Source organism: Micromonospora sp. NPDC023869 (assembly GCF_055559695.1).
Map to the genome: position 1 here is coordinate 346,029 of NZ_JBVHKD010000003.1, position 54,138 is coordinate 400,166.

60 protein-coding genes and 1 riboswitch (2 of these 61 running past the window's edge) are annotated in these 54,138 nt (G+C 72.1%); of the genes, 33 read left to right on the forward strand and 27 right to left on the reverse strand.

What is annotated here, in order from left to right; genetic code table 11:
• The 5 genes from dop to prcA all read left to right on the forward strand — a co-directional run.
• Window positions 1-253, forward strand: the 3' end of a protein-coding gene (gene dop / locus ACZ31C_RS12030; protein ID WP_465795277.1) for a depupylase/deamidase Dop. The gene continues 1,265 nt to the left of window position 1, outside the view; only the last 253 of its 1,518 coding nucleotides appear in the window; its start codon lies off the left edge, out of view; the stop codon is at window positions 251-253.
• Between the two features lie 118 nt (window positions 254-371).
• On the forward strand, window positions 372-587 hold the full coding sequence (locus ACZ31C_RS12035) for a ubiquitin-like protein Pup (RefSeq protein WP_111218203.1): 216 nt from the start codon (window positions 372-374) through the stop codon (window positions 585-587).
• 69 nt (window positions 588-656) lie between these two features.
• Window positions 657-866 carry an endonuclease domain-containing protein gene (locus ACZ31C_RS12040; RefSeq protein ID WP_350694810.1) on the forward strand — a complete coding sequence of 70 codons (210 nt, stop codon included), beginning with the start codon at window positions 657-659 and terminating at the stop codon, window positions 864-866.
• Window positions 785-1,624, forward strand: coding sequence for a proteasome subunit beta (prcB, locus tag ACZ31C_RS12045; RefSeq protein WP_396751659.1), 840 nt, complete (start codon window positions 785-787; stop codon window positions 1,622-1,624). Before ACZ31C_RS12040 ends, prcB begins: the two co-directional genes overlap by 82 nt.
• Before the next feature lie 63 nt (window positions 1,625-1,687).
• A complete protein-coding gene (gene prcA / locus ACZ31C_RS12050) occupies window positions 1,688-2,521 on the forward strand; it encodes a proteasome subunit alpha (RefSeq protein WP_465795278.1) in 834 nt (277 codons plus the stop codon).
• Between the two features lie 110 nt (window positions 2,522-2,631).
• Here the strand turns inward: prcA and ACZ31C_RS12055 are convergent, their stop codons facing one another.
• Genes ACZ31C_RS12055 through rfbB form a run of 6 tightly spaced genes read right to left on the reverse strand, consistent with a single transcriptional unit; the run spans window position 2,632 to window position 7,890 of the window.
• Entirely contained in the window at window positions 2,632-3,660 is a 1,029-nt protein-coding gene (locus ACZ31C_RS12055) for a glycosyltransferase family 2 protein (protein ID WP_465795279.1), read from the reverse strand.
• A complete protein-coding gene (locus ACZ31C_RS12060; RefSeq protein WP_465795280.1) occupies window positions 3,657-4,955 on the reverse strand; it encodes a lipopolysaccharide biosynthesis protein in 1,299 nt (432 codons plus the stop codon). Before ACZ31C_RS12060 ends, ACZ31C_RS12055 begins: the two co-directional genes overlap by 4 nt.
• Window positions 4,952-5,653 (reverse strand): glycosyltransferase family 2 protein, encoded by a 702-nt coding sequence (locus ACZ31C_RS12065; RefSeq protein ID WP_465795281.1) that lies wholly within the window; start codon window positions 5,651-5,653, stop codon window positions 4,952-4,954. Before ACZ31C_RS12065 ends, ACZ31C_RS12060 begins: the two co-directional genes overlap by 4 nt.
• Window positions 5,646-6,017 (reverse strand): DUF2304 domain-containing protein, encoded by a 372-nt coding sequence (locus ACZ31C_RS12070; protein ID WP_350694802.1) that lies wholly within the window; start codon window positions 6,015-6,017, stop codon window positions 5,646-5,648. The genes ACZ31C_RS12065 and ACZ31C_RS12070 overlap by 8 nt, the downstream gene beginning before the upstream one ends.
• Window positions 6,014-6,892, reverse strand: a complete 879-nt coding sequence (rfbD, locus tag ACZ31C_RS12075) for a dTDP-4-dehydrorhamnose reductase (protein WP_465795282.1) — start codon at window positions 6,890-6,892, stop codon at window positions 6,014-6,016. Before rfbD ends, ACZ31C_RS12070 begins: the two co-directional genes overlap by 4 nt.
• The gene (gene rfbB, locus ACZ31C_RS12080; RefSeq protein WP_465795283.1) at window positions 6,889-7,890 is read right to left on the reverse strand and encodes a dTDP-glucose 4,6-dehydratase; all 1,002 of its coding nucleotides are present in this window, start codon (window positions 7,888-7,890) and stop codon (window positions 6,889-6,891) included. Before rfbB ends, rfbD begins: the two co-directional genes overlap by 4 nt.
• 84 nt (window positions 7,891-7,974) lie before the next feature.
• On the opposite strand from rfbB, the gene rfbA reads away from it, so the two are divergent.
• The 4 genes from rfbA (at window position 7,975) to ACZ31C_RS12100 (ending at window position 11,168) form a co-directional block, all read left to right on the forward strand.
• Window positions 7,975-8,883, forward strand: coding sequence for a glucose-1-phosphate thymidylyltransferase RfbA (rfbA, locus tag ACZ31C_RS12085; protein WP_465795284.1), 909 nt, complete (start codon window positions 7,975-7,977; stop codon window positions 8,881-8,883).
• Window positions 8,880-9,497, forward strand: a complete 618-nt coding sequence (locus ACZ31C_RS12090) for a dTDP-4-dehydrorhamnose 3,5-epimerase family protein (protein ID WP_465795285.1) — start codon at window positions 8,880-8,882, stop codon at window positions 9,495-9,497. Before rfbA ends, ACZ31C_RS12090 begins: the two co-directional genes overlap by 4 nt.
• A 69-nt stretch (window positions 9,498-9,566) precedes the next feature.
• Window positions 9,567-10,925: a Pup--protein ligase gene (pafA, locus tag ACZ31C_RS12095; RefSeq protein ID WP_396751639.1), complete on the forward strand. Its 1,359-nt coding sequence runs from the start codon at window positions 9,567-9,569 to the stop codon at window positions 10,923-10,925.
• Window positions 10,926-10,982: 57 nt separating this feature from the next.
• Window positions 10,983-11,168, forward strand: coding sequence for a hypothetical protein (locus tag ACZ31C_RS12100; RefSeq protein WP_350694791.1), 186 nt, complete (start codon window positions 10,983-10,985; stop codon window positions 11,166-11,168).
• Window positions 11,169-11,347: 179 nt separating this feature from the next.
• Here ACZ31C_RS12100 and ACZ31C_RS12105 read toward each other — a convergent pair whose 3' ends face one another.
• Window positions 11,348-12,460, reverse strand: coding sequence for a DUF3866 family protein (locus tag ACZ31C_RS12105; RefSeq protein WP_465795286.1), 1,113 nt, complete (start codon window positions 12,458-12,460; stop codon window positions 11,348-11,350).
• A gap of 170 nt (window positions 12,461-12,630) precedes the next feature.
• On the opposite strand from ACZ31C_RS12105, the gene ACZ31C_RS12110 reads away from it, so the two are divergent.
• From ACZ31C_RS12110 to ACZ31C_RS12135, 6 genes are all read left to right on the forward strand, one after another.
• Window positions 12,631-13,620 (forward strand): helix-turn-helix transcriptional regulator, encoded by a 990-nt coding sequence (locus ACZ31C_RS12110; protein ID WP_465795287.1) that lies wholly within the window; start codon window positions 12,631-12,633, stop codon window positions 13,618-13,620.
• 108 nt (window positions 13,621-13,728) lie between these two features.
• Window positions 13,729-14,718: a helix-turn-helix transcriptional regulator gene (locus ACZ31C_RS12115; protein WP_465795288.1), complete on the forward strand. Its 990-nt coding sequence runs from the start codon at window positions 13,729-13,731 to the stop codon at window positions 14,716-14,718.
• Window positions 14,719-14,743: 25 nt separating this feature from the next.
• Entirely contained in the window at window positions 14,744-14,992 is a 249-nt protein-coding gene (locus tag ACZ31C_RS12120; RefSeq protein ID WP_465795289.1) for a hypothetical protein, read from the forward strand.
• 179 nt (window positions 14,993-15,171) lie between these two features.
• Window positions 15,172-15,492: a Sec-independent protein translocase subunit TatA gene (tatA, locus tag ACZ31C_RS12125; protein ID WP_131052329.1), complete on the forward strand. Its 321-nt coding sequence runs from the start codon at window positions 15,172-15,174 to the stop codon at window positions 15,490-15,492.
• Window positions 15,493-15,510: 18 nt separating this feature from the next.
• The gene (tatC, locus tag ACZ31C_RS12130) at window positions 15,511-16,461 is read left to right on the forward strand and encodes a twin-arginine translocase subunit TatC (protein WP_465795290.1); all 951 of its coding nucleotides are present in this window, start codon (window positions 15,511-15,513) and stop codon (window positions 16,459-16,461) included.
• Window positions 16,462-16,559: 98 nt separating this feature from the next.
• Window positions 16,560-17,504: a diacylglycerol kinase gene (locus tag ACZ31C_RS12135; protein ID WP_465795291.1), complete on the forward strand. Its 945-nt coding sequence runs from the start codon at window positions 16,560-16,562 to the stop codon at window positions 17,502-17,504.
• A gap of 188 nt (window positions 17,505-17,692) precedes the next feature.
• On the opposite strand, the gene ACZ31C_RS12140 is transcribed toward ACZ31C_RS12135, so the two are convergent.
• Entirely contained in the window at window positions 17,693-18,454 is a 762-nt protein-coding gene (locus ACZ31C_RS12140) for an HAD family hydrolase (RefSeq protein ID WP_396750929.1), read from the reverse strand.
• 86 nt (window positions 18,455-18,540) lie between these two features.
• On the opposite strand from ACZ31C_RS12140, the gene ACZ31C_RS12145 reads away from it, so the two are divergent.
• Together ACZ31C_RS12145 and ACZ31C_RS12150 are read left to right on the forward strand one after the other, a co-directional pair.
• Entirely contained in the window at window positions 18,541-21,321 is a 2,781-nt protein-coding gene (locus tag ACZ31C_RS12145) for a DEAD/DEAH box helicase (protein ID WP_465795292.1), read from the forward strand.
• A gap of 148 nt (window positions 21,322-21,469) precedes the next feature.
• On the forward strand, window positions 21,470-22,360 hold the full coding sequence (locus ACZ31C_RS12150; RefSeq protein WP_465795293.1) for an MHYT domain-containing protein: 891 nt from the start codon (window positions 21,470-21,472) through the stop codon (window positions 22,358-22,360).
• A 75-nt stretch (window positions 22,361-22,435) separates the two neighbouring features.
• Here the strand turns inward: ACZ31C_RS12150 and ACZ31C_RS12155 are convergent, their stop codons facing one another.
• A complete protein-coding gene (locus ACZ31C_RS12155) occupies window positions 22,436-23,956 on the reverse strand; it encodes a chitinase (RefSeq protein WP_465795489.1) in 1,521 nt (506 codons plus the stop codon).
• Window positions 23,957-24,131: 175 nt separating this feature from the next.
• Between ACZ31C_RS12155 and ACZ31C_RS12160 the strand changes: the two genes are divergently transcribed.
• Window positions 24,132-24,545, forward strand: a complete 414-nt coding sequence (locus ACZ31C_RS12160) for a type II toxin-antitoxin system Phd/YefM family antitoxin (RefSeq protein ID WP_396750921.1) — start codon at window positions 24,132-24,134, stop codon at window positions 24,543-24,545.
• On the opposite strand, the gene smpB is transcribed toward ACZ31C_RS12160, so the two are convergent.
• On the reverse strand, window positions 24,546-25,061 hold the full coding sequence (smpB, locus tag ACZ31C_RS12165) for an SsrA-binding protein SmpB (RefSeq protein WP_350694774.1): 516 nt from the start codon (window positions 25,059-25,061) through the stop codon (window positions 24,546-24,548).
• A 40-nt stretch (window positions 25,062-25,101) separates the two neighbouring features.
• The gene (locus tag ACZ31C_RS12170) at window positions 25,102-27,483 is read right to left on the reverse strand and encodes a hypothetical protein (RefSeq protein ID WP_465795294.1); all 2,382 of its coding nucleotides are present in this window, start codon (window positions 27,481-27,483) and stop codon (window positions 25,102-25,104) included.
• A gap of 164 nt (window positions 27,484-27,647) precedes the next feature.
• Between ACZ31C_RS12170 and ACZ31C_RS12175 the strand changes: the two genes are divergently transcribed.
• The 3 genes from ACZ31C_RS12175 (at window position 27,648) to ACZ31C_RS12185 (ending at window position 29,750) form a co-directional block, all read left to right on the forward strand.
• A complete protein-coding gene (locus ACZ31C_RS12175; protein WP_465795295.1) occupies window positions 27,648-28,292 on the forward strand; it encodes a maleylpyruvate isomerase family mycothiol-dependent enzyme in 645 nt (214 codons plus the stop codon).
• Window positions 28,293-28,425: 133 nt separating this feature from the next.
• Window positions 28,426-28,569 carry a hypothetical protein gene (locus tag ACZ31C_RS12180; RefSeq protein ID WP_465795296.1) on the forward strand — a complete coding sequence of 48 codons (144 nt, stop codon included), beginning with the start codon at window positions 28,426-28,428 and terminating at the stop codon, window positions 28,567-28,569.
• The gene (locus ACZ31C_RS12185) at window positions 28,569-29,750 is read left to right on the forward strand and encodes a YeiH family protein (RefSeq protein WP_465795297.1); all 1,182 of its coding nucleotides are present in this window, start codon (window positions 28,569-28,571) and stop codon (window positions 29,748-29,750) included. The genes ACZ31C_RS12180 and ACZ31C_RS12185 overlap by 1 nt, the downstream gene beginning before the upstream one ends.
• 49 nt (window positions 29,751-29,799) lie before the next feature.
• On the opposite strand, the gene ACZ31C_RS12190 is transcribed toward ACZ31C_RS12185, so the two are convergent.
• The 3 genes from ACZ31C_RS12190 to ACZ31C_RS12200 form a co-directional block, all read right to left on the reverse strand.
• On the reverse strand, window positions 29,800-30,375 hold the full coding sequence (locus tag ACZ31C_RS12190) for a MarR family transcriptional regulator (RefSeq protein ID WP_465795298.1): 576 nt from the start codon (window positions 30,373-30,375) through the stop codon (window positions 29,800-29,802).
• Window positions 30,376-30,475: 100 nt separating this feature from the next.
• A complete protein-coding gene (locus tag ACZ31C_RS12195) occupies window positions 30,476-30,760 on the reverse strand; it encodes a hypothetical protein (protein ID WP_465795299.1) in 285 nt (94 codons plus the stop codon).
• On the reverse strand, window positions 30,748-30,966 hold the full coding sequence (locus ACZ31C_RS12200) for a hypothetical protein (RefSeq protein WP_465795300.1): 219 nt from the start codon (window positions 30,964-30,966) through the stop codon (window positions 30,748-30,750). The genes ACZ31C_RS12195 and ACZ31C_RS12200 overlap by 13 nt, the downstream gene beginning before the upstream one ends.
• Window positions 30,967-31,320: 354 nt before the next feature.
• Here ACZ31C_RS12200 and ACZ31C_RS12205 point away from each other — a divergent pair, with 354 nt between their 5' ends.
• Window positions 31,321-32,196 carry a helix-turn-helix domain-containing protein gene (locus ACZ31C_RS12205; protein ID WP_357212095.1) on the forward strand — a complete coding sequence of 292 codons (876 nt, stop codon included), beginning with the start codon at window positions 31,321-31,323 and terminating at the stop codon, window positions 32,194-32,196.
• 10 nt (window positions 32,197-32,206) lie between these two features.
• Window positions 32,207-32,404, forward strand: a complete 198-nt coding sequence (locus ACZ31C_RS12210) for a DUF397 domain-containing protein (RefSeq protein ID WP_465795301.1) — start codon at window positions 32,207-32,209, stop codon at window positions 32,402-32,404.
• A gap of 16 nt (window positions 32,405-32,420) precedes the next feature.
• Here the strand turns inward: ACZ31C_RS12210 and ACZ31C_RS12215 are convergent, their stop codons facing one another.
• Genes ACZ31C_RS12215 through ACZ31C_RS12225 form a run of 3 tightly spaced genes read right to left on the reverse strand, consistent with a single transcriptional unit; the run spans window position 32,421 to window position 34,941 of the window.
• A complete protein-coding gene (locus ACZ31C_RS12215) occupies window positions 32,421-33,149 on the reverse strand; it encodes an ABC transporter ATP-binding protein (protein ID WP_465795302.1) in 729 nt (242 codons plus the stop codon).
• A complete protein-coding gene (locus ACZ31C_RS12220; RefSeq protein WP_465795303.1) occupies window positions 33,122-33,982 on the reverse strand; it encodes an ABC transporter permease in 861 nt (286 codons plus the stop codon). Before ACZ31C_RS12220 ends, ACZ31C_RS12215 begins: the two co-directional genes overlap by 28 nt.
• On the reverse strand, window positions 33,979-34,941 hold the full coding sequence (locus tag ACZ31C_RS12225; protein WP_465795304.1) for an aliphatic sulfonate ABC transporter substrate-binding protein: 963 nt from the start codon (window positions 34,939-34,941) through the stop codon (window positions 33,979-33,981). The genes ACZ31C_RS12220 and ACZ31C_RS12225 overlap by 4 nt, the downstream gene beginning before the upstream one ends.
• 168 nt (window positions 34,942-35,109) lie before the next feature.
• Here ACZ31C_RS12225 and ACZ31C_RS12230 point away from each other — a divergent pair, with 168 nt between their 5' ends.
• Window positions 35,110-36,279: an LLM class flavin-dependent oxidoreductase gene (locus tag ACZ31C_RS12230; protein ID WP_465795305.1), complete on the forward strand. Its 1,170-nt coding sequence runs from the start codon at window positions 35,110-35,112 to the stop codon at window positions 36,277-36,279.
• Window positions 36,280-36,308: 29 nt separating this feature from the next.
• Here the strand turns inward: ACZ31C_RS12230 and ACZ31C_RS12235 are convergent, their stop codons facing one another.
• From ACZ31C_RS12235 to ACZ31C_RS12245, 3 genes are all read right to left on the reverse strand, one after another.
• Window positions 36,309-36,818: an NUDIX domain-containing protein gene (locus ACZ31C_RS12235; protein WP_465795306.1), complete on the reverse strand. Its 510-nt coding sequence runs from the start codon at window positions 36,816-36,818 to the stop codon at window positions 36,309-36,311.
• A 69-nt stretch (window positions 36,819-36,887) separates the two neighbouring features.
• Window positions 36,888-38,933 (reverse strand): amylo-alpha-1,6-glucosidase, encoded by a 2,046-nt coding sequence (locus ACZ31C_RS12240; protein WP_465795307.1) that lies wholly within the window; start codon window positions 38,931-38,933, stop codon window positions 36,888-36,890.
• Between the two features lies 1 nt (window position 38,934).
• A complete protein-coding gene (locus ACZ31C_RS12245) occupies window positions 38,935-39,321 on the reverse strand; it encodes an SCP2 sterol-binding domain-containing protein (RefSeq protein ID WP_465795308.1) in 387 nt (128 codons plus the stop codon).
• A gap of 414 nt (window positions 39,322-39,735) precedes the next feature.
• Here ACZ31C_RS12245 and ACZ31C_RS12250 point away from each other — a divergent pair, with 414 nt between their 5' ends.
• Entirely contained in the window at window positions 39,736-40,050 is a 315-nt protein-coding gene (locus tag ACZ31C_RS12250) for a TraR/DksA family transcriptional regulator (RefSeq protein WP_465795309.1), read from the forward strand.
• Between the two features lie 21 nt (window positions 40,051-40,071).
• Here the strand turns inward: ACZ31C_RS12250 and ACZ31C_RS12255 are convergent, their stop codons facing one another.
• Window positions 40,072-40,587 carry an ATP-binding protein gene (locus tag ACZ31C_RS12255; RefSeq protein WP_465795310.1) on the reverse strand — a complete coding sequence of 172 codons (516 nt, stop codon included), beginning with the start codon at window positions 40,585-40,587 and terminating at the stop codon, window positions 40,072-40,074.
• Window positions 40,588-40,683: 96 nt separating this feature from the next.
• Between ACZ31C_RS12255 and ACZ31C_RS12260 the strand changes: the two genes are divergently transcribed.
• Complete coding sequence (locus tag ACZ31C_RS12260; RefSeq protein ID WP_465795311.1) at window positions 40,684-41,043, forward strand: VOC family protein; 360 nt, start codon at window positions 40,684-40,686, stop codon at window positions 41,041-41,043.
• Between the two features lie 32 nt (window positions 41,044-41,075).
• Here the strand turns inward: ACZ31C_RS12260 and ACZ31C_RS12265 are convergent, their stop codons facing one another.
• Window positions 41,076-41,900, reverse strand: coding sequence for an alpha/beta fold hydrolase (locus tag ACZ31C_RS12265; protein ID WP_465795312.1), 825 nt, complete (start codon window positions 41,898-41,900; stop codon window positions 41,076-41,078).
• Window positions 41,897-42,772: an SDR family oxidoreductase gene (locus ACZ31C_RS12270; protein ID WP_465795313.1), complete on the reverse strand. Its 876-nt coding sequence runs from the start codon at window positions 42,770-42,772 to the stop codon at window positions 41,897-41,899. The genes ACZ31C_RS12265 and ACZ31C_RS12270 overlap by 4 nt, the downstream gene beginning before the upstream one ends.
• Before the next feature lie 212 nt (window positions 42,773-42,984).
• Between ACZ31C_RS12270 and glpK the strand changes: the two genes are divergently transcribed.
• Entirely contained in the window at window positions 42,985-44,502 is a 1,518-nt protein-coding gene (gene glpK, locus ACZ31C_RS12275; RefSeq protein WP_465795314.1) for a glycerol kinase GlpK, read from the forward strand.
• Between the two features lie 151 nt (window positions 44,503-44,653).
• Complete coding sequence (locus ACZ31C_RS12280; protein WP_465795315.1) at window positions 44,654-45,985, forward strand: carbohydrate-binding domain-containing protein; 1,332 nt, start codon at window positions 44,654-44,656, stop codon at window positions 45,983-45,985.
• A gap of 184 nt (window positions 45,986-46,169) precedes the next feature.
• On the opposite strand, the gene ACZ31C_RS12285 is transcribed toward ACZ31C_RS12280, so the two are convergent.
• Window positions 46,170-47,147, reverse strand: a complete 978-nt coding sequence (locus ACZ31C_RS12285; protein ID WP_465795316.1) for a TetR family transcriptional regulator — start codon at window positions 47,145-47,147, stop codon at window positions 46,170-46,172.
• A 108-nt stretch (window positions 47,148-47,255) separates the two neighbouring features.
• Here ACZ31C_RS12285 and ACZ31C_RS12290 point away from each other — a divergent pair, with 108 nt between their 5' ends.
• On the forward strand, window positions 47,256-48,197 hold the full coding sequence (locus ACZ31C_RS12290) for an ABC transporter ATP-binding protein (protein ID WP_465795317.1): 942 nt from the start codon (window positions 47,256-47,258) through the stop codon (window positions 48,195-48,197).
• Window positions 48,194-49,819: an ABC transporter permease gene (locus tag ACZ31C_RS12295; protein ID WP_465795318.1), complete on the forward strand. Its 1,626-nt coding sequence runs from the start codon at window positions 48,194-48,196 to the stop codon at window positions 49,817-49,819. The genes ACZ31C_RS12290 and ACZ31C_RS12295 overlap by 4 nt, the downstream gene beginning before the upstream one ends.
• Window positions 49,820-49,887: 68 nt before the next feature.
• Here ACZ31C_RS12295 and ACZ31C_RS12300 read toward each other — a convergent pair whose 3' ends face one another.
• Genes ACZ31C_RS12300 through ACZ31C_RS12310 form a run of 3 tightly spaced genes read right to left on the reverse strand, consistent with a single transcriptional unit; the run spans window position 49,888 to window position 52,276 of the window.
• Complete coding sequence (locus tag ACZ31C_RS12300) at window positions 49,888-50,619, reverse strand: amino acid ABC transporter ATP-binding protein (protein ID WP_350694732.1); 732 nt, start codon at window positions 50,617-50,619, stop codon at window positions 49,888-49,890.
• Window positions 50,616-51,398: an amino acid ABC transporter permease gene (locus ACZ31C_RS12305; protein WP_396693602.1), complete on the reverse strand. Its 783-nt coding sequence runs from the start codon at window positions 51,396-51,398 to the stop codon at window positions 50,616-50,618. Before ACZ31C_RS12305 ends, ACZ31C_RS12300 begins: the two co-directional genes overlap by 4 nt.
• A 35-nt stretch (window positions 51,399-51,433) precedes the next feature.
• Complete coding sequence (locus ACZ31C_RS12310) at window positions 51,434-52,276, reverse strand: ABC transporter substrate-binding protein (RefSeq protein ID WP_465795319.1); 843 nt, start codon at window positions 52,274-52,276, stop codon at window positions 51,434-51,436.
• 261 nt (window positions 52,277-52,537) lie between these two features.
• Window positions 52,538-52,650: riboswitch (SAM riboswitch) on the reverse strand.
• A 293-nt stretch (window positions 52,651-52,943) separates the two neighbouring features.
• Here ACZ31C_RS12310 and ACZ31C_RS12315 point away from each other — a divergent pair.
• The 3 genes in view from ACZ31C_RS12315 to ACZ31C_RS12325 are tightly spaced (each overlapping or abutting the next) and all read left to right on the forward strand, a layout consistent with a single transcriptional unit that may run on beyond the window.
• Entirely contained in the window at window positions 52,944-53,246 is a 303-nt protein-coding gene (locus ACZ31C_RS12315) for an urease subunit gamma (protein ID WP_465795320.1), read from the forward strand.
• Complete coding sequence (locus tag ACZ31C_RS12320) at window positions 53,243-53,608, forward strand: urease subunit beta (RefSeq protein WP_465795321.1); 366 nt, start codon at window positions 53,243-53,245, stop codon at window positions 53,606-53,608. Before ACZ31C_RS12315 ends, ACZ31C_RS12320 begins: the two co-directional genes overlap by 4 nt.
• Window positions 53,605-54,138, forward strand: the 5' end (the start) of a protein-coding gene (locus ACZ31C_RS12325) for an urease subunit alpha (RefSeq protein WP_465795322.1). It continues 1,170 nt past the right edge of the window; only the first 534 of its 1,704 coding nucleotides appear in the window; it begins with the start codon at window positions 53,605-53,607; its stop codon lies off the right edge, out of view. The genes ACZ31C_RS12320 and ACZ31C_RS12325 overlap by 4 nt, the downstream gene beginning before the upstream one ends.

Here is a 54,138-nt window from a genome sequence, read left to right on the forward strand (position 1 = left end):
GGCCGAGACGCAGGCCGCGATGACCGAGCCGCCGGAGGACACCCGCGCCTACTTCCGGGGCCGCTGCCTGGCGCAGTACGCCTCTGAGGTGGTCGCTGCCAGCTGGGACTCGGTGATTTTCGACGTCGGGCGGGAGTCGCTGGTCCGGGTGCCGATGATGGAGCCGGAGCGGGGCACCCGGCGGCACGTGGGTGCGCTGTTCGACAAGTGTGCCAGTGCCAAGGACCTGCTGGAGACGCTGACCGGCGGCTGAGCCGTACCGGCCGTGCTCTCGTTCGGTGCTCGCGCGCCGGTCCGGTACCGGCGCGCGACGGGCGTTTCGTCGTTCCCGCGAGGTAAGTTCATCGCAGGCGATCGTGGAGGAGGCAACAGTGGCCACTCGTGACAGCGGCGGTCAGTCGCAGACGGGCAAGTCCCGTCAGGGTGAGGAGATCGAGGACGTCACCGTCGAGGCGAACCCGGAGGTCGCCGAGCGGCACGCCGAGATCACCGAGGACGTGGACGATCTGCTCGACGAGATCGACTCCGTCCTGGAGGAGAACGCCGAGGAGTTCGTGAGGGGGTACGTCCAGAAGGGCGGAGAATAGGACTAGTGTCCGGTTCTCCGGCCCTGCGGCAACCGCTGCGCGGTCTGTGGTGAACCCGATCCGGAACTTGTGGACCACGATCATCGCACCGGGTGGGTGCGCGGGATAATCTGCTTCAACTGCACCGGTGGTCTTGGCCAGTTCCGGGACAGTCCTACGAGGCTGGCCAGGGCCATCACGTACCTGAGAGGAACCACGTGGCAGCGGGTTTTGATCCATCCGGGCGTCTACCAGATGTGTTCACCAACGCGGGGACGTCCTCCTTCACCACGTTCCTGAGTAAGGTGGCCCCCGAGTTGCTGCCCGGCCGTCGGCCGCTGCCGCCGGGCATGGCCGCCGACCTGGCCCCGCACGCCACCACGATCGTCGCCATCGTCGCCGACGGCGGTGTGGTGATGGCCGGCGACCGGCGGGCCACCATGGGCAACCTGATCGCGCAGCGCGACATCGAGAAGGTCCACCCCGCCGACGCGTACTCGCTGGTGGGGATCGCCGGGACCGCCGGCATCGGCATCGAGCTGATGCGGCTGTTCCAAGTGGAGCTGGAGCACTACGAGAAGATCGAGGGCGCCATGCTCTCGCTCGACGGCAAGGCCAACCGGCTCGCCGCGATGATCCGGGGCAACCTCGGGGCGGCGATGCAGGGACTGGCGGTGATTCCGCTGTTCGCCGGGTTCGACCTGGCGGCGAAGGACCCGGCGCGGGCCGGGCGGATCTTCAGCTTCGACGTGACCGGTGGCCCCTACGAGGAGACCGGCTACGACGCGATCGGCTCGGGTTCGCTGTTCGCCCGGTCGGCGTTGAAGAAGCGGTTCCGGCCCGGGCTCTCCGTCGACGACGCGGTCCGGCTGGCGGTGGAGGCGCTCTACGACGCGGCCGACGACGACACCGCGACCGGTGGCCCCGACCTGACCCGGCGGATCTTCCCGGTGGTGATGACCGCGACGGCGGAGGGGACGTACCGGCTGACCGACGCGGAGACGGCGGCGCTCGGTGAGAGCGTGGTCGCCGGTCGGATGGAGAATCCGGGCGGCTGAGCCCGTCCCCGCCCCACCTGAACGCAGTTCCCCCAGCACAGCGCCCGAAGGAGAGCCGCCGCCGTGGCCATGCAGTTCTACGCCTCGCCCGAACAGATCATGCGCGACCGTTCCGAGCTGGCCCGCAAGGGCATCGCCCGGGGACGCAGCGCGGTGGTCCTGAGCTACGCCGGTGGGGTTCTCTTCGTCGCGGAGAACCTCTCCAGCACCCTGCACAAGGTCGGCGAGATCTACGACCGGATCGGCTTCGCGGCCGTCGGTCGCTACAACGAGTTCGAGAACCTGCGCCGGGCCGGAGTGCGGATGGCCGACCTCAACGGGTTGAGCTACGACCGGCGTGACGTCACCGGCCTGGCGCTGGCCAACACGTTCGCGCAGATCCTCGGCACGATCTTCACCGAGCAGTCCAAGCCGTTCGAGGTGGAGATCTGCGTCGCCGAGGTGGGTGCCACGTCGGAGGACGACTCGCTCTACCGCCTGACCTATGACGGTTCGGTGACCGACGAGCCGGGCCGGATGGCGATGGGCGGCCAGTCCGACGCCATCTCCGGGGTGCTCAAGTCCCACCACCGGCCGGACATGTCGCTCGGCGAGGCGGTGAAGGTGGCGGTGCAGGCGCTGGGCAGCGTGGGTGGCGAGGGCGGTGCCGCCCGGACGATCGCCGCCGACCAACTGGAGGTGGCGGTCCTGGACCGCAACCGGGTGGGGCGTACCTTCCGACGGATCACCGGTGCGGCGCTGACCGGCCTGCTCGACGGCGGCGTGGAGGGCGAGGCGGCGGCGGAGGGTGACCGGGCGGAAACCCCGACCACGCCGACCGAGGAGGCGCACAAGCCGACCACGTCGGCCGGCTCGGCGGACCTGGAGGACAAGCCCGGCGACAAGCCCGACGCCTGACGCCGTACACGAGCCTCGACGACCTGGAGTTCCGCGGCGCCCGACAGTTTCGACTGTCGGGTGCCGCGTCGTCCGCGGAGCCCGCGGTCGCGACCTTCGTCGGCGGTAGCTCAGCGACGCGCGAGCAGTGGCCGTACCAGCGCCCACCAGGCGGCGGCGAGGGCGTTGAAGACACCCGTTCCCGGAGGTGCGGCCACGTTCGAGGGGGCCACCCGGGCGGTCATCAGGTCGGCGATCACCCCGTCTCCGACGGTGCGTTCCGACTGCAACCGGCGGCGGCGGGCGCGTATCCAGTCGCGGTGGCGCCAGAGCCAGCCCCAGCCGCGCGTCTTCTGCCGGGACCAGCCACCGGCGAGCGCGGCGGCCAGCATGGCGACCTCGGTGAGCAGCAGCATCGGCGCCAGCAGCGCCAGGGTACGGCCCTGGTAGGCGGTGAGCAGGGTCAGCAGCCGGTTGCGTTCGACCAGGTAGAGCTTGAGATCGTTGCGGGAGAACTCGTAGTGGTGCCGCACCACGGCGTCCGGCACGTACTCCAACCGCTGGCCGCGTTGCCACAGCCGCAGGCTGAGTTCGGTGTCCTCGTGGTAGGCGAAGTACTCGGTGGGGAAGCCATCCAGATCGGTCCAGCGGGACCGGCCGATCACGAAGCAGCAGCCGCTCAGCGACGGCACGACGGTCCGCCGGGCGTGTTCGCTCGCGGGTTCGCCGTTGCCGCCGGCCCAGGACAGGCCGGTGAAGTGCAGTGGGTTGCCGGAGGTGTTGATCAGGTCGGGGTCGTGGGCGAGCCGGATGGAGGCCATCGCCGCGCCCACGCCCGGTTCGGCGGCCACCGCGACCACCTTCGCGAGCGCGTCGGGGGCGACGACCGCGTCGGAGTTGACGAAGGCGAGCCAGTCGCCGGTGGCCTCGGCCGCGCCGACGTTGCACCCGCCGGAGTAACCGGTGTTCTCGTCCGGCCGGATCACCTGGACCCCCGGCAGGCCCTTGACCACGTCGATGCCGTCACCGGTGCAGCCGTTGTCCACCACGACTAGGTCGAGGTCGACGCCGGTGCTGGCCAGGACGGCCTCGGCGGCGTCGACCAACCAGGGCTCGGGGCCGTAGGCGAGCATCACCGCGGTCACGCGGGGTGGGCTCATCGGATGCCTCCGGGGGTGCTCGCGGACACCGGGACCGCGACGGGCGGGGTGGGGGTGGTGCCCCGACGCAGCCGGGTGAGCATCACCGCGACGACCGCCAGGGAACCCACCGTGTAGCCGAGTTCGACGCGCAGCGCGACACTCAGCGGGGCGAGGGTGGCGACGACCAGCGCGGCGACCCCGACGATCCACGCGACGGCCTGCGCCTGGTGCTGGTCGCGGGCGAGCAGCGCCTGCCCGAGGACCATCGCCCACAGGTAGGCCAGGGTGGCCAGGCCGAGCCAGGCGAAGTCGCCGTGACCGAGGACGTCCGGGGCGTCGAAGAGGACCTGGACCAGCCACGGGCCGAGCAGCGCGGCCAGCACGCCACCGAGCACGCCGAGCGCGGTGACGACGGCCAGGGCCCGGCGCAGCAGGGTGCCGAAGGCCGCCTGGTCGCCGGTGGCGGCGGCGGTGGACAGGCCGGGCAGCAGCGCGGCCTGCATCGACCCGAACACGAACAACGGGATGCGGACCAGCACCAGCGCGGAGAGCAGCGCGCCGGCGGTCGCCACGTCGGCAGGGGCGAGCAGCCGTACGTTGATCACGCCGACGTTCACCACGACCTGGGCGAGCAGGCTGGAGACGGTGAGCAGGGCCAGCCCCCGCAGCAGGGCCGGCCAGGGCAGGGCCGCGCCGCCACCGGCCGCCCGGATCACCGGTGGCAGGGTCGACGCGACGCCCACCAGCGGGGCCACGACCAGCACCAGCGCGTACGCCATCGGCGAGTCGACCCCGGCCAGGCCGAGGAGGGCCACCAGCCCGATGCGCAGCCCGCCGTCGATCCCGAGTTGGCTGCCGTACCAGCCGAACTGCCGCAGCCCGGAGAGCACGCCCCGGGTGGTGTGTGCCACGGCCAGCGCGGCGAGTGCGCCGCACAGCGTCCACACCAGCCCGGTGTCACCGGCGAAGAGGCGGTCGGCGAGCACGTCGGCGGCGGCGACGCAGACCAGCACCAGCAGGCCCAGCGTGACGGCGGCGACGGCGGCGCCCCGCGCCAGCACCGGGCCGGGCGGCAACCCACGGGTCCGGCGGGCGGCGACCAGCCGGGCCACCTCCTGCTCGACCGGCAGGAACACACCGAGGCCCACGGTGAACACGAAGGACCAGAGCACCGACAGCGACGAGTAGTCCCCGGCGGTGAGGTTGTGCCCGGCCACCGCCAGGTGCACGTACGCGGCCAGGCCCACGATGGCCAGACCCGCGCCGACCGGGACGGTGCCGGGCGGGACGAGACGGAGCAGGCGACCGATCACCGGCGGATGAGGGCCAGCGTGAGCACGGCCAGCGCCCGGCCGAGATAGATCATCGCCCGGGCGGGGGAGTGGCTCGGGGTGCCGGCCATCCGCCGCCGCATCGCCACGGGCACCTGTTGGATGCGGTAGCCCCGGCGGGCGGTGTGCACCAGCGTCTCGACGGTGTCGCCGAGGTACTCGGCGGGGTACCACTGGGCGAACATCGCGATCATCCGCCGGTTGGCGGCGCGGAACCCCGAAGTGGTGTCGGTCAGCGTGGTGCCGGACAGCCTGGAGAGCACCATCGACAGCATCCCCATCGCCCAGCGTCGGGGCCCGTGCACGACGTACTCGCCCTCACCGGCGAACCGGGCACCGATCACCAGGTCGTGCTCGTCGAGCAGGTCGACCAGCTTCGGCACGTACCGGGGGTCGTGCTGGCCGTCGGCGTCGATCTGCACCGCCGCGTCGTAGTCGTGGTCGTACGCGTACCGGTAGCCGAGGCGCATGGCCCCGCCGACGCCGAGGTTGTACGGCAGCCGGGCGACCCGGGCACCGGCGGCGGCGGCGACCGCCGAGGTGCGGTCGGTGGAGCCGTCGTCCACCACGAGGACGTCGACGCCGGGCAGCTCGCCACGGACCTCGCGGACCACGTCGGCGATCGACCCGGCCTCGTTGAGCGCCGGGATGACGACCAGGAGCCGCTTGCCGTTAACCATCGCGGGACACCAGCTCGTCCCGTGCGGCCCGGTCGGCCTCGATCTCGGCGCGGATCAGCGCGATCTCCTCGGCGAGCGTGCGGGTCTCCTCCTCCAGCGCACTGACCTCCCAGCTCAGGTGGATGCAGACGAGCAGGAGGAAGACGATGCCGAGGAAGAGCACGAGGCTGACGCCGGAGGCCACGCCGAGCAGGTCGGCGACGCCGTCGAGCAGCCGGGGGAACAGCGACAGGGGGATGACCACGAACAACAGTCCGAGCCAGAGCATGCCGTACTTCTCGCGAAGCTGTCGGCGGCGCAGCAACTCGACGATCGTGGCCAACAGGACCAGGCCGGTCAAGCCGGTGACCAGGGTGAGCCTCATGCGACCTTCCACGGGGAGGGTGGAGCGGCGAGGGCGAGCGCGTCGCCCAGTGTGGTGTGCCAGTCCGGGAGAGGTGCCAGCCCGGCGGCGGCCCATCGGTCGTGCCCGAGCACACTGTACGCCGGTCGGGCGGCGGGACGCGGGAAGCGGTCGCTGGTGACCGGCCGGATCCGGTCCGGATCGAGCCCGTGCAGGGCGAACGCGGCCCGGGCCAGGCCGTACCAGGTGGTCTCGCCGGCGCAGGTGCCGTGGTAGACGCCGGGTGCCGCCTGACCGGCCAGCGCCGCCCCGGCCAGGGCCACCAACTGCCGCGCCAGCGCGTACGACCAGGTGGGCTGGCCCCGCTGGTCGTCCACGATGTCGAGAAACTCGCGCTGGGCCGCCAGGCCGAGCATGGTGCTGACGAAGTTGCGGCCGTGGGTGCCGTACAGCCAGGCGGTGCGGACCACGTGACCGGCGTCGGGCAGGAGCCGGATCACGGCCCGCTCCCCGGCGAGCTTGCTCCGGCCGTACGCGTTGATCGGCGCGGTGGCCGTGTCCTCCTGGTACGGGGTGTCCGCGTCGCCCGGGAAGACGTAGTCGGTGGAGAGGTGGATCAGGCGGGCGCCGTGTGCGGCGCAGGCCGTGGCGAGGTGCGCCACCGCCGCACCGTTGACGAGGGTGGCCGCCGCCTCGTTCGACTCGGCGCCGTCCACGTCGGTCCACGCGGCGGTGTTGATCACCACGTCGTGACCGGCCACCGCGGCGTGCACGGCGGCGGCGTCGGTGACGTCGAGGTCGGCCCGGGTTGCGGGGGTCACCGTGTGTTCGGCGGCGAGGACCTCCACCAGGTCCCGGCCGAGCATCCCGCCGGCGCCCGTGACCAGCGCCCTCACGCGGACTGCGTCCGGGTCAGCGGTTCCCACCAGGAGCGGTTGTCCCGGTACCACCGGACGGTGTCGGCGAGGCCGGCCTCCAGCGGGATGCTGGGGGCGTACCCCAGCTCGTTGTTGATCTTCGAGATGTCCAGCGAGTAGCGACGGTCGTGGCCCTTGCGGTCGGGCACCGCCACCACCCGGTCCCAGTCGGCGCCGCACGCGTCGAGCAGCAGCGCGGTCAGCTCCTTGTTGGTCAGCTCGGTGCCGCCGCCGATGTGGTAGATCTCGCCGGCGCGGCCCTGCTGCTGCACCAGCGCGATGCCCCGGCAGTGGTCGTGCACGTGCAGCCAGTCCCGCACGTTGCCGCCGTCGCCGTAGAGCGGCACGGTCCGCCCGTCGAGCAGGTTCGTCACGAACAGCGGGATGACCTTCTCCGGGAACTGGTACGGCCCGTAGTTGTTGGAGCAGCGGGTCACCACCACGTCCAGGCCGTGCGTGCGGTGGTACGCCAGCGCGAGCAGGTCCGAGCCGGCCTTCGACGCCGAGTACGGCGAGTTGGGCGCCAGCGGCCAGTCCTCGGTCCACGAACCGTCCGCGATCGAGCCGTACACCTCGTCGGTGGAGACGTGCACGAACCGTCCGGTGCCGTGCCGCAGCGCGGCGTCGAGCAGCGTCTGGGTGCCCAGCACGTTGGTGGTGACGAACGGCGCGGCCCCGGCGATCGAGCGGTCGACGTGCGACTCGGCGGCGAAGTGCACGATCACGTCATGCCCCGGAACGACCTCGTCCACCACCTCGGCGTCGCGGATGTCGCCCCGCACGAACCGGAACCGTGGGTCGTCGCGGATCGGATCGAGATTGGCCGGGTTGCCGGAGTAGGTCAGCGCGTCCAGCACGGTGACGCTGGCCGGCTGCACCGGGCAACCTTCCTGCGTGCTGCCGCCCGGCACGCCCAGCAGCAGCCGGGCGTACTCCGAACCGATGAATCCGGCGCCGCCGGTGACCAGGATCCTCACGGATCCGAAAGTCTACGCGAAACAGCCGCAAACCAGCGGTTGCGCCGCGTGCCCTGTGCCGGTTCCTCCCGGTACGCTCCGCAGGTGCGTGGAATCCTGCTCGCCGGCGGCACCGGAAGCCGACTGTGGCCGATCACTCGGGCGGTGTCGAAGCAACTGATGCCGGTCTTCGACAAACCGATGATCTATTACCCGCTCTCCACCCTGGTGATGGCCGGGGTGCGGGAGATCCTGGTGATCACCACGCCCGAGGAGCAGGGCCAGTTCCAGCGCCTGCTCGGTGACGGCAGCCAGTTCGGGCTGTGCCTGGAGTACGTCGCCCAAGCCCGCCCGGAGGGCATCGCCCAGGCCTTCGTGCTCGGCGCGGACTTCATCGCCGACGAGGCGGTCGCGCTGATCCTGGGCGACAACATCTTCCACGGCGTCGGCCTGGGCGGTCAGCTCGCCGCCGCGGGCGACCCCGTCGGCGGACGGATCTTCGCCTACCCGGTGGCCAACCCGCAGGCGTACGGCGTCGTGCACTTCGACGACGGTCGGGTGCTGTCGATCGAGGAGAAGCCGGCCCGGCCCCGATCCCGGTACGCGGTACCCGGCCTGTACTTCTACGACAACCGGGTGGTGGAGATCGCCCGTGGCCTGACCCCGAGCGCCCGGGGCGAGCTGGAGATCACCGCGGTGAACGAGGCGTACCGGCGGGCCGGGGAGCTGTCGGTGACCGTGCTGGACCGGGGCACCGCCTGGCTGGACACCGGCACCTTCACCTCGCTGATGCAGGCCGCCGAGTTCGTCCGGGTCATCGAGGAACGACAGGGCATGAAGATCGGCTGTGTCGAGGAGGTGGCCTGGCGGGCCGGTCTGATCGACGACGCGCAGCTTCGGACGCTGGCCGAGCCGTTGACCAGGAGCGGCTACGGCGACTACCTGCTCGACCTGCTCGCCCGCGAGCGCGGCGACCTGATCGACCGGACCGTGCCGGTGCAGGTGACCCCGTGAAGATCCGGCCACTGGGCATCGAGGGCGCCTGGGAGATCGTCCCGCAGCAGCACGGCGACGCGCGCGGGCTGTTCCTGGAGTGGTACCGCTTCGACCGGCTCGCCGAGGCGGTCGGGCACCCGCTGCGGCTGGCGCAGGGCAACCTCTCCGTGTCGGCCCGCGACGTGGTGCGCGGCATCCACTTCGCCGACGTGCCGCCCGGGCAGGCCAAGTACGTCACCTGCGTCCGGGGTGCGGTGCTCGACGTGGTGGTGGACCTGCGGATCGGCTCGCCGACCTTCGGCCGCTGGGAGGGCGTACGCCTGGACGACGTGGACCGACGCGCGGTCTATCTGGCCGAAGGACTCGGCCACGGCTTCTGCGCGTTGACCGACGACGCGACGCTCAGCTACGTCTGCTCGACCCCCTACAACCCCACCGGCGAGCACGCGGTGCACCCGCTCGACGAGGAGCTGGGCATCGACTGGCCGACCGGATCACCGCAGCTCTCCGCCCGTGACGCCGCCGCGCCGAGCCTCGCCGAGGTGCGGCGACGGGGGCTGCTGCCGGACTACGACACGTGCCGCGCGTACACGGCGGGCCTGGCCGGCGCGGGGCTTCCCGGGGCGTCCTGACCGGGCCTCATCGACGCGTACGGGCCGTGACAGTGACGAACTGGGCCCCGGTACGGCTAATGTCTCATCATGGAGCGGCGAATCTTCGGTCTGGAGACCGAGTACGGCGTCACCTGCACCTACCGTGGGCAGCGGCGGCTGTCCCCTGACGAGGTCGCCAGATACCTGTTCCGCCGAGTGGTGTCCTGGGGCCGGTCGAGCAACGTCTTCCTCCGCAACGGCGCACGCCTCTATCTCGACGTCGGCTCGCACCCCGAGTACGCCACCCCGGAGTGCGACTCGGTGGTCGACCTGGTCGCCCACGACCGGGCCGGTGAGCGGATCCTGGAGGGGCTGCTCATCGACGCGGAGAAGCGGCTGCACGACGAGGGCATCGCCGGTGAGATCTACCTGTTCAAGAACAACACCGACTCGGCCGGCAACTCCTACGGCTGCCACGAGAACTACCTGGTGTCCCGGCACGGGGAGTTCGGCCGGCTCGCCGACGTCCTGATCCCGTTCCTGGTCACCCGGCAGTTGATCTGCGGCGCCGGCAAGGTGCTGCAGACGCCGCGCGGTGCCGTCTACTGCCTGTCCCAGCGGGCCGAGCACATCTGGGAGGGCGTCTCCTCGGCGACCACCCGCAGTCGCCCGATCATCAACACCCGGGACGAGCCGCACGCCGACGCCGAGCGGTACCGCCGCCTGCACGTCATCGTCGGCGACTCCAACATGAACGAGGTCACCACGCTGCTCAAGGTCGGCACCGCCGACATCGTGCTGCGGATGATCGAGGCCGGGGTGGTGATGCGTGACCTCACCCTGGAGAACCCGATCCGGGCCATCCGCGAGGTGTCGCACGACATCACCGGTCGCCGCAAGGTGCGGCTGGCCTCCGGCAAGGAGATCAGCGCCCTGGAGATCCAGCAGGAGTACCTGTCCAAGGCCATCGAGTTCGTCGAGCGGCGCGGCGGCGACCAGACCGCCAAGCGGGTGGTCGAGCTGTGGGGCCGGGTCCTCAGCGCGGTGGAGACCGGTGACCTGGAGCCGGTCTCCCGCGAGATCGACTGGGTCACCAAGCTCCGGCTGATCGAGCGCTACCAGCGCAAGCACGACCTGCCGCTGTCGCACCCCCGGGTGGCGCAGATGGACCTCGCCTACCACGACCTGCGGCGCGGGCGCGGGCTCTACGCCCTGCTGGAGCGGCGTGGCGACGTGGACCGGGTGGCCACCGACCCGGAGATCTTCGAGGCGAAGGAGACGCCGCCGCAGACCACCCGGGCCCGGCTGCGGGGCGAGTTCATCCGGCACGCCCAGGAGAAGCGGCGGGACTTCACCGTCGACTGGGTGCATCTCAAGCTCAACGACCAGGCGCAGCGCACCGTGCTGTGCAAGGACCCGTTCCGGGCGTACGACGAGCGGGTCGAGCGGTTGATCGCCAGCATGTGACCGGTCCCGCCCGGGCCTGTCCGCGCGCCGGACGGGCCCGGGTAGGCTGGTCGGGCCATGCTTCCTCCCGAACCCCCCACCCCCGGCACCGAGCGGCAGAGCTGGCTCGAACGCCGCCGCGAGAAGGTGCGCGCCGAAGTCGAGCGCAACCGTCGAGGCGAGTACACCGTCCCCACCTGGGTGCTCGCGCTGGCCCTGGCCGCGATGATCGGCGGCTGGCTAGCCTTGATCATCTTCGCCTGAGGTGTAAGGAAGGGCCCCTTCTTAACGCCTGCGGTATAGCAGGGGACCCCTGCTAACACGCTCCGCGAATCCCGCTCACGGCGTTGTCCGCGCGGGGTGCCAGCAGCCGCTGGGGCGATCCGTCTCGCCGCGCCTCCCGGGCCGGATGCCAGCACGATGCGCTGGCGGCATCGGGTGCCTCAGGGGGCAGCGGACGGCGGGGGCGTCGTTGACGTCAGGCGGGCCGCGTACCGGCCGGCTGCCGCGGCGGCCAGGAAGTAGGCATGATCGGCGTCCAGGCCGCGCCCCATCGTCGACAGCGGCACCGGGCTGCGCCGCAGCGCCGCGTCCAGGCCCGCGTCGTCGACCCGTACCAGCGTGTGCCGGTCGGCCAGCGGCGCCAGCGCGGCGTCGACCTCGGCCGTCAGCGTCGGGTCCAGGCCGTCGGGCACCACCAGATCCGCACGGGCCAGCGCCACCCGCCCGTACGAGGTCAGGCTGTGGTGTGAGACGCCCCGGTGTCGGGGGCGGGGGTCGGCGTCGGAGATCCGGAGCGAGCCGATCGGCCGCCCGCCCAGCGCGGCGATCGCGTTGACCGCCTCGCCCACGGCGACCCCGGAGAAACCCCAGCGGGTGCCGGTGCCCAGGTTGCCCGGGCCCTGCGCGACCACGGCGACGTCGGCGTGCAGGACGTATCGGGCCGCGAGCAGCCCGCTGTGCAGGGTCGCCGCCTCCAGGTCGCCGCCGAACGCCTGCCCGACGCTGATCGTGCCGACCAACTCGTCGCGCAGCCCGGCCAGCGTCCGGGAGAACCAGGCGGGCAGCGCCCCACCGTCGGTGAGCAGGTACGCCACCCGCGCGTGCGGCGCGTCGGCCCGGATGCCGGCCAGGATCGCCGGCAGCGCCGAGTGCAGGTCGGCGGTCACCACCGGCAGGCCGTCCAGATCCTCGGCGGCGGCCAGCACCTCGCGGTACGGCGACGCCTCCTCGTCCACCCCGAGCAGGATCGGCTGCAACGGGGTGTAGCGCGCCTTGACCAGGTGGCCCGCGTCGCGGGAGTCGAGAGCCTGCGGCGGGTCCGGCGGCAGCCGGTCGGGCATCGCCACCACCAGGGCGTACCCGCCGGTGCCCAGCCCCATCAGCAGTGCTCCGGCGTTGAGCAGCACCCGGTCACCGGGCTCGGGCTCACCCACCAGCTCCGGGTACGCCAGCGCGCGCATCGATGTGCCGTCGGTCAGCTCGACGTCGAGTTCCACGGCTCCGGTCCACCGTCGCCGCAGTGCCGCCACCACGCCCGCCCGCCATCGCACCATCCCCGCACGCTAACCCGCACCCCGCCGCCCGCTCACGCCCGGGTACGGATGAAAGGAAGGGACCCTTCCTATACACGAGGCGTTAGTAGGGGACCCCTCCTTACATCCGGAGGCATCCGGGGGCGGCGCGGGTGCGTGGCGGAAGCGGCGCGGCTGCTAGCGTCTACGCCGTGTCGCGAAGTCGCACCGAACGCCTGGTCAACCTGGTGATCTGCCTGCTGTCCACGCGGCGGTTCCTGACCGCTGCGCAGATCGCCGCGACCGTGCCCGGCTACGAGCACCACCCCGACGACGCCCGGGAACACGAGGCGTTCCAGCGCAAGTTCGAGCGTGACAAGGCCGAACTGCGGGAATTGGGCGTACCGCTGGAGACCGGGACGGCGAGCGCCTTCGATACCGAGCCGGGTTACCGGATCGCCCAGCGCGAGTACGCCCTCCCCGACATTCCCCTGAAACCGGACGAGGCCGCCGCGGTCGGCATCGCCGCCCGGCTGTGGCAGCACGCCGGCCTGGCCGCCGCCGCCTCCTCCGGGTTGGCGAAGCTGCGCGCCGCCGGGGTGGACGTCGACCCGCAGGCCACCCTCGGCCTGGAACCCATGGTGACGGTCGACCCGGCGTTCGCCCCGCTGACCGCCGCCGCGCGGGACCGGCGCGAGGTCCGCTTCGACTACCGGGTACCGGACCAGGACGCACCCACCCGCCGCCGGCTGCAACCGTGGGGGGTGGTCTGCTGGCGTGGCCGGTGGTACGTGGTCGGCCACGACCTGGACCGCGACGCCACCCGCTGCTTCCGGCTGTCCCGGGTCGCCGGTGCGGTCCGGGCCACCGGCGCGTCGGGCGCCTACCAGCCACCGGCCGACGTCGACCTGATCAGCCACGTGGCCCGCTGGTTCGGGCCGACCGAACGGCCCGGTCGGGCCACCGTGCTGGTGGCCTCGGGGCGGGCCGCCGGGCTGCGCCGCTGGGCGGTGGAGACGACCGCCGGGCCGGAGGGCGACCGGCTGGTCCTGCCCTACGCCGACGCCGACTCCCTGGCCGGGCACCTGGTCGGCTACGGGCCCGACGTGCGCGTGCTCGACCCCCCGGAGGTACGCGAGGCGGTCATCCAGCGCCTCAAGGAGATCGCCGTCCGGCACGACGAGATGGCGGTCTCGCGGTGAGCGCGAGGAGTGAGCTTGCGAGCCCCGCAGTCGCGAACGGAGGGTCGGTTCGGTGAGCGCGAGGAGTGAGCTTGCGAGCCCCGCAGTCGCGAACGGAAGGCCAGCTCAGTGAGCGCGAAGACCTCCTCCCGTACCTCGGCCGACCGGTTGGCCCGGTTGCTCAACCTGGTGCCGTACCTGCTCGCCCGGCCCGGCATCGAGATCGCCGAGGCGGCCGGTGACCTGGGCGTCACCGAGCGCCAGCTCCGCGAGGACCTGGAGCTGCTGTGGGTCTGCGGGCTGCCCGGGTACGGCCCCGGTGACCTGATCGACATGGCCTTCGACGGCGACCGGGTGACCATCACCTACGACGCCGGGATTGACCGGCCGCTGCGGCTCACGCCCGACGAGGCGCTGGCCCTGGTGGTGGCGCTGCGGATGCTGGCCGAGACACCGGGCGTGGCCAACCGGGACGCGGTCGAACGGGCCCTCGCCAAGATCGAGGACGCCGCCGGTGACCAGGTGGCGGCCCCGGTGGAGGTACGGCTGCCCGGCGACACCGGCCGCGTGGAGCAGCTCCGTGCCGCCGTGGAGGGCGGCCGTGCGCTGCGCATCACGTACTACACGGCGGCACGGGACGAGACCACCGAGCGAGTCATCGACCCGCTACGAGTGCTGATGGTCAGCGGTCGGACGTACGTCGAGGCGTGGTGCCGCCGGGCCGAGGCGGTCCGGTTGTTCCGGGCCGACCGGATCGACGCGGTCACCGAGCTGACCGAGCCGGCCGTGGTGCCGCCGCAGGCCCGCCCGCAGGACCTCAGCGAGGGCGTGTTCCGGCCCTCATCGGAGCTGCCGCTGATCACGCTGCGGATCGGCCGGGGGGAGCGGTGGATCACCGAGTACTACCCCTGTGAGCGGATCGAGTCCGACGGCGAACGCTGGGTGGTCTCGCTGCGCGTCACCGACCTGGGCTGGGCCCGCCGATTCGTGCTCGGCCTCGGGCCGGACGTCACCGTCGTGGCTCCGGCCGAGCTGGCCGAGCAGGTCCGGGATGCGGCCGTGGCGGCCCTGGAGGCGTACGCGACGCCGGTGTCACCGGGTGCGGACCCGGCGGCGTAGGCGGTCAGGCAGTAGGCTGACGCCCGTGCTGAAGTGGATCGTGCTCGCGCTGGTGCTGGTGCCGTTGGTCGTCCTCGCGCTGGCGGTTCGTCCGGTGTTGGCCCGGTTGCCGCATCTGCGCCGGGCGGTCGCGCGGTTGCAGCGGCGGGCCGACGAGGCCGTCGCGCTGAGCGCCGCCGCGGAGAGCCTCCAGCAGCGTGCCGAGAGCCTGCAGAGCCGGTTGGAGACGACCGAGCAGCGGCTGACCCTGATCCGCGCGCGCCGGGGCGACTGAGCGCCGACCTGCCCCGATCCGGCCCCGCATGATCGATTCGGTGGTTGACGGGATGCTCGTACGTGGTCGAGACTTCACCCACCGGGACGCCCCTTCGCCCGGCGGGTGGCAACAGCCGATGACGCACGTACGATGGGCTGCGGTACACCCTCATCGACACAGAGCGACTGGAGTTTCCCATGGGTGCCCTCAGGCCCTGGCACATCGCCGTACTCGTGGTCGTGATGATCCTGCTCTTCGGTGCGAAGCGGCTTCCCGACGCGGCGCGCTCCCTGGGCCGCTCGCTGCGGATCATCAAGGCGGAGACCAAGAGCCTCGCCGACGACGACCGCGACCTCGCCGGCAAGGCCGACGCGCAGGCCGGCTACCAGCCGTACCCGCCGCAGCAGCCCCAGCAGGCCCCCCAGCAGCCGCCGTACCAGGGCACTGTGCAACCGCCGTACCAGGGTTCCGTGCAGCAGCCGGTCGCCGACCCGGTGCAGCGCGTCCGCGAGAACTGATTCCGGAGGCCGATCACCGTGGCCTTCGGACTCCGCAAACGCGGGCCGAGTAACTTCGAGCGGGCCGCCGACGGCTCGATGACTCTGGTCGAGCACTTCCGTGAGCTGCGCACCCGGCTGTTCAAGGCGTCGCTGGCCATCCTGGTCGGCTTCGGCATCGGCATCTGGCTGGCTGGTCCGGTCCGTCATTTGTTGTCGCAGCCGTACTGCCAGCTTCCCGGCAGTACGACGCCCGACGGTCGATGCAACTTCGTCCAGCTCGGCCCGGCGGACCTCTTCCTGCTCAACCTGAAGATCGGGTTGTGGGTCGGGTTGATCATCGCCGCGCCGATCTGGCTCTACCAGCTCTGGGCGTTCATCGCGCCGGGCCTGCACCGCAACGAGCGGCGGTACGCGTACGTCTTCACCGCCCTGGCGGCACCGCTGTTCGCGGCTGGCGCGGTGCTGGCGTACTTCGTCACCTCCAAGGGTCTGGAGTTCCTGCTCCAGGTCTCCGGCGACGACATCAACACGACGCTGGACATCACCCGCTACATATCGTTCGTCACCAACCTGATCCTGCTGTTCGGGGTGGCGTTCGAGTTCCCGCTGATCGTGCTGATGCTCAACTTCGTCGGTATCGCCAGCGCGAAGAAGCTGCTCGGCTGGTGGCGGATCGCCGTCTTCCTGTTCTTCGCCTTCGCCGCGGTGGTCACTCCGACGCCGGACCCGTTCGGCATGACCGCGCTGGCACTGTGCCTGTGCGCGCTCTACTTCGCCGCCGTCGGGGTGGCGTTCCTCAACGACAAGCGGCGTGGGCGCGGCAAGGAGGTCTACGCCGGTCTCGACGACGACGAGGTCTCCCCGCTGGAGCCCGACCCGGAGCCGGTGCAGGCGGGCGCGCGGGTGGAGGCGTCCAGCCCGATCGAGGCCCCCGAGCCGGTCACCGCACCCAGGCCGATCGAGCGTCGCTTCGACGACGTGACCTGACCCGGTCGATCACCACGAACGCCGCTCCCGCCAAGGGGCGGCGTTCGTGCTGTGCGGCCCGGGGAATTCGGCCCTTTCCCCGCTGACCGGGGGACCGGATGGCGGGTACGGTGCACGCCGTGACCGCAGACGATCACCTCCCGAACCTCGACGGGCCTGTCGCCGTACTGGCGAATCCGACCGCCGGACGTGGTCGGCACCGGGGCCTGCTGCCGGACCTGGTGGACCGGCTCTCGACCGCCGGACGCCCGGTCCGGCTGCTGCGCGCGGGCAGCGCGCTCGAGGCGGAGGCGGCCTGCCGGGCGGCGGTCGCCGAGGGCGTGTCCGCGCTGGTCGCGGTGGGTGGCGACGGCACGGTGCACCGGGCGATGCAGGCGGTGGCCGGCTCCACGGTGCCGTTCGCCCCGGTGCCCGCCGGCACCGGCAACGATTTCGCGATCGAGACCGGATTCCCGAGCGACCCGCGCGCGGCGGCAGACACCATCGCGGCGGCACTGCGCGAGGGCCGCAGCCGACCGGTAGACCTGGCCAGAATGACCGGGTACGACGCAACGGTGCGCTGGTACGGTGCGGTGCTCGCGGCCGGCTTCGACGCGATCGTCAACGAGCGGGCCAACCGGATGCGCCGGCCGAAGGGTGCCCGCCGCTACGACCTGGCGATCCTGGTGGAGTTGGCCCGGCTACGCCCACGCCGGTACACCCTCACCCTCGACGGCGAGCGGGTTGACGTGGACGCGGTGTTGGTGGCGGTCGGCAACAGCGCCAGCTACGGCGGCGGAATGCGGATCTGCCCGGACGCGGACCCGACCGACGGGCTGCTCGACGTGGTGGTCGGCGGCCGGTTCGACCGTCGTACCCTGATCCGCGTCAAGCCGCGCATCTACGCCGGCACGCATGTGGACCATCCGCTGGTACGCACCTACCGCGCCCGCACGGTCACGGTGGCCGCCGAGGGCATCACCACGTACGCCGACGGCGAACGCTCGCTACCCCTCCCGGTCACCGTCACCGCCGTCCCCGCCGCCCTCCACCTCCTCCGCTGACCCCTGCCCCCACCCTCCGCCCCCACCCGCCCCCCACCCGCCTCCCACCCGCCCACCCCGAGCCCGCCTCGTTGATCAAGGAGTTTGGTCACGTCCAGAGGCGGCGGGTGACGCAAACTCCTTGATCAACCGGACCCCCGGCGGGCGGAGGGGGCGGGGTGGGCGGGGAGGGAGTGGTGGGGGAGGGGTTAGGGGTGGGGGAGGAGGTCCAGGACGGAGCCGAGCCCGTTGGGGCGGCCTGGGTCGGCGGGGGGTAGGACCAGGACAGCGCAGCCGGCGGCCACGGCTCCGGCGTCGGCGGGGGTGTCGCCGACCATCAGGGACTCCTCCGGGTCGACGCCGAGCATCCCGCAGGCGCGCCAGAAGATCGCCGGGTCCGGCTTGCAGCGGCCCACCTCGTAGGAGAGCACGAACGCGTCGACCAGGTCGGCGAGGCCCCAGGCGTCGAAGATGGGCCGCAGGTCGAAGCCGATGTTGCTGACCACGCCCACGCGTACGCCGGCCGCCCGCAGCCCGGCCAGCGTCGGGGCGGTGTCCGGGTACGGCACCCAGCCCTCCGGCACCAGCACGCGCTCGTAGAGGGCGTCGGCGAACCCGTCGATCCCGGCGTCGACCGTGGCGGCCAGCCCGGTGTACGCGCCCCGGTGGGCGTGCTCGTAGAGGTCACGGTCAGCCCAGAGTTCGGCCAGTCGGGGCGGCACCCGGCCGGGCAGCGGTCCACCGGCCCGGCCGGCGGTGAGCAGTCGGTCGGCCAGCGAGGTGGCCCGCATCCGGTCCAGCGTCACACCGCACGCCGCCGCGGCGGCCAGCACCCACTCCCTGGGCTCCTCCACCTGCGCGAGCGTGCCGTGGAAGTCGAGCAGCACGGCTCGTACGGGCCGGCGGGACGGCTCGTGGCGGGTGTGGTCGACGCCGGGGAGGGCGTCGGTCGGTTCGGGATGATCCGGCACGACGTGCACCCTACCGACCCACCCGGACGGCCCTGCCGGACGGCCTTGTCGGGTGGCCGTCGGTGGCACGCACTAATCTTGGTGACATGTCGAGCCCCGCCGAGCGGTACGCCGCGGCACGTCGCCGGGCCGCCCAGGCCTCTCAGTTCCCGGCGCTGGAAGAGTTCACCGCCGATCTCGGGTTCGACCTCGACGACTTCCAGCGCGAGTCGTGCCAGGCGCTGGAGCGGGGCAGCGGGGTGCTGGTGTGCGCCCCGACCGGGGCCGGCAAGACCGTGGTCGGCGAGTTCGCCGTACACCTGGCGCTGCGCGGTGCCCCGGGGCAGCCGGCGCCGGCCGACGGCGCCCGGCGCAAGTGCTTCTACACCACGCCGATCAAGGCGCTGTCCAACCAGAAGTACCACGACCTGGTCGACCGCTACGGTGCCGAGCAGGTCGGGCTGCTCACCGGCGACAACGCCATCAACGGTGACGCGCCCGTGGTGGTGATGACCACCGAGGTGCTGCGCAACATGCTCTACGCCGGTTCGGCCACCCTGCAGGGCCTGGCGTACGTGGTGATGGACGAGGTTCATTACCTGGCCGACCGCTTCCGGGGAGGGGTGTGGGAGGAGGTCATCATCCACCTGCCCGCCTCGGTCACGCTGGTGTCGCTGTCGGCGACCGTGTCCAACGCCGAGGAGTTCGCCGACTGGCTGATCACCGTGCGCGGCGAGACCACGGTGGTGGTCAGCGAACACCGTCCGGTGCCGTTGTGGCAGCACATGCTGGTCGGCAAGCGGATGTTCGACCTGTTCCACGACGCGGACGCCGCCCGCAAGCACGACGTGCACCCGGAGTTGCTGCGGTACACCCGGGACACGGTACGCCGCCTCGACCTGGGCGAGGGGCGGTCCGCCGGGCCGGGTGCCGGGCGGCGGGGGCCGCGCTGGCGTGGGCCGTTGCGGCCGGACATCGTGGACCGGCTGGACCGCGAGGGCCTGTTGCCGGCGATCCTGTTCATCTTCAGCCGGGCCGGCTGCGACGCGGCGGTGCAGCAGTGTCTGGCGGCCGGGCTGCGGCTCACCTCGCCCGAGGAGCGCTCGGAGATCCGGCGGGTGGTGGAGTCCCGGATCACCGCCATCCCGGGCGAGGACCTGTCGGTGTTGGGCTACTGGGAGTGGCTCGACGGTCTGGAGCGGGGGCTGGCAGCCCACCACGCCGGCATGCTGCCGGCGTTCAAGGAAGTCGTCGAGGAGCTGTTTGTCCGGGGGCTGGTGAAGGCGGTCTTCGCCACCGAGACGCTCGCCCTGGGCATCAACATGCCGGCCCGTTGCGTGGTGCTGGAACGCCTGGTCAAGTACAACGGCGAGGCCCACGTCGACCTGACCCCGGGGGAGTACACGCAGCTCACCGGGCGGGCCGGGCGGCGCGGCATCGACGTCGAGGGGCACGCCGTGGTGGTGTGGTCCCCGGAGACCGATCCGCGGCACGTGGCGGGGCTGGCCTCCACCCGGACGTACCCGCTGCGGTCCAGCTTCCGGCCGTCCTACAACATGTCGGTCAACCTGGTCGGCAGCGTCGGCACGGCACCCGCCCGCGAGCTGCTGGAGTCGTCGTTCGCGCAGTTCCAGGCAGACCGGTCGGTGGTCGGCCTGGCCCGGCAGGTGCAGCGCAACACCGAGACCATCGAGGCGTACGGCGCGGAGGCGGCCTGCCACCACGGCGACTTCGACGAGTACTTCGCGCTGCGGGTGGCCATCGCCGACCGGGAACGGGCGATCGCCCGCCAGGGGCAGAGTCAGCGCCGGGCGGCGGCGGTGGCGGCGCTGGAACGCCTGCGGGTGGGTGACGTGATCCGGGTGCCGTCGGGGCGTCGGGCCGGTCTGGCCGTGGTGCTCGACCCGGCGGCCGGTGGGTTCAGCGAGCCCCGGCCGTTGGTGCTCACGCAGGACCGGTGGGCGGGCCGGATCAGCCCCGGCGACTTCACCACCCCGGCCGAGGTGCTGGCGCGCATCCGGGTGCCCAAGCACTTCAACCACCGCAACCCGGCCGCCCGACGGGACCTGGCGGCGCAGGTCAGCGGCACCGGCCTGGACCGGCACTCCCGGCGGGGCGCGCGCGGTCGACAGTCGGGGGAGGACCACCGGCTGACCCAGCTCCGCACCGAGATGCGACGGCATCCCTGCCACGCCTGCCCGGAGCGGGAGGAACACGCCCGCTGGGCGGAGCGTCGTCGTCGGCTGGAGCGGGACACCGAGGAGCTGCGGCAGCGGGTCTCCGGCCGGACGGGGTCGTTGGCGCGTACGTTCGACCGGATCGTGGCCCTGCTCACCGCGCGCGGCTACCTGACAGCCGAGGGCGCGGTGACCGATGCCGGGCGGATGCTGGGGCGGATCTGGACGGAGGCCGACCTGCTGGTGGCGGAGTGCCTGCGGCGCGGGGTCTGGGACGGGTTGTCCCCGGCCGAGCTGGCGGCGGCGGTCTCGGTGGTGGTCTTCGAGGCGCGTCGGGACGTCGACGAGCGGGCGTCGCTGCCGCGCGGCGCGGTCGCCGAGTCGGTCGACGCCACGTTGAAGCTGTGGAGCGAGATCGAGGCCGACGAGGCGGCGCGGGGCCTGGCCGTCACCCGGGAGCCCGATCTGGGCTTCGCCTGGCCGGTCTACCGCTGGGCGCGGGGTGAGGCGTTGGCAAAGGTGCTGTCCAGCGGGCACGAGTTCGACGGCGAGATGCCGGCCGGTGACTTCGTCCGGTGGGCGCGTCAGGTGGTGGACCTGCTCGGGCAGCTGGCCGACTCGGGCGGCGCCTCGACCGAGTTGCGGGCCACGGCCCGGCAGGCGATCGCGGCTGTCAACCGGGGGGTGCTGGCCTACCATTCGCCCGCGTGAGTGTGACCGGGAATCGACGCATCGCTGAGTGATCGCGACAACACGGCGCGAAGTGCCCCCGAACGCCTATTGTGCCTGCTCGGGTGCTCCCCGATCATGTCTTCGGCGCGTCGCTACGCGCTGGTAGCAGCTCTGGGGGGAGCCCGTTGTGGCGGAAATCAATCATTTTGAATACGGATGGATCACGCCGGGGATCAGTTACGCCCTGTCCGTGCTGGGTTCCATCCTCGGCCTGATCTTCGCGGGCCGGATAAGGATCGCGAAGTCCACCGGGCAGAAGATCTGGTGGGGGACGCTCGCGGCGTGGGCGCTCGGCGGCACCGCGATCTGGACGATGCACTTCATGGCGATGCTCGGCTTCGCGGTGAGCGGCTCGCGGATCCGGTACGACGTACCGATCACCGTCGCCAGCGCCCTGTTGGCGGTGATCGCGGTCGGCATCGGTCTGGCCATCGTGGGCACCGGCCGGCTGTCCGCGGTCCGCATCCTGGCCGGCGGCCTGTTCACCGGTCTCGGTGTGGCGGCGATGCACTACAGCGGCATGGCCGCGATGCAGCTGGACGGCCGGATCGACTACGACCCGCTGCGCGTGGCGGCGTCGATCGTGATCGCGGTGGTTGCCGCCACCGTGGCGCTCTGGCTCGGGGTCACGGTCCGTCGCGGGCTGGCGATCTTCGGTTCGGCGCTGGTGATGGGTGTGGCGGTCAACGGCATGCACTTCACCGGGATGAGCGCGATGTCGGTGCACCTGCACGACCAGCGGACCGAGCTGGCCGGCGCCACGGTCAGCACCATGCTGCTGCCGATCGTCCTGCTGGTGATCTTCGGCGTGGTGGGCCTGGTGTACGCCCTGCTCGCTGCCCCGACCGAGGAGGACCGGGCGGCGATGGCGTACCTGGACTCCCTGCGCGACCCGGCCGTCACCGCGCCGGCACCGGCCGCCGTCACCGCGCCCGATCCGGTCGGGCTGCGCGCCCGGTCGAGCCTGGCCCGGCCCGGTGCGCAGTTTCCGTCCCGCCGGGACCGACCGACGCGCTGAGCGTCGGCCTGGCCCCCGGGCCGGTGGTGGCCCCGAGCAACGGCGCTCGGGGCCACCACCGTGTGTGGCCACGGGTCAGGGCAGGGCCTTGAGGAACGGGCCGTGGTTGCGGCCGAACTCCCACTGGTAGAAGCGGTCCCAGTTGATCGACCACGTCATCAGGCCGCGGAAGTTCGGGTTGGTGCCGCTGCGGGGCGTGTAACCGCCGCAGTTCTGTCCCCGGACCAGGCAGGTGACGGCCGCCTGGACGCCGGCCGGGGCGACGTAGCCGTTGCCCGCGCTGACCGACGACGGCGCGCCGAAGGCGACCTGGTCCTCCCGCAGCGCGGGGAAGACGCGGTCCGGGTTGCCGGCCACCGGGAAGCCGGCGAGCAGCATGTCGGTCATCGCGATGTGGAAGTCGGCCCCGCCCATGGTGTGGTACTGGCCGTCCAGCCCGACGATCGGGCCGGAGTTGTAGTTCTGCACGTGCAACACGGTCAGGTGGTCCCGCAGCGCGTGGATCACCGGCAGGTACGACCCGGCGCGCGGGTCCTGCCCGCCCCACGGTCCCGGCCCGTAGAACTGGTGGCCGAGCTGGACGAAGAACGTCTCCGGCGCCATGGTGAGCAGGAAGCCGGACCCGTAGCGCTGCGTGAGCGTCCGGATCGCCGAGATCAGGTTCACCACGACCGGGGTGGTCGGGTTACGGAAGTCGGTGTCGCCGGGGTTCAGGTACAGGGAGTGGCCCTCGAAGTCGATGTCGAGCCCGTCGAGGCCGTACCGGTCGACGATCGCCGACACCGAGCGGACGAAGGTGTCCCGGGCGGTGGTCGTGGTCAGCTGGACCTGTCCGTTCTGCCCGCCGATGGAGAGCAGCACCTTCTTGCCCTGCTGCTGCTTGGCGCGGATCGCGGCGGTGAACTCGGCCTCGCTCTCCACGCCCGGACACTCGCTGGCCGGGCAGAGCTGGAACCGGATGTCGCCGGAGGTGACCGTGGTGGGCTCACCGAAGGCGAGGTTGATGACGTCCCAGTCGGCCGGTACGTCGGCCATCCGCAGGTAGCCGGAGCCGTTGGCGAAGCTGGCGTGCAGGTAGCCGATCAGGGCCCGTCGGGGCAGCCCACCGGTCGGTGGCGTGGTCGGCGGTGGCGTGGTGGGTGGCACGGTGGTCGGCGGGGTGCTGGGCGGTGTCGTGGTGGGTGGCGGTGTGGTCGGCGGGGTGGTCGGGGTGCCGCCGCCGCAGGACACGCCGTTGACCCGGCAGTCGGTGGGTGATCCGGGCCCGGTGGCCAGGAAGCCGAAGGAGGCCGAGGCGCCGGGGGCGAGGGTGCCGTTCCAGGACCGGTTGGTGAAGGTGTGCCGCTGACCGGCGCTGCTGACGGTGGCGTCCCAGAAGGAGCCCAGGGTGGTCCCGGCGGGCAGGGTGAAGGCGACCTGCCAGGAGGTGATCGTGCTGCTGCCGCCGTTGGTGACGGTGTACCTGCCCTCCCAGCCGGTGCCCCAGTCGGCGGTCTTGACGAAGCTGGCGGTGGGACCGGCGGCCTGGGCCGGGGTGGCCGCCACCAGCGTGGTGGCGGCGACGGTGGCCAGGGCGGCGACGGCGGTGAGCAGCAGGTGTCGGGTGGGGCGACGCATCCGGACCTCCCGGGGGACGAGGGCCGTCGATCGACGGATGCACAATTATTAAGATTGTTTACTGTAGATGTCCAGGGTTCGGCGGCCATCCGGTCGGCACGCTCCCTGATGGACGGTTGCGGAAAGTGTCGTACCCCGCACCCACCATGTATCCATGGCTGTCCCCGCCCTCACCCCAGGCACCGTCCCGCCGCGCTCGCTGCCGTTGCGCGAGGCGCGCACCCGACTGAGTCAGCTCGTCGCCATGGCGGAGCTGACCGACACCGTCACCGTGATCACCCGCGACGGCGATCCCCGGCCGGTCGCCGCGATCGTGCCGCCGGGCGCGGTGCGCACCGCCACCCAGGCCCGCGCCGACGCCGACCGGCTCGCCGAGGTCACCGCCGGCTGGGCCCGCCGACTGGAGGCCCAACGGGAGCAGAGCGGCCGTCGGCACGCCGCCGAGCTGCGCGCGGTGACAACCGCGCTCGCCGAGGTCTGGGCGGAGCTGGAGCGACGCGCTCCGGCCGGCGGTGACCCGGCGCTCGACCGGCTGCGCGCGGCACACGAACACCTGCTCGCCGGCTGATCACCGACCGGTCCCGCGCCCCTCGGCGTACCGGCCCGTCCGCCCCTTCAGGCGACGGCCCATCTCCCGGGCGATCTCCCGATCGGCGTCCCGGGCGGCCAACGCCTGCCGCTTGTCGTACGCCTTGCGGCCCTTGGCCAGCGCCAGCTCGACCTTGGCCCAGCCGCCCGAGAAGTACATCGACAGCGGCACCAACGTGATCCCGCCCTCGCGGGTCTGCGCCAGGATGCGCTCGATCTCCACCCGGCGCAGCAGCAGCTTCCGGGTCCGCCGGGGCGCATGGTTCGTCCAGGTGCCGTAGCCGTACTCCGCTATGTGCAGGCCGTACAACATGATCTCGCCGTCGAGTTCCTGGGCGAAGGCGTCGACGAGCGAGACCCGCTTCTCCCGCAGCGACTTGACCTCGGTGCCGGCCAGCACGATCCCCGCCTCGTACGTCTTGAGGATCGTGTAGTCGTGCCGCGCCTTGCGGTTCGACGCGACAACCGTCCGCTCGCTGCCACCGGAGGTGCCCACCCGGCGAAGGATAGTGCCTGGCCGCCCCGGCCGCGCAGGCTCACCCGGCCCCGTCGACCGGCCGCCGTCCGGTGGACTTCTCCGGCGCGGTGGCGGCCGTGGCCGCGTGGCGGGCCCGCGCCCGCAGCCGGGCGGCCAGCTCGGCCACGGCCGCGCTGAACCGGGGATCGGACTCGCCCGGCCAGTGGCCGACGATCGGCGGCGGCACGCTGTCGCCCGGTGGCGGCACCACGTCCACCGGGTCCCGCAGTCGACGGTCGACGTCACCGGCCGGACCGGGCACCGTCGGCCGCCGGTCCGGCCGGTGCGGCGAGAAGACCCAGCCGCCGATCGGGTCGGTGTCCCGCCACAGGTTGACCCACCGCCAGTTGACCCGGCGACCCACCTCGCACAGCACGTCCTCGTCGACGTAGGCCGGGAACAACCGCGCGTAGAGCCGACGCAGCGGCGACCCGTACGTCAGCAGGGCCAGCCGTCCGCACACCTGCGGCGGCAACTGGAGGATCGTGGCGGCCAGCAGCACCGCGCCGTGACTGTGCCCGGCCAGTAGCACGCCGTGCCCCTGTTCGGTGAGGTACGTGATGCGCCGACTCAGCTCCGGCACGGCGCGTTCGGCGTAGCAGGGCGGGGCGAACGGGTGCGCCGCGCGGGGCCAGAACGTGCCCAGGTCCCACAGCACGCCGACGTACCGCCGGAATCCCGCCGTGCGATAGGCGAAGATGCCACCGACCAGCAGGGCGAGCACCACCGCCGCGATCAGGAAGCTGCCCACCTGGATGCCGAACTCGGTGGCGGCGGCCGGGATCCCGGTGAGTCGCTGCACGACGGTGCCCGGTGCCAGGTCGAGCATGCCGAGCAGGCTGGTCGGCATGCCCGCGCCGACGACGCAGGCGTACACCACGGCGAGGATCTCCAGGCGTTCGGTGAACCGGGCCCGGGCGATGGTCCGTTCGACCTGGCGCAGACGGTAGCCCGCCGCCGGTGGCGCGTCGGGGTAGTCGCGCGCCACGGTGGCCCGGGCGGTGCGCCGCCGCGCGAGGCGACTGATCAGCGTGATCACGACCGCCCCCACCAGCACGGTCGCCGCCGCCACGAGGAACACGAAGATGGCCCACTTGTAGCCCAGAGGCGGCCCGATCGCCCGTTCGTTGTCGGCTGCGGCGCGCCGGTTGAGCAGGTCGGCGATCCGGTAGACGAGGTCGGCGGTGATCGCCACGGCGAGCCCGGTGGCGGCGGCCGCGATCACCGGAGCGCCCAGTCCCTGCAACGGCCCGGCACCGAGCCCGTCGCGGCCGGGCCCGCGACGGATCTCGGCCCCGTCGAGTCCGTCGCCCGTCTCGCCGTCGTCGAGGTCGTCCGACGTCGGCACGGCGCCGCGAACCCGACGGCGCAGGGCCAGCGACACCGTGCCGAGCACGAACAGCAGCGCGGCCTGGGAAAGGATCAGGATGCCGACCATGCTGGCGTAGCCGGGCAGGCCGGTGCGCGGTTGCCAGGGTGCGGGATCGAGCGCCACCGTGACCAGCACCAGCGGGGTCAGGGCACACGCCACGGCACGTAGCCCGCCGGTCAGCCGGTCCACCCGGCGGTCCGCGACCGGGGCGTCGATCAGCGGGTGGGCGCAGAGCAGTACGACGCAGCCCACCAGAACCACACCGGTGACCACGGCCAACGCGACCACGACGGCCGAGGCGCCCGAGTCGATCCGGGCGACGAGCACGCTGAGGGCGAGGGTGCCGAAGCCCGCTGCCACGTGCAGCGACCGCAGCCGGCCGACCGTCGGTGCGCTGTCCCACTGGCCGACCGCGCTGAGGTGGTGCGGGCCGGAGGCGGTGGTGGGGGTCTGGAAGGCGTCGAAGTTGCGCCCCGGGCGCGCCGCGAGCCGCCACACGAGGCCGAGCGCGGCGGCGGGAATCAGCCCGAACACCGCCAACGTCACGCCGGTGGGTCGGCCGCCGAGCCAGGACAGCCAGGGACGATCCTGGAGGCAGTACGGGTTCGGCAGGCAACGCCAGGCGAGCAGGTCGACCGACATGCAGACGGCGCCGAGCACGTACAGCATGGTCAGGGTGAGCGCGAGCAGCCGGCACACCGCCTTGAGTCCCGCGCCGGAGGTGCCCCGGTGCGCCGGGCGCATCCAGATCGCGACGTTGCACAGCATGAAGGGCAGCAGGAACATCAACGACAACGTTCGGACCAGGGTGCCCGACGGCAGGTCGCTCCACCGGTACGCCTCCAGCGTGACCCCGGCCGGCCCCCTGGTGTCGGGGTAACCGGGTCGCGGGCGGTAGAAGCCGCCGCTGCCGTCCCCGGCGACCTGGTGGCTGTGCGGGCGGTCCAGGATCTGTTCGGCGCCCGCGCCGGACACCCCGTGCACCCGCAGTTCCACGACGTCGTCCGAACTCCTCGGCCAGTCGGTCATCGGCCCCCCGGAAGATCACGCTGTCCCGGCAACCGACGGGCCGGCCGCCGGCCGGCGCGGCACGGCGTCGCCCCGTCTACCCGTCCAGGGCCCGGCCACGCCTCGGCAGCCGGGCGCCCGGTCACTTCGGTTTCGCAGGTACGAGGTCGTTAAGCTGCGCAGCGATGAACTCCGCCGACTCCAGCGGTTCCGCTCGTACCGCCGCCCAGATCGTCGCCGCCCGTGGCGACCTGGCCGACGATCTCGCTGATCTGACCGAGGCGCAGTGGGCCACCCGCTCGCTCTGCGGCTCCTGGAGCGTCGAGGAGACGCTGGCCCACCTGACCTCGGCCGCGCGCATGACTCCGTTCCGCTGGATCCGCAGCATGGCCGCAGCCGGGTTCCGGCCGGACCTGCACAACCGGCGTCGCCTGCGCGAGCAGCTCGGTGCCACGCCCGCCGACACGCTGGCGACCTTCCGGGCCGCCGTGTCCGCCACGACCGCCCCGTCGGGGCACACCGCCGCGTGGCTGGGCGAGGTCGTCGTGCACGGCCAGGACATCCGCCGCCCGCTGGGGCTCTCCGGCGGGCCGACGGTCGAGGCGGCCACCACGGTCGCCGAGTTCTTCGTGTCCAGGAACTTCGCCGTCAACAGCCGCACCGTGGCGAAGGACCTGCGGTGGGAGGCGACCGACGGGCCGTTCCGCAGCGGCGACGGCCCGGTCGTCCGAGGAACGACGGAAGCTCTGGTGATGGTTCTCGCCGGCCGACGTGCCTATCTCGCGGACATCACCGGTGAGGGCGTCGAGACGGTGCGCGCTCGCCTCTAGGCGACGCGCAGGCCCGTTGCCGGTTTCGGGTGCCGCCCGGATCGTGGACAGCTCTTGTATTCCTACTTTCCCGGTAGGAATATAGTGCAGTCTTCATCGATCCGCGTGCCCCCTCACCTGCGGAGGAACCTCCATGAGTGCCCCCGAAACACAGCCCGCCCCCACCGCGCCGGAGAGCCGGTTCGCCATCAACGAGGACTGGGCCGCCACCCTGCTCGGCCTGGCCCTGCTCGCGCTGGTCCTGATCGGCGTCGTCCCCGCCGGGCTGGTGCCCTGATGACCACCGACGCCAGCCGACCCGCGACCGGCACCACCGCACCCGCAGAAACCGCACCCGCCGGTCCGGCGGCCCTGCCGCCCGCCGTGGCACCGTCGGCCGGCGGCTTTTTCTGGGCCTGGACCGCCGTCGGTCTGCTGGTCGTCCTCGTCCTCGCCGTGCTGACCCGCTCTCTGGAACAGAACGTGCCCACGTGGGCCGAGGGCACGGCGGTCGAGGACGTCGCGGGGGCGATCGAATACCCGGTGTACGCGATCCTGCTGGGCCTGCTCGGCAACGTGGTGGTGACGCTGACCGGACTGCGGGACCGCATCGCCGCCGCGTTCCGCACCGAGTTCTTCATCAAGACCGGTCTGGTGCTGCTCGGTGCGTCGATCAACCTCGCGGTCATCGCCAGCGCCGCCGGTCCGGCCATCGCCCAGGCGATCCTGCTGATCAGCGGCGTGTTCCTGTTCACCTGGTGGCTCGCCGGGCGGCTCGGTCTGGACGACAAGCTGCGCGCGCTGCTCGCCTCCGCCGTCTCCATCTGCGGGGTCAGCGCCGCCATCGCCGCCGCCGGTGCGGTCCGTGCCCGCCGGGAGCAACTGGCCTACACGGCCAGCCTGGTGATCGTCTTCGCGTTGCCGTCGATCTTCCTGCTGCCCTGGCTGGCCGAACTGCTCGGGTTGGAGTCGGCGGTGGCCGGCGCCTGGATCGGCGGCAACATCGACACCACCGCCGCGGTCACCGCCGCAGGTGCGCTGGCCGGTGACGAGGCATTGCAGATCGCCAGCATCGTCAAGGTCACCCAGAACGCGCTGATGGGCGTGGTCGCGGTGGCGCTGACCGCGTACTTCGCGCTGCACGTCGAGCGCCGGGCCGGCGCGGCCCGTCCGGGGCTCGGTGAACTGTGGCGCCGGTTCCCGAAGTTCGTCCTCGGCTTCGTCGCCGCGTCGGTGATCGCCACCTGGTACCTCGACGTCGCCGGTGCGGACGGCAAGGCCACCATCGCGATCGTCAACGACCTGCGGACCTGGTTCTTCATCCTGGCCTTCGTCAGCATCGGCCTGGAAGTGCGGGTGGCGGCGCTGCGGCAGGCCGGGTGGCGGCCGGTGGCGGTCTTCGGTGCCGCCACCGTGTTCAACCTGGTCCTCGCGCTGGGACTGGCCTCGGTGCTGTTCGCCGGCTTCTCGGCGAGCTGAGGCGCGACCGGCCGGGAGCCGGACCTTCCCCCGGTTCCCGGCCGTCGGCCTAGGCGGGCCCGGTGGCCGACAGGTAGGCGTGGCCGCGCGCGGAGAGTTCATACCCGGAGGGCAGACTGCGGGTCAGGCCATGTGCTTTGAGGGTCCGGAGGCGTCGTTTCAGGGAGTCCTTGTCGATCGGCAGCTCTGCGGCGAGCCGCGCGGCGGTGATGCCCGGATGGCGGCCGATCCGGTCCAGCGCGGCGCGGGCCCACGGGCTTCGGGCGTCGAGCCGGTCCAGCACGGCGTCGAGGTCGGCGATGTCGGATGGCGAGAGCACCGGGTTCTCGGCGAGCGCGGAGCGGGGATCGGGCCCGGCCCACGACAGGGTGATCCGCCAGAGTGGATCGGCGTCGTCACCGCGCAGGGTCGAGACCAGGGCCTCTCGTGTGGCGTAGCCGGCGTCCCGCGCGGCGGTCGTGTCGAGCTGTTCGGGCTCGGCGCGGTCGACGGCCTCGACGCGTACGATTCCGGCCACCGTGTGGAACGTCGAGCCGGGTCGCACCCGTGGCCGGATCCAGCGCCGGTAGGCGACCGTGACCTGACCGGCGGCGACGCCGTGCGCGATCTCGTGGGTGAGTATCACCGGCGACCTTCGACGAACTGGTTCAGAGGTCGCTTCCGGGGCCGAGCCTGACGCAGCGCCAGAGTCGAACCCCGGTGGCCCGGCACGAGTCCCCACCCGCTCATGTCCACACCGTACCGGGCGTCTCCCTTCTTCCCGGTCCCTGAATCGGCAGGCGCGTCGGTGCGGTACGCAGCCCGGCCGGCTGCACGAAGACGGCCCGCCGGGTGACAGCCTTTCCCCGCATGTCGAGCTGGTAGCCCTCCAGCCAGATCCACCCGTCGTATGTGGTCCAGGTCAACACCCGGATCACGCGGAACAGGATCGGCCGACGAAACTGCACGCTGGCCTGCGGCCCGATCAGGAGCAGGTCACCGGTGCGCGGCGCGATGGTCACGGCAGCCATCCGAGGAACCGCCGATGCAGCAGCCCGGCCGGAGCCCACCCCATGTCCTGACTGGCCGCCACCAGGCACGCACCCAGGTAGAGCGCCAACGACATCGGAGCCTGGTCGTACTCGGCCCGCAATTCCTGACGACGTGTCCGGCAGGGCCAGGGGGCGCCACATCCCGCACAGGTCCGGATCGGCACCACCGGCCCGTGCGCTGTCATGACGCCTCTCCCGGCCAGTGGCCCCGATTGATCGGCACCCGGTACCGCACTCGACATGGCAGATCCCGGCCGCACCGACACGTCACCCGCCTCAGCACGTGGTTCCACCTCGGCCGGTGTCGACGCGCGAACGTGAGAGCCGCAGCGAGCAGGAACTCGTTGTAGGTCATCTGCCGGACCATCTGCCCCTCCTCTCGTGAGGGGCGTGGCGGCCGGGCCACGCCCGGTCATCCGACCACCACACCCAGTGACACCGTTTCACGCAATCCGATAATCCGCAATATGCGGATTCAAGATGTGCGGTCGACTGGAATGCGAAAGGAAGTCGCCTCGTGCGTGTGGCACGATGGCCCCATGGCCACCCGTCAAAGTCCCACCGTCCAGCGGCGGCGGCTGGCGCTCACCTTGCGGAAGCTTCGTGAGCGGGCCGGCCACACGTCCGCAGATGCGGCCCAACAGGTGGATCACGACGGAAGCTGGCTCAGCCGCGTCGAGAACGGTGACGTGCGTCCACACCCGAACGACGTGCGCGCACTCCTGACGCTGTACGGAGTGGAGGGCGACCAGGCCGAAGCAGTGGTCGCGGTGGCACGTCAAGCGAAGCAGCGTGGGTGGTGGCAGCGGTACAGCGACGTCCTGCCCGACTGGTTCACGGCGTACGTGGGCATGGAGTCCGAGGCATCGGTCATCCGCACGTACGAGTGCCAGATGTTCCCGGGTCTGCTTCAGGGCGAGGAGTATGCCCGCGCGGTCTTCCAGACCGGTCCGATACCCCTGCGCGACGACGAGATCGAGCGGCAGGTGTCACTCCGCATGGAACGCCAGAAGATCCTGGCCAAGGATGACCCGCCGATACTGCGAGTGGTGATCGACGAAGGAGCCGTCCGCCGCGTGGTGGGAGGACCCGAGGTGCTGCACCGGCAGATCAGGCTCCTGGTCGAGCACTCCACTCGGAGCAATGTCCAAGTTCAGCTACTGCCGTACTCCACCGGCCTCGGCTTCGACGGCAGCTTCGTCATCCTCGACTTCCCACCCCTGCCGGAGCCCTATCCGGACGCTGCCGAGGAGAAGATGGTGTATGTCGGCACTCTCACCGGTGCGCTGTATCTGGACAGGCCCGCGGAGATCTCTGCATACGCCACAGCTCATGAACAGCTTCAAGCTGTGGCTCTGGGACCGAAGCCCACTCGGGATAGGCTGCTCGCGTTGGCCGAGGAGTTGGTCAAGTAGGAGGACCCGCATGAACCCGAGTCGCGCGACCTGGCGCAAGAGCACCCGGTCGGGGTCGACCGGGAACTGTGTCGAGGTGGCCGACAATCTCCCGGCCGTGGTCGCGGTGCGGGACAGTAAGGATCGGCAGGGGCCGGTGCTGTCGTTCAGCTCCGGCCAGTGGGCCGGCTTCGTCCGGGGTGTCAAGGGCGGCAGCTTCGTCGCCTGAGCGGTGACGTCCCTCCTCAGGTGGGTACGCCGAGTCGGTCGAGCAGGCGGCGGCGTAGTGCGCCGAAGGCCGGGTCGTCGGGAGTCCGGTTCGGGCCGAGGGGTACGTCCAGTTCCTCGGCGATGACGCCGGACTCCAGCAGGAGCAACCGGTCGGCGAGCAGCAGTGCCTCCTCGACGTCGTGGGTGACCAGCAGCGCGGCGAAGCCGTGTTCGGTGCGTAGCCGACGCAGCAGCGCCTGCATCCGGAGCCGGGTGAGCGCGTCGAGCGCGCCGAACGGTTCGTCGAGCAGCAGCACGTCAGGTTCGCGTACCAAGGCTCGGGCCACCGCGACCCGCTGTGCTTGGCCGCCGGAGAGTTCGGCGGGCCAGGCGCGATGCCGGTCGGCGAGACCGACCTCGGCCAGCGCCCGGTCGACGCGGCCTGCCACGTCCGGGCCGGAGAGCCCGAGCGCGACGTTGTCGGCGACCCGTTTCCACGGCAGCAGCCGGTGCTCCTGGAAGACGACCGCGGCGGTGCCGCGCAGGACGGTCTCGCCGGTGGCCTCCTCGTCGAGGCCGGCGAGTACGCGTAGCAGGGTGCTCTTGCCGGAGCCGCTGCCGCCGAGCAGGGCGACGACCTCGCCCGGCGCGATGCTCAGCGAGGTGCCGGCCAGCACGGTGGTGGTGCCGAAGTCACGGCGTACGCCGGTCGCGGTCAGCACCGCCGTCCCGGCGGTCAGGTTGCCCGAAGTCCGCGTCGCCATGACAGCGTTCTCCTTTCCAGGGTGCGGATGGCCACGTCGGAGAGCAGCCCGAGCAGGGCGTAGACGAGCAGGCCGAGGACCACCACGTCGGTCTGGCTGAACTCGCGGGCCTCCATCATCAGGAAGCCGATGCCGGTCTGCGCGTTGACCTGTTCCCCGACCACCAGGCTGAGCCAGGCGGCACCGATGGCCAGCCGTAGCCCCAGGAACAGGGCGGGCAGCGCGCCGGGCAGCACCACGTGCCGCAGCCGGGCGAGCGACCCCAGCCCGCAGGTACGAGCCGCCTCGACCAGTCGTTCGTCGATGTCCCGGATGCCGGCGTAGGTGTTGAAGTAGAGCGGGAAGAACGCGCCGAGGGCGACCAGACTGATCTTCAGCGACTCACCGATGCCGACCCAGATGATCAGCAGCGGTACCAGTCCGAGGTGCGGCAGCATCCGGGCCATCTGCACCGGTGGGTCGATCAGGTCGTCACCGAGGCGCAGCAGCCCGGCGACGGCGCCGAGGAGCAGGGCGAGCCCGCCGCCGATGAGCAGCCCGGCACCGGCCCGGCTGAGCGAGTCGAGCAGGTGGGTCAGCAGGGTGCCGTCGCTGGCCAGCCGCCAACCGGTGACCAGCACGGTGCTCGGTGCGGGCAACTTCTCCGGGGCGAGCAGTCCGGTCCGGGCGGCCAGTTCCCAGCCGCCCACCAGCAGCACCGGACTGGCCAGCCGCCACCAGGCGATCGCCGAGATCGTGGTACGTCGACGCCCTTCGCGGGGCTTCGGCGTACCGAGATCTGCCGGGCCTGATGCCGCCGGTGCCACGACAGGGGGTGCGGTCGCCCTGGTCACTGGTACACCTCGTTGAAGCGGTCGTCGATCCGGGACCGGATGTCGACCGGGCCGGGGATGAGTTCCAGCGTGGCGAAGCCGTCCGCGATGGCCTGCAACTCGTCACCGACGGCGGGGGTGACCGGGGCCAGGGAGCGGGCGCTACGGTCCAGTGCCCGACTGGTGACGTCCTCGGCGATCTTCAGCTCGGGGGCGAGCACCGCGGCGCGTTCGGCGGGGTTGGCGATGCCCCAGTCGGTGACCGTCCGGTAGGTACGCAGGAACGACTCGATCTGCGGGGACTTGTCCGCCAGCGCGTCCGGGTGGGCCAGCACGTACTCGCGGTTGCTGGCCAGGCCGGTGGCGTCGGCCAGGATCCGGACCCCGGGGCGCTCGGCGAGGGCGAAGTACGGGTCCCAGATCACCCAGGCGTCGACCTGCCCGTTGTCGAAGGCGGGCCGCCCCTCGGCGGGTTTGAGGTATCTGACGTTGATGTCCTGCAACGTCAGGTTGTTCGCCTCCAACAACCGCACCAGCAGCCAGTGCACGTTGGAGCCCTTGTTCAGGGCGACCGTGCGTCCCTTCAGGTCGGCGAAGGTGCGGATCCCGGAGTCCTCCTTGACCAGCACCGCCTCGCCCTGCGGGATCGGCTCGGAGGTCCCGATGACGGAGAACGGGATCTTGCCGGCGGCGGCGAAGATCGGGGGTGCCTCACCGGTCTGTCCGATGTCGATCGATCCGGCCTTGAGTGCCTCGGTCAGCGCCGGGCCGCTCTCGAACAGCGACCACTCGGCGTCCGGCGCCTCGCCGCGCGCCTTGACCAGGCTCAGGCCGCCGAACCGCTGGTAGCCGATGCGCAGTCGGGGAGTGTCGTCGTCACCGCTGGCCGACCCGCCGCACGCGGTGAGGCCGACCGCGGCGACCAGGGCGAGCGCCGTGAGCAGCGCGGTGCGGGCACGACGTGGGGAAGGGGTACGCATGAGGTCTCCTGGACACAGCGAAGGGGGGATCGCCGGACATCGACACGAGTCCGTGACGGCAGCAGCCTACTAAACCGATAGGTTTTATCGGTAGTCTGTCCGCGTGGTCGTCTCATCTCTCAGGAGTGGACGGCCGGACCCACCCCTGCGCGCCCGAAGGATCGAGTCATGTCGTTGACGTTCCACTGGTTCCTGCCCACGTACGGCGACAGCCGGGACATCGTCGGCGGCGGGCACGGCATGTCGGCGGGAAGGGCCGGCGGCTCCCGCCCGCCCACCATCGGCTACCTCGGCCAGATCGCCCGCACGGCGGAGCAACTCGGCTTCGTCGGCGCGCTCACCCCGACCGGGGCCTGGTGCGAGGACGCCTGGCTGACCACCGCCATGCTCACCGAGGTCACCGAGCGGCTGAAGTTCCTGGTCGCCTTCCGGCCCGGCCTGCTCTCGCCGACCCTCGCCGCGCAGATGGGCGCCACCTTCCAGCGACTCTCCGAGGGACGGCTGCTGGTCAACGTGGTCACCGGCGGCGAGTCGCACGAGCAGCGGGCGTACGGCGACTTCCTGGACAAGGACGCCCGGTACGCGCGTACCGACGAGTTCCTGCACGTGGTGCGGGCGCTCTGGCGCGGTGAGACGGTCGACCACGCCGGTGCTCACGTGCGCGTCGAGCAGGCCCGCCTGGCCCGGCTGCCCGAGCCGGCCCCGCCGGTCTACTTCGGCGGCTCGTCGGCGGCGGCCGGCCCGGTCGCCGCCCGGCACAGCGACGTCTACCTGACCTGGGGCGAGCCGCCGGCGCAGGTCGCCGCCAAGCTGGACTGGATCCGCAAGCTGGCCGCCGAGGCCGGCCGGACGGTCCGGTTCGGCATCCGGCTGCACGTCATCTCCCGGGACACCAGCGACGAGGCGTGGACGCAGGCCCGGCGGTTGCTCGACGGCATCGCCGACGCCGACATCGCCGCCGCGCAGGAGGGGCTGCGCCGCAGCGAGTCCGAGGGGCAGCGGCGGATGCTCGACCTGCACGGCGGGTCCCGGGACGGCCTGGAGATCAGCCCGAACCTGTGGGCCGGTGTCGGCCTGGTCCGAGGGGGCGCGGGCACCGCCCTGGTGGGCAGCCACACCGAGGTCGCCGACCGGATCGCCGAGTACCACGCGCTCGGCCTGGACGAGTTCGTGCTTTCCGGGCATCCGCACGTCGAGGAGGCCTACTGGTTCGGCGAGGGGGTGCTGCCGATCCTGCGCGCCCGGGGGCTGTGGCACCACCCGGCCGGCGCGCCGACGGTGTCGCAGCCCACCGGCATCCCGTTCGCCACCCCGCCGGTGCCGACCGGACGGCCCTGACCCGCAACGCCCGGCCCTGACGCCCGGGGTCAGCGCCGGGCGGCGAAGAAGTCGGCCAGTACCCGGGTGTGGGTGGAGAACGCCAGATCGGTCGGCTCGGTCAGCACCAGCCATTCGGTGGCCTCCGCCGTCGGCGCCGACGGCGGAAGCTCCTCGGACCGGCGGGCCGGCAGCTCACCGAAGATCATCAAGGTGCCGCCGGCCGGGGCGCTGTGCACCGCGACCAGCCGCGCGTCGGCCGCCTCCGCGCGCAGCCAGGTCTCCTCCCACAGCTCCCGCACCAACGCCTCGCGCCAGTCCTCACCGTGTTCGACGAAGCCACCGGGCAGCGCGAGCAGGCCGCGCGCCGGCTCGATGTCCCGCCGGACGACGACCAGCCCGAGGCCGTCGGCGGTCTGCACCGGCAGCAGCGCCACGGCGACCGGCAACGGGTTGCGCCAGACCGTCTGGCCGCAGGCCGCGCAGATCCGGGGCCACCCGGCGTCCGCCGGGTAGGCGGCACCGCAGTACGAGCAGTGCGAGTACGGCAGGCCGGTCATGCCGCTGCACGTTACCCGCCGGAGCGCCGCTCACCTGCCCCGCCGCCGTCCCTGCGAGGCCCCGTCCGATCAGGGCGCGCCCGTGCGGGCGTTGCCGATCGCGTCCTTGTGGCCCCAGCGACCCGGGATGTCGAGCAGTTCGATCCGGCCGAACCGCTCCGGGATCGCCGGATGCACCACCAGGTGCTCGCCGTACGGCTCCAGACCGAGCAGGGTCCGCAGCAGCAGGAAGATCGCGCCGGTGGCGGAGGCCTGCGGGCTGTTCGCCGCCGGGTACGGCACCGGGAAGCGGGTCAGCTCCCGGTCGTAGCCGGCGAACGACTCCGGTACCCGTCCGGCGAAGTGCTGCGCCGCGTCGACGATGCTCTCCGCGATGACGCCGGCCTCGGCGAGGAAGCCGTACCGGCGCAGTCCCATCGCGATCAACGAGTTGTCGAACGGCCACACGGTGCCGACGTGGTAGCCGAGCGGGTTGTAGCTGACCTGCTCGGTGGCGAGCGTCCGGACGCCCCAGCCGGAGAACAGCCGGGGCCCGAGCAGGTGGTCGGCGACCGCTGCGGCCTTGTCGTCGTCGGTGATGCCGCTCCACAACAGGTGCCCCATGTTCGACGCCAGGGCGTCCACCCGGTCGCCGTCGGGCCCCAGCGCCAGCGCGAAGTACCCGCCGTCGTCGATCCAGAAGTCCCGGTTGAACCGCTGCTTGAGCTCCGCCGCCTGCCGCTCCAGGCGGTCGGCGTACGCCGGGTCGCCCCAGAACTCGCGGGCCAGCCGGGCGCCGCGCCGTTTCGCGTCGTACGCGTAGCCCTGCAACTCGCAGGTGGCGCGGGGCAGCCCGGGCAGCCGGCCGTCGCGGTAGCAGATCGCCTCCGGGGTGTCCTTCCAGCAGTGGTTCTTCGCCCCGCTGCGCTCGTTGCGCGGCTGGTACCAGATGTACCCGTCGCCGCGAAGGTCGCCGTACTCGTCGATCCAGCGCAACGCGGCCCGGGCGGCGTCCTCCAGCTCGCGGACCAGCGCACCGTCACCGGTCCAGCGTTCGTACTCGTCGAGCAGCACGACGAAGAGCGGCGTGACGTCCGCCCCGCCGAAGTACGGCGACTGCGGGCGTTCCTCGAAGGCCGCCATCTCGCCGTACCGGAACTCGTTGAGGATCTTCCCGGGCTCCTCGTCCCGGAAGTCGTCGAGCACCGTGCCCTGGTTCAGGGCGAGCAGGCGCAGCGTGGTGGTGGCCAGGCGGGGTACGAAGGGCAGCGTCTGGAAGCAGGTGAAGATGCTGTCGCGGCCGATGATCGTGGCCGACCAGGGCAGTCCGGCCGCCGGCATGGACTCGTGCGGCGCGGCCAGCGGCGTGTAGCGCAGACCGGCCAGGTCCACCAGACCACGCCGGTAGGTGACGGCCATCGGTTCCCAGTCGCAGGAGAGCTGCGGTGCGTCGGCCAGCCACTCGCTCAGGTCGTGGCGCAGCCGCGCGCCCTTCTGGTGCCCGTGGTGGCCGAGCCGGGTCCGGATGTCCTCACCGTTCGGGCTGGGGGCCAGGCCGGTCACCTGGAGTCTCGTGCTCCACTTGCCCTGCCGGTCGACCCGGATCCGGAACGTCAGCCCGCGCTCGTCGACCTCGGCGGGCTCGCTGGAGGAGACGTCGGTGAGCCGGTGGAACTTCTCCCGCCGGTAACCCAGTCGCAGGCAGCCGTCGGACACCTCGCGATAGCCGCGCAGCGTCGAGGCGTGCGGCCACACCACGTTGTAGATCGGGGCGAAGTCGCTGTCCACCTCGACGCGCAGGACGTGGTCGACCGCCTCGCCGGTGTGGTTGAGCACGGTCAACTGCTCGACGAATCCGCAGCCCGAGATCCACCGGTCCCGGATCACCGACACCTTGGCGTCCACGTAGTGGGTCGGGTGACCGGGCACCAGGAAGAACCTGATCTCGTAGTAGCTGGGGTCGTGCACGGCCAGCGGGTTGAGCTGCTCCCCGTCCAGGCTCAGCCGCCAGGTGGACAGGAACCGGGTGTCGAAGGCGAAGAAACCGCTGGGGTTGGTGGGGCTGAACGCCATGTCGCCGTTGTCCTCGCTGAGCGCGAAGACGTTGCCGTCGAGGATGCGGACCAGCTTCTTCACGTCAGGTCCGCTCCTGGGCCGGGCTCCCGCCACCGGCTACCTCCCGGGGGTGGCGGGCACCCGGTGGCGGAGCGAAGATCCGCTCCAGCATGATCACGAACCGGAACTCGCCGTCCGCGGTGAAGTCGTTGCGCAGCCAGGCGGGTAGCGGCTTGACCTGGCCGTGCGCCATCCGCAGGAACAGCGCCTCATCGGTGCCGATCACGGTGTCGGCGGGGGCCGCGTCGCCCCGGGAGACCGTCACCCGACCGTGGTCGATGGTGACCAGCCAGTGCTCGACGTGGTCGGGGTACCGCAGGTCGAAGCGGACCGTGCCGCAGACCTGGCGCAGCATGCGACCGCCGTTGCGCGCGAGACCGTCGAAGAAGTGGTGCACCGCCTCGGACATCACACCACCTCCTGCGGACCGGCGGCAACGGACGGCGACCGCCCCAGGGCGCGGCGGACGTGCCGGTCACGCTGCGGTATCTGTCACTTTAGCGGCTTTGGTCCACATACGGGCGGGTCTGCTGCGGCGACCGCCGGGATTTGCCATTGGATTCCCGTGCCGCCCCGCCTATGGTGGTCCGATGCATCCCGCCGCACCGCTGGACCGCGCCGCCGTCGCCACGGCGGTGCCGCTGGCGGCTGCGCTGGGGCGGTGCGCCGCGACCCGGCCGGCGTGGGTGTCCGCGCGGGCCGGACACGGCCAGCCGCGTCCCACCGGTCGGGGCCCCCCGGCATCCCGTCGCACACACACGACGGCCAGGGGCGAAGCGGACAGCTTCGGCCCTTTTCTATTTTCCGAGAAAGGAAGTGGGACATGAGCACCGAAACCTACGACCAGCAGTGGCGCACCGAACTCCAGGCGACGTTGACCCACGAGTTCGAGGCGCAGACGGCCCGGCTGACCGAGCTGACGGCCGACACCGGCGACCCGTCGGAGGCGCACACCAACGCCGCGCTGATCGCCGCCACCCGGCAGAGCCTGGAGCAGATCACCGGTGCGCTGCGCCGTCTCGCCGGCGGCAGCTACGGCAGCTGCGAGAAGTGCGGTACCACGATCCCTCGGGAGCGCCTCGAGATCCTGCCGCACGCCCGGTTCTGTGTGCCCTGTCAGCAGAAGCACAACGGCTGACGCGGGTGCCGGCTGCCGCGCCTACCGGCGCGGCAGCCCCTCGTCGCCGCCACGCCGGTCGGCGGGCGGCAGTCCCGGCAGCGCGGCCGGCGGGTCGATCAGGCTGGCGGTGACGGTGGCGGTCATGCCGTCGGGGCGGCGGGTGAGGGTCAGCGCTCCGGTGAGCTGATGGGCCAGCCAGAGGCCGCGTCCACCGGCGGTGGTGCTGGGCGGCAGGTGCACCGTCAGGTCTGCCTCGGCCTGGTCCCCGTGGTCGGAGACCTCGCAGACGAGCAGGTCGGCGCGGCGGATCAGGTCCAGACGCCCCTGGCCGCCGCCGTGCAGCACAGCGTTGGTGACCAGTTCGTGTACGGCCAGGACGAGATCCTCGGCCAGATCGCCGGTGAGACCGGCGGCGGCGATCTGCGCGGCGAGCAGATGCCGCAACGGTGTCACCGTCTGTGCGGTGAAAGCCTCGGACAGTAGGCAGATCTCCTCGCCGACCCCCGACATCGGGCCGCCGGTGCCGCCGGCGTCCGGTTGGGCGAGGTTGCTCATGCAGGCAGATTACGTCGTCCACCGACATCTGCGACCCTTGCCGAACAGCAAGCATCGCCCTTCGAGTGCTGCTCGGGCGCTGGCTAGCATGATCGAATGCCGCAGCTCGCCGCGATCGTCATCCATTGCCGTGATCCGTACCTGATGGCCCCGTTCTGGAGCCAGGTCACCGGTCTGCCGGTGGCGCCCGAGGATCGGGTCAAAGTCGCCGAACGCACTCTCGGGCCCACCGAGTCGGTGCTGCTGAGCGACCCGGCCGGGACCGGACCGGACATCTGGATCGCCCCCGCCGGGGACCTGCCGCCGGTCGGCCGGATCCACCTGGATCTGGCCGCCGAGGACGACGAACTGGCGGCGGTGGTGGCCGCTGGGGCCACCGTGCGGCGTACGCTGCCGCGCTGGACCGTGCTCAGCGACCCGGAGGGCAATGAGTTCTGCCTGTTCCGCAGGCACTGAACGGGTTCCGACGGCGGTGAGCCGGGGGCCGATCAGCCTGCTGTGGCCGGGCGGTCGGCCGGGCGGGGCAGCGCGCCGGTGGTCTCCAGGATCAGCGTGGCGACCGCCTCGGGATCGTCGCTCATCGGTACGTGCCCGCATCCGGACAGGGTCTGCACACGGGCACCCGGCAGGTCGGCGCGGGCCCGCTCGGCCTGGTGGACGCCGAAGATGCGATCTCGGTCACCCCAGCCGATGGTGACCGGTGTCGCGCACGCGCCCAGTGCGGCGCAGTCGACCCGGTAGCCCCGGGCGGCGCGGGCGACGGTGCCGAAACCGGAGCATCGGCGCAGGGCGAGGGCATCGGCCAGGGCCCGCTCGGCGTCCAGCGCCGCCGGACGGGCCACCAGCGGGCCGAAGCACCACGCGCGCAGCCCCGGCGACCGCAGCGCGGCCCGGATCAGTGGTGTGGGCAGGTGGCTGGTGACCCGCATCCAGCTCAGGGCGCGCAGCGCCCGGCGGCGTTCGGCGTCGGTGAAGAACCCGGCGGGGGAGAGCGCGGTCACCGAGGCGGCCAGTCCGGAGGCGGCCAGCTCCAGGCCGATCGCCCCGCCGAGGCTGTAGCCGGCGACGTGCGGCCGGTCCAGCCCCCAGTCGGCGAGTGCCGGCCGGAGCGTCGCGACGATGGCCGCCATGTCGGTGGGCATCCCGGTCGGCGGCACCGGGGACTCGCCGAAGCCGGGCAGGTCGATCGCGATCACGTCGTGATGCGCGGCGAGCCGGTCGAAGACCGGGTCCCACGCCTGGTGCCGGTGCCCGATGCCGTGCACGAGCAGCAGCGGCTGCCCGGTCCCGGCCCGCCGGAAACGCAGCGTCACGAGCCGCCCCCCTCCACCGAGGTACGCCCGAAGGAGCGACCGAGCAGACGCACCTCGTCCTCCATCTGCGCGACCATCGTCGTACCGCCGAAGCGGCTGATCACCGCGTCGGCCAGCCGGCTCTGCGCGATCGGTCGCAACGCCTGGACCAGGCCGATCGAGCGCGGCACGTACACCTTGCGGCGGCGGCGCTCGATGCCGCGCAGCAACTCCTCGGCGCACCGTTCGACGCCGACGACGGTGTTCAGCGGCCAGGGCAGCCTGCGTTGGGCCTGCCGGAACGAGGCCAGGTCGTCGCGCAGGTCCCGGACCAGATCGGTGTCGATCCAGATCGGATGCGCGGTTCCCACCGTGAGGCCGTGCCGGCGGTTCTCCAGGCGCAGGACGTTGCCGAACTGCTCCGCCCCCGCCTTCGACGCGCAGTACGCGGCCATCCCGGGCATCGCGCCGAAGGCCGCCGCCGAGGAGACGATCAGCACGTGACCCCGGGCGGCGAGTACCTGCGGCAGGGCGGCGCTGACGGTACGCACCACGCCGGTGAGGTTGACCTCGATGGTGCGCGCGAGCGCGTCGACCGGCCCGAGCGCGACCGTCCCCAGGTTCGCGATTCCGGCGTTGGCCACCACCACGTCGATGCCGCCGTACCGCTCGACGGTCGAGGTGACGGCGTCGTCCAGCGCGGACTGATCGGTCACGTCCGCCTCGTACCAGTGCCCGTCCAGCTCGGCGGCGAGCTGCCGCAGCAGCGCCGGCTCCAGGCCGACCAGCGCGACGCGGGCGCCTCGGGCGGCGGCGCACCGGGCCAGCGCGGCGCCGATGCCCCGGGCCGCTCCGGTGATCAGGATCGTCCGGTCGCGAAGGTCGTACCGCATCGGCGTGCTCCCTGTCCCGGTCGGCGCCGCCGGTGGTGGTGGCGCGGTGGGCGACGGGACGGAACCAGACCGTACCGCGACCGTCGGGCGGCAGCTCGTCGGAGGCACCGACCGGGCGTCGGCGGCCCGTCCCGGCGTCGTCCTGCTGCGGACATCGGGGCGGACATCGGGAAGGATCGGCCCGACGACCACGACGAGAAGGAGACCCCCGCATGGCTGACTTCGTCGGCGCCGTGGACCAGGGCACCACCAGCACCCGCTTCATGATCTTCGACCACGGCGGCCGCGAGATCGGTCGTCACCAGCTCGAACACCAGCAGATCCTGCCGCGCGCCGGGTGGGTGGAGCACAACCCGCTGGAGATCTGGGAGCGGACCCGGACCGTCGTGCGTACGGCCCTGAACACGCACGGCATCGCCGCCTCCGATCTCGCGGCGCTGGGCGTCACCAACCAGCGGGAGACGACGGTGGTGTGGAACCCGCGCACCGGTCAGCCGTACTACAACGCCATCGTTTGGCAGGACACCCGTACCGACCGGATCGCCGCGGCCCTGGAGCGCGACGGCCGGGGTGACGTGATCCGCCGCCGGGCCGGCCTGCCCCCGGCGACCTACTTCTCCGCCGGCAAGATCCAGTGGATCCTGGAGAACGTCGACGGGGTACGGGCCGCTGCCGAACGCGGCGAGGCGGTCTTCGGCAACACCGACACCTGGCTGCTCTGGCACCTCACCGGCGGCCCGGACGGCGGGGTACACGTCACCGACGTCACCAACGCCAGCCGGACCATGCTGATGGACCTGGAGACGCTGGACTGGGACGACGAGCTGCTGTCATTCTTCGACATCCCCCGGTCCATGCTGCCGGCCATCCGTCCCTCGTCCGACCCGGACGCCTACGGCAGCACCCGGCCCGACGGACCCTTCGGTGGGCCGGTCCGGATCACCAGCGACCTGGGGGACCAGCAGGCGGCCACCGTCGGGCAGGTCTGCTTCGCGCCCGGCGAGGCGAAGAACACCTACGGCACGGGCAACTTCATGCTGCTCAACACCGGTACGGAGCTGGTCCGGTCGAAGGCGGGCCTGCTCACCACCGTGTGCTACCAGTTCGCCGGAGCGGACCCGGTCTATGCGTTGGAGGGGTCGATCGCGGTCACCGGCTCGGCCGTGCAGTGGCTGCGCGACCAGCTCAAGATCATCAACAGCGCGGCGCAGAGTGAGGACCTGGCCCGCCAGGTCTCCGACAACGGCGGGGTGTACTTCGTACCCGCCTTCTCCGGACTGTTCGCCCCGTACTGGCGGTCCGACGCGCGCGGGGCCATCGTCGGGCTGTCCCGCTACAACACCGACGCCCACATCGCACGGGCCACCCTGGAGGCCATCTGCTACCAGAGCCGGGACGTGGCCGAGGCGATGGCCCAGGACTCGGGCGTGGCCCTGGAGTGCCTCAAGGTCGACGGCGGGGTCACCGTCAACGACCTGTGCATGCAGTTGCAGGCGGACATCCTCGGGGTGCCGGTGAGTCGGCCGGTGGTCGCCGAGACCACCGCCCTCGGCGCCGCGTACGCCGCCGGTCTGGCGGTCGGCTTCTGGCGGGACACCGACGAGCTGCGGGCGAACTGGAACGAGAGCCGTCGCTGGCAGCCGACCTGGTCGCCGCAGGATCGGGCGACCGGCTACGCCGGCTGGCAGAAGGCGGTACGCCGCACCCTCGACTGGGTCGACGTGGACTGACCGGGACGCCGATGCGACCGCCGACGTTTCGGTCACGTTTCGTTTGCACGCCATTACTGCGTGTTGGTGTCGCGTTCCCGGGATGTCCGGTCGGTCTGCCTTAGCATCCCGATGTCCGGCAGGTGCCGGTGTGGGACAGGGAGGGGCAAACATGCGGATCACGCGGGCCATCGTGGCGATCGTGGTCGTGTTGTCGGCCGGCGTGCTCGCGGGCACGGCGAACGCGGCGGAGCCGTCACCGTTCACCGTGGTCAACGGGTCGATCAACCCGGCGACCGGCACGCCCGTGCCGGCGTCGGGCACCCACGCCACGCTGTGGCGCAACAGCAGTAACGCCACCACCGTGTTGCAGGGCTCCGGCCAACTGGTGATCGGCGTGATCGGCGACGAGTGCGACGGCTGGCCGGTCGTCCGGGTGAGCGTCGGCGGCCAGCCGGTCGGCGAGGTGACCGTCGCGAGCGCCACCGACTACGGCAGCTACCTCGTCGGCGCGCCGCTGGCGGACGGGCGGCACTCCGTCCGCATCGAGTTGGTCAACGACCGCTTCACCGCCACCTGCGACCGCAACGTGCACGTGGCGTACGCCCGGACGGAGGCGGCCGGGCCGGTCGACACCACGTTCGGCTTCGCGGTGGTGCCGGACACCCAGGAGGAGGTGCTGACCGCGGGCGACACCCGGATGCGGCAGCGCATCGACTGGCTGGTGGCCCAGCGCACCGCCCTGGACCTGCGTTTCGTCACGCACTCCGGGGACGTGGTCAACTACGACACCCCCGACCACGTGCAGTACGCCCGGGCCAGTGCCGCCCTGCGTCCGCTGGAGGCGGCCGGCCTGCCGTACACGCTGGCGGTGGGCAACCACGACACCCAGGTCTTCGGTCCCGACGGCGCGCTGCGCAGCCCGGCCGGGCCGTTGCTGCGCGACACCACCACCTTCAACCGGTACTTCACCGTCGACCGCTTCGGGGTCGCCGGGGGGCGGTTCGAACCGGGCAAGGTGGACAACGTCTTCGCCACCTACCGCGCCGGTGGGGTGCAGTGGCTGGTGTTGACCCTGGAACTGTGGCCCCGACGGGCCGCGGTCGCCTGGGCGCAGCAGGTCGTCGCGGCGCACCCCCGGCACAACGTGATCGTGGTGACCCACCACTTCCTGGAGAGCGACGCCACCATCGGCCAGAGTGCCGGCTTCGGGTCGACGAGCCCGCAGTACGTCTTCGACAACCTGATCCGGCGGTACGCCAACATCCGGTTCGTCTTCTCCGGACACACCGGCACGGCAGCGTCGCGGGTGGACACCGGGCTGCACGGCAACCGGATCCACTCGTTCCTGCAGACGTTCCACTCGCCCCGGACCAACCCGGTCCGACTGGTGGAGATCGACACCGCCGCGAACTCGCTGCGTACCTGGATCTACGCCCCGTACACCGACGAGAACTTCCCAGCCCACACCCGCACATACCCCAACCTCAACCTGCTCCGCTAACCCCCCTCCTCCCTCCCACCCCACCCCACCCCACCCCCGCAGTGGTTGATCAAGAAGTTTGGTCGCCCTGGGCGCGCGAATCGCGCCCAAACTTCTTGATCAACGCGGATGGCGGGGGTGGGGTGGCGGGGCGGGGTGGCGGGCGTGGGGCGGGGGTGGGTTTGGGTTTTGCGACGTCTCGCAATTAGCTCAAAACTGTCTCAGTATCGTTGTCGGATTCGAGATGGCGGTAGACGGTGGCTCGGGACACCCCGAACTCGGCGGCGATCTCGTCGGCCGAGTGGGTGCCCGCCAGGTGCATCCGGCGGGCCGCCGACACCTGGTCCGGGCTCATCGAACGCGGGCGTCCCGGGCGTCGTCGGCCGCCTCGTGGGCGCGGGCTGGCAGCCGGGGTGGTCGGCCCGTCCGCACCAGTGCCGGTGGTGTCACCACGGGCGGTGGCGGCTCCGCCTCCGTCGGCTTCGGCGGCCTGGGCTCCGGCGGGGCTGCTCGCGGTCGGGTCGGCGGTGGGGGCGCCTCCGGCGGTGGAGGTCACGGCGGAGTCGGTGGTGGGGGGTGCGGCGGGGTCGGTGACGGTTGGCGGGGCGCCCGTCGGGGCGGTCTGCGACGTGGCCGGTGGGGGGTCTGTGAGCAGGCGGCGGACGCCGTCGAGCATGTCCTCGCGCAGCGCCTGTGCGGGTACCTCGGCGAGGAAGAGCACCGGGTCGCCGCACATCGCGAGCGCCTGCACCGCCCGGACACGTTCCCGCACGCCCGGGTTCGGCCCGGCCACGATCTCGTTGGCGCGCATGGCGATCTGCATCAGGCTCTGGTAGTCGGTGCCCTGGCCGACCAGCGCCAGGTCGTGATAGAGCATGCCCAGCGAGTGCCGGTGGGCCAGCATGACGTCCACCCAGCCCTCCAGCAGCGCCCAACGGCCCTGCCCCGCCGGTAGCGCCTCGGCCCGGTCGAGCAGCTCCTCCAGGTCCCGCACGAACGGCGCGGCGAGATCGCTGAGCAGGTGCGCCTTGCTGGGGAAGTGATAGAGGATCGCCGCCTTGGTCAGTCGCAGGCGTTCGGCGATCTGGCGCAGCGAGGTGCGTTGGTAGCCCTGCTCGGTGAACATCTGCAGGGCCGTACGCAGGATCCGGCTGCGCGTGTCGTCGACTTCCTCCCAGGTCATGGCGTTCAGACTAGCCCCTCCTGACCGGCGGACGGGGACCTGCGCGAAACCACTTACCGTCGGTCAGTACAGTGGGGTGGTCGGCACACCGAGCGACAGGAGGCACCCATGTCCGTGATCTCGATCGAGAACCTCGTCAAGACCTTCGGCGGAGTACGTGCCCTCGACGGGCTCGACCTGACGGTGGAACCGGGGGAGGTGCACGGCTTCCTGGGACCCAACGGCGCGGGCAAGTCCACCACCATCCGGATCGTGCTCGGCCTATTGCGCCGCGACTCCGGGCAGGTACGCGTCCTCGACGGCGACCCGTGGCGGGACGCGGTCGCGCTGCACCGGCGGTTGGCGTACGTACCCGGTGACGTCAACCTCTGGCCCAACCTCACTGGCGGGGAGGCGATCGACCTCTTCGGCGCGTTGCGCGGCGGTCTCGACGAACGCCGCCGCGACGAGCTGCTGCGACGCTTCGAGCTGGACCCGACGAAGAAGTGCCGCACCTATTCCAAGGGCAACCGGCAGAAGGTCGCCATCGTCGCCGCCTTCGCCTCCGGCGTGGAGCTGTACGTCCTGGACGAACCGACGTCCGGTCTGGACCCGCTGATGGAGGCGGTGTTCCAGGAGGAGGTCCGCACGCTCACCCAGGCCGGTGCGAGCGTGCTGCTCTCCAGCCACGTGCTCGCCGAGGTGGAGGCGCTCTGCGACCGGGTCAGCATCATCCGGGACGGGCGCACCGTGGAGTCCGGCAGCCTCGCCGAGCTGCGCCACCTGGCGCGTACCACGGTGACCGTCGAGACCGCACGGCCACTGACCGGGCTGGAGGAACTGCCCGGCGTACACGAGGTCCGGCCGGTCGACGGCCGGGTCAAGCTGGAGGTGGAGCCGGCGCACCTGGACAGTCTCCTCGGTCACCTGGTCCGCTTCGAGGTCCGCGCCCTGACCAGCACGCCGCCCACGCTGGAGGAGCTGTTCCTGCGGCACTACGGCGACAGCGCCGACGTCGAGCGGCCGGGGACCGACAACGAGCGGCAGACCACCGTCGGAGGTGCCCGATGAGCGCCTTCACCGGCACCGGGCGACTCGCCCGCCTCGCGCTGCGTCGGGACCGGACCCGCCTGGCCGTCTGGATCCTCGGCACCCCGCTGATCGGCTACGGCCTGGCCGAGAGCGTCGCCGGCCTCTATCCGGACGAGCAGACCCGCCTCGGGTACGCCGAGACCGCGCTGTCCAGTGTGGTCGCGCGCGCCTTCAACGGTCCGATCGCCAGCGCCGACCTCGGCGCGGTGGTGGTCGCCGAGACGTACCTCACCCTCACCCTGCTCGCCGCGCTGCTGAGCACCTTCGCCGTGGTCCGGCACACCCGGCAGAACGAGGAGACCGGGCGCGCCGAACTGCTCGGCGCCAACGTCGTCGGCCGGTACGCCCTGCTGACCGCCGCTCTGCTGGTGGTGGTCGGCGCGAACCTGGCCTCCGCCGCGCTGCTCGTCCTGGCCTTCGTCGGCGCCGGGCTCCCGGTCGTCGGCTCGGTGGCCGCCGCCGCGGCGATCGGCGGGGTCGGTGTCGCCTTCACCGGTGTCGCGGCCGTCACCGCCCAGGTCTCGGTCAGCTCCCGCAGCGCGAACGCGCTCGCCGCGGCCACCGTGGGCGTCGCGTTCCTGCTGCGCGCCGCCGGTGACGTGCTCGGCGAGCGCGGCGGCGACGGCACCCGGCTGGACAGCGCCTGGCCGACCTGGCTCTCGCCGCTCGGCTGGGGCACCCAGGTACGCGCCTTCGGCACCGAACGATGGTGGGTCCTCGCACTGCCGCTGGTCCTGCTGGTGGCCGGGGTCGCGCTGGCGTATCTGCTGGCCGAACGCCGGGACCTCGGCGCCGGGCTGCTGGCCGCGCGGCGTGGACCGGCCCGAGCGGGCTCGGGGCTGCTCGGGCCGGTCGGCCTGACCTGGCGGTTGCAGCGGGGCGCTCTGGCCGGTTGGACCGTGGCCGTGGTGGTGCTCGGCCTCTCCATGGGGGTGGCCGGTCACGAGGTGGACGCGATGATCGCCGAGAACCCGGCGGCGGCCGAGGCGATCGCCCAGCTCGGCGGTGGGGCGGAACTGGTCGACGCGTACCTGGCCGCGATCCTCGGCCTGTACGCGCTGACCATCGGCGCGTACGTCGTGCAGGCCCTGCTGCGGACGCGCAACGACGAGTCCGACGGCATCCTGGAGGCGTTGCTGGCGACGGCGGTGAGCCGGACCCGGTGGCTCGGTACGCAGGTGGGCGGCGCGGTGCTCGGCGCGGTGTGGCTGGTGCTGCTGGCCGGGCTCACCACCGGCCTCGGGTACGGCCTGGCGGCCGGTGACCCGATGGGCTGGACGGTCGAGCTGGGCGGGGCGGCGCTGTTGCGGTTGCCCGCCCTGCTGGTGCTCGTCGGGGTGGTGACCGCCCTGTTCGGCGCGGTGCCGCGCTGGTCGGTGGCGCTGAGCTGGACGGTGTTGATCGCCTTCCTGCTGCTCGGGCAGTTGGGCGCGGTGCTGGAGCTGCCGCAGGCGGCGCTGAACCTGTCGCCCTTTACGCACGTGCCGTCGGTGCCCGCCGCCGACCTCACGGTGCTGCCCCTGGTGGTGCTCACCGCCGTGGCGGCCGTGCTGCTGGCGGTCGGACTGGGCGCGTTCCGGCGGCGCGACACCCCGACCTGAGTGAAAGGAGGGGACCCCTGCTAACGCCTCGTGCATAGCAGGGGTCCCCTCCTTACACCGAAACCCCGCTACAGCACCTGCGAAAGGAACCGGCGCAGACGCGGGTGCTCGGCCGACTCGAAGATCGAGGCCGGCTCGCCGGCTTCCAGCACCACACCGGCGTCCATGAACGCGACGGTGTCGGCGACCTCGCGCGCGAAGCCCATCTCGTGGGTCACCACCACCATGGTCATGCCCTGCGACGAGAGGTCCGCCATCAACGTCAGCACGCCCTTGACCAGCTCCGGGTCCAGCGCCGAGGTGGCCTCGTCGAAGAGCATCACCTGCGGCTGCATGGCCAGCGCCCGGGCGATGGCCACCCGCTGCTGCTGCCCGCCGGACAGGTGCGCCGGCCGGGCGTCGGCCTTCGCCGCCAGCCCCACCCGGTCCAGGTGGGTACGCGCCACCGCCACCGCCTCGTCCTCGCCGAGCTTGCGGATGCGCCGCAACGCGACGGTGATGTTGCGCAGCACGCTCATGTGCGGAAACAGGTTGAACTGCTGGAACACCATGCCGACCCGCTGCCGCAGGGCGTCCGGGTCGTCGCGCAGCACGCTGCGCCCGTCCAGCAGCACGTCACCCCTGTCCGGTTCGAGGAGCCGGTTGACGGTCCGCAGGAGCGTCGACTTGCCGGACCCGGACGGGCCGATCACGCAGGCGGTCGCGCCGCGTGCGACGTCCAGGTCCACCCCGCGCAGCACCTGGTGACGGCCGAAGGCCAGGTGTACGTCGCGCAGGCTCAGACTGACCGAGGTGCTCATCGTTGGTTACCTCCGGCGGCGCCGGGCAGCGCCAGGTCGAGGTCGTCGGGGTCGTCACCGGCCGGTCCGGTCGCCGGGCGGCCGTGCCGCAGCCGCCGGTCGATCCAGTTGACGACGTGCGTCAGCGGCACGGTCAGCGTCAGATAGAAGAGCCCGGCCAGCAGCAGCGCCGACTGGTTGCCGGTGTTGGCCGCGTAGTCCTGCCCGATCCGGAACAGCTCCCGCTGGCTGGCCAGCAGACCGAGGAAGTAGACCAGGCTGGAGTCCTTGATCAGTGCGATGAGCTGGTTCACCCAGGCCGGCAGGACCCGCCGGACACCCTGCGGGATCACCACCACCCGCATCGCCTCCCACCAGGAGAAACCCAGCGCGCGGGCGGCCTCCACCTGAGTGGCCTCCACCGACTGGATGCCGGAGCGGAAGATCTCTCCGATGTACGCCGCCGCGATCAGCGACAGCGCCAGGATCCCCAGCGGGTACGGGTTCGGTCCCCACACCTGCATGCCCAACGGTGCCAGACCGACCCCGATCAGCAGGATCGTCGCCGCCGCCGGCAGGCCCCGGAACACGTCGGTGTAGACCCGGGCCGGCCACCTCAACCAGCGGGTACGCGAGATGCCCGCGACGGCCAGCACGATGCCCATGGCCGAGCCGAGCAGGGCGGCGGTGACCGCCAGGATCAGCGTGTTCGGCAACCCGACGGTGATCATCTCGGGCAGCGCCTCGCGCATCGACTCCCAGTCGAAGAACGTCTCCCACAGGGTGCGCAACGGATCCACGGTCAACCTCCGCCCTACTCGCTCGTCGTCCTACCTCAGGAGGCGGCCGGCGCCGACACGTCGCCGCTGCCCGGGGTGAAGTCGGCCGGGATCGGCCGACCCGGGTAGTACTGCTCCTGCAGGCGGGTCCAGGTGCCGTCGGCGATCACCTCGTCCAGGGCCCGGTTCAGCGCCTCGCGCAGCGGGTCGTTGCCCTTGGCCACGGCGTACGCGGTGGGTGCCGGGCTGAGTTCCTTCGCCGCGACCTTGATCCTGCCGCCGCTGTCGGCGGCGGTCTTCTCACCGATCTCGGCCGGGGCGATCCAGGCGTCCGCGGTGCCCGCCTTGAGCTGGTTGATCGCGCCGTTGTAGTCCGGCACCCGCACCGGGTCGAGGCCACGCCCGGTGGCGTAGTCGTCCTGGACGGTGCCCTGCACGACCACCACCCGCTTGCCGGACAACTCGTCGAAGCTCGCCAGCGTCGAACCGGCGGGCACGTCGAGCCCGAAGTACCCGAAGTCGTAGCCGTTGCCGAAGTCGACCGTCTTCTTCCGCGCCTCGGTGATCGTGATCGAGGAGCTGCCGACGTCGAACTTGCGGTTGTTGACCTGGGCCAGAAGCCCGGAGAAGTCGGTGCCGACGAACTCCACCCGCAGCCCGAGCTTGTCGGCGGCGGCGACCAGCAGGTCGTTGTCGAACCCGGTGAACTTGCCGTCCTTGAGATAGACGTTCGGCGGCGCGTCGGTGAGCGTGCCGGCCCGCAGCACCCCCGGCTGGAGCAGGTTGTACGGGTTGTCGGCGGGGTCACCGTCCGAGCCGCAGGCGGTGAGGGCGGTGGCGGCGAGCACGGCGGTGACGCCGACGGCGGCGGCCCGGGTCAGGGCAGGAAGGAAGCGCACAGGTGTCTCCTGATGAGCGGCGGCGGGCACGCACGTGCCACACCGACGGTCCGCCGTGGGACGGACCGCGAAGGATGGGAACGAACGGGGTGGTCGTCCGACCGGGTGGGGTCGGCGGCCGGGTGGCGACGCGGTCAGCTACACGCGGCGCTGCACACCCGCATCATGTCGACGTGCCGACGCCGGGTCAGGTCCCGGCAGGCAACCGGTCGATCGGGGTACGCCATGGTTCTCCTCGAGGTCGTGATGACCTGGGACACCAGGCCACGCTTGCACCGGAGGTCGCTCCGATGCCTGGTCCTCACCCGGGGCACCCCTGCGCGGACGAGGGTTGCCGGCCAGCGAGCCGGGGCTTGACGCTGGCGCTCTTGACCTGTCGCCGAGGCTAGCAGCCGGTGACGGGGCAGCGTCCACCCGTTATGACGACCCTCACGCGAGGTGTTGCCCGCCGCCCGCGTGATCCCTTACGGTCTGCTCAGCGGTGGGCGGTGCGGTCCGCATCCGACCCGACACCGCCGGTGGTCCGTCACGCGGACCGGGGAGGTGGAAACCCCGGGCCCCGCGCACGTGGCGGTCGGGACCGGCGGGCGAACCCCGACCGGCGGTCGGCGCGTCGAGGCGCCGGACCGACGGTGTCCGGGGGCGCGGACACCCACCGGGAGCACCCGTGTATCTCACCCCCCACGAGCAGGACCGCCTGCTCGTCCACGTGGCGGCGGACGTCGCCCGGCGTCGCCGCGAGCGCGGCCTGCGCCTCAACTACCCGGAAGCCGTCGCGGTGCTCACCGCCTTCCTGCTCGAAGGTGCCCGCGACGGGGCGACCGTGGTCGACCTGATGGCCTCCGGCCGCGCCGTCCTGAGCCGGGACGACGTGCAGGACGGCATCCCCGAGTTGCTGAGGGAGGTGCAGGTGGAGGCGACGTTCCCGGACGGCACCAAGCTGGTGACGGTGCACCACCCGATCCCGTGATCCCCGGGGAGATCCTGCCGGCGGCCCGGCCGGTGGAGATCAACGCCGGGCGTCCGGTGACCACGCTGCTCGTGGTGAACACCGGCGACCGGCCGGTGCAGGTCGGGTCGCATTACCACTTCGCCGAGGCCAACCCGGCCCTGGACTTCGACCGGGCCGCCGCCTGGGGACAGCGTCTCGCCGTACCGGCCGGGACGTCCGTGCGTTTCGAACCGGGCGTGAGCCGCACCGTGGACCTGGTGCCGCTGCGCGGCGCGCGGATCGTGCCCGGCCTGCGCGGCGAGTGCGCCGGCCCGCTGGACCCGGCCCCGACGACGGCGGTGCCCGATGGCGGCGCGCAGCGCAGCGGAGCGGCGGCATGAGCCTGGTGGAGCGGGAGCGCTACGTGGCGCTCTACGGGCCGAGCACCGGCGACCGGATCCGGCTGGCCGACACGAACCTGTTGATCGAGGTCGAGCACGACCACTGTGCCGGCGGCGACGAGGCGGTCTTCGGCGGCGGCAAGGTGATCCGCGAGTCGATGGGCCAGTCCCGGGCCACCCGGGCCGACGGCGCCCTGGACACGGTCATCACGGGCGCGGTGGTCCTCGACCACTGGGGCGTGGTCAAGGCCGACGTGGGGATCCGCGACGGGCGGATCGTCGCGCTGGGCCGGGCGGGCAACCCGGACACCATGGACGGCGTGCACCCGGATCTGGTGATCGGTCCGGCGACCGAGGTGATCGCCGGCAACGGCCGGATCCTCACCGCCGGGGCGGTCGACACCCACGTGCACTTCATCTGCCCGCAGATCGTCACCGAGGCGCTGGCCGGCGGGGTCACCACCCTGGTCGGTGGCGGCACCGGACCGGCCGAGGGGACCCGGGCGACCACCGTCACGCCGAACTCCTGG

Excerpts from the sequence above, each read along its gene's own strand:
- ACZ31C_RS12055 (WP_465795279.1), bottom strand. The coding sequence starts at position 3,660 with ATGAGCCCACCCCGCGTGACCGCGGTGATGCTCGCCTACGGCCCCGAG.
- ACZ31C_RS12065 (WP_465795281.1), bottom strand. The coding sequence starts at position 5,653 with ATGGTTAACGGCAAGCGGCTCCTGGTCGTCATCCCGGCGCTCAACGAG.
- ACZ31C_RS12070 (WP_350694802.1), bottom strand. The coding sequence starts at position 6,017 with ATGAGGCTCACCCTGGTCACCGGCTTGACCGGCCTGGTCCTGTTGGCC.
- pafA (WP_396751639.1), top strand. The coding sequence starts at position 9,567 with ATGGAGCGGCGAATCTTCGGTCTGGAGACCGAGTACGGCGTCACCTGC.
- ACZ31C_RS12100 (WP_350694791.1), top strand. The coding sequence starts at position 10,983 with ATGCTTCCTCCCGAACCCCCCACCCCCGGCACCGAGCGGCAGAGCTGG.
- ACZ31C_RS12105 (WP_465795286.1), bottom strand. The coding sequence starts at position 12,460 with ATGGTGCGATGGCGGGCGGGCGTGGTGGCGGCACTGCGGCGACGGTGG.
- tatA (WP_131052329.1), top strand. The coding sequence starts at position 15,172 with ATGGGTGCCCTCAGGCCCTGGCACATCGCCGTACTCGTGGTCGTGATG.
- ACZ31C_RS12135 (WP_465795291.1), top strand. The coding sequence starts at position 16,560 with ATGGCGGGTACGGTGCACGCCGTGACCGCAGACGATCACCTCCCGAAC.
- ACZ31C_RS12145 (WP_465795292.1), top strand. The coding sequence starts at position 18,541 with ATGTCGAGCCCCGCCGAGCGGTACGCCGCGGCACGTCGCCGGGCCGCC.
- ACZ31C_RS12160 (WP_396750921.1), top strand. The coding sequence starts at position 24,132 with ATGGCTGTCCCCGCCCTCACCCCAGGCACCGTCCCGCCGCGCTCGCTG.
- ACZ31C_RS12170 (WP_465795294.1), bottom strand. The coding sequence starts at position 27,483 with ATGACCGACTGGCCGAGGAGTTCGGACGACGTCGTGGAACTGCGGGTG.
- ACZ31C_RS12175 (WP_465795295.1), top strand. The coding sequence starts at position 27,648 with ATGAACTCCGCCGACTCCAGCGGTTCCGCTCGTACCGCCGCCCAGATC.
- ACZ31C_RS12180 (WP_465795296.1), top strand. The coding sequence starts at position 28,426 with ATGAGTGCCCCCGAAACACAGCCCGCCCCCACCGCGCCGGAGAGCCGG.
- ACZ31C_RS12185 (WP_465795297.1), top strand. The coding sequence starts at position 28,569 with ATGACCACCGACGCCAGCCGACCCGCGACCGGCACCACCGCACCCGCA.
- ACZ31C_RS12195 (WP_465795299.1), bottom strand. The coding sequence starts at position 30,760 with ATGGCTGCCGTGACCATCGCGCCGCGCACCGGTGACCTGCTCCTGATC.
- ACZ31C_RS12200 (WP_465795300.1), bottom strand. The coding sequence starts at position 30,966 with ATGACAGCGCACGGGCCGGTGGTGCCGATCCGGACCTGTGCGGGATGT.
- ACZ31C_RS12205 (WP_357212095.1), top strand. The coding sequence starts at position 31,321 with ATGGCCACCCGTCAAAGTCCCACCGTCCAGCGGCGGCGGCTGGCGCTC.
- ACZ31C_RS12210 (WP_465795301.1), top strand. The coding sequence starts at position 32,207 with ATGAACCCGAGTCGCGCGACCTGGCGCAAGAGCACCCGGTCGGGGTCG.
- ACZ31C_RS12215 (WP_465795302.1), bottom strand. The coding sequence starts at position 33,149 with ATGGCGACGCGGACTTCGGGCAACCTGACCGCCGGGACGGCGGTGCTG.
- ACZ31C_RS12225 (WP_465795304.1), bottom strand. The coding sequence starts at position 34,941 with ATGCGTACCCCTTCCCCACGTCGTGCCCGCACCGCGCTGCTCACGGCG.
- ACZ31C_RS12230 (WP_465795305.1), top strand. The coding sequence starts at position 35,110 with ATGTCGTTGACGTTCCACTGGTTCCTGCCCACGTACGGCGACAGCCGG.
- ACZ31C_RS12235 (WP_465795306.1), bottom strand. The coding sequence starts at position 36,818 with ATGACCGGCCTGCCGTACTCGCACTGCTCGTACTGCGGTGCCGCCTAC.
- ACZ31C_RS12245 (WP_465795308.1), bottom strand. The coding sequence starts at position 39,321 with ATGTCCGAGGCGGTGCACCACTTCTTCGACGGTCTCGCGCGCAACGGC.
- ACZ31C_RS12250 (WP_465795309.1), top strand. The coding sequence starts at position 39,736 with ATGAGCACCGAAACCTACGACCAGCAGTGGCGCACCGAACTCCAGGCG.
- ACZ31C_RS12255 (WP_465795310.1), bottom strand. The coding sequence starts at position 40,587 with ATGAGCAACCTCGCCCAACCGGACGCCGGCGGCACCGGCGGCCCGATG.
- ACZ31C_RS12260 (WP_465795311.1), top strand. The coding sequence starts at position 40,684 with ATGCCGCAGCTCGCCGCGATCGTCATCCATTGCCGTGATCCGTACCTG.
- ACZ31C_RS12270 (WP_465795313.1), bottom strand. The coding sequence starts at position 42,772 with ATGCGGTACGACCTTCGCGACCGGACGATCCTGATCACCGGAGCGGCC.
- glpK (WP_465795314.1), top strand. The coding sequence starts at position 42,985 with ATGGCTGACTTCGTCGGCGCCGTGGACCAGGGCACCACCAGCACCCGC.
- ACZ31C_RS12280 (WP_465795315.1), top strand. The coding sequence starts at position 44,654 with ATGCGGATCACGCGGGCCATCGTGGCGATCGTGGTCGTGTTGTCGGCC.
- ACZ31C_RS12285 (WP_465795316.1), bottom strand. The coding sequence starts at position 47,147 with ATGACCTGGGAGGAAGTCGACGACACGCGCAGCCGGATCCTGCGTACG.
- ACZ31C_RS12290 (WP_465795317.1), top strand. The coding sequence starts at position 47,256 with ATGTCCGTGATCTCGATCGAGAACCTCGTCAAGACCTTCGGCGGAGTA.
- ACZ31C_RS12295 (WP_465795318.1), top strand. The coding sequence starts at position 48,194 with ATGAGCGCCTTCACCGGCACCGGGCGACTCGCCCGCCTCGCGCTGCGT.
- ACZ31C_RS12300 (WP_350694732.1), bottom strand. The coding sequence starts at position 50,619 with ATGAGCACCTCGGTCAGTCTGAGCCTGCGCGACGTACACCTGGCCTTC.